Source organism: Oceanobacillus polygoni, assembly GCF_008304605.1.
In the GTDB taxonomy this organism is placed as follows: domain Bacteria; phylum Bacillota; class Bacilli; order Bacillales; family Amphibacillaceae; genus Oceanobacillus; species Oceanobacillus polygoni.
In genome coordinates this window covers 109,732-167,402 of record NZ_PIJY01000045.1, presented here as the reverse complement: position 1 = coordinate 167,402, position 57,671 = coordinate 109,732, and the positions used below count along the sequence as shown (strand labels likewise).

General features: G+C 37.6%; 62 protein-coding genes (2 of these 62 only partly in view). All 62 read right to left on the bottom strand.

Going from position 1 to position 57,671, the window contains the following annotated elements; all coding sequences use genetic code 11:
* On the bottom strand, window positions 1–1,468 hold the 5' portion of the coding sequence (infB, locus tag F1560_RS19745) for a translation initiation factor IF-2 (RefSeq protein ID WP_149476342.1). The gene continues 665 nt to the left of window position 1, outside the view; only the first 1,468 of its 2,133 coding nucleotides appear in the window; its start codon is at window positions 1,466–1,468; its stop codon lies off the left edge, out of view.
* Between the two features lie 20 nt (window positions 1,469–1,488).
* Entirely contained in the window at window positions 1,489–1,788 is a 300-nt protein-coding gene (locus tag F1560_RS19740) for a YlxQ family RNA-binding protein (RefSeq protein ID WP_149476341.1), read from the bottom strand.
* Window positions 1,778–2,059, bottom strand: a complete 282-nt coding sequence (gene rnpM, locus F1560_RS19735; protein ID WP_149476340.1) for an RNase P modulator RnpM — start codon at window positions 2,057–2,059, stop codon at window positions 1,778–1,780. Before rnpM ends, F1560_RS19740 begins: the two co-directional genes overlap by 11 nt.
* 13 nt (window positions 2,060–2,072) lie before the next feature.
* Window positions 2,073–3,173: a transcription termination factor NusA gene (nusA, locus tag F1560_RS19730; protein ID WP_149476339.1), complete on the bottom strand. Its 1,101-nt coding sequence runs from the start codon at window positions 3,171–3,173 to the stop codon at window positions 2,073–2,075.
* 166 nt (window positions 3,174–3,339) lie between these two features.
* Window positions 3,340–3,810, bottom strand: coding sequence for a ribosome maturation factor RimP (rimP, locus tag F1560_RS19725; protein ID WP_149476338.1), 471 nt, complete (start codon window positions 3,808–3,810; stop codon window positions 3,340–3,342).
* 249 nt (window positions 3,811–4,059) lie between these two features.
* The gene (locus F1560_RS19720; protein ID WP_149476337.1) at window positions 4,060–8,349 is read right to left on the bottom strand and encodes a PolC-type DNA polymerase III; all 4,290 of its coding nucleotides are present in this window, start codon (window positions 8,347–8,349) and stop codon (window positions 4,060–4,062) included.
* Window positions 8,350–8,492: 143 nt separating this feature from the next.
* Window positions 8,493–9,767 (bottom strand): RIP metalloprotease RseP, encoded by a 1,275-nt coding sequence (gene rseP / locus F1560_RS19715; protein ID WP_149476336.1) that lies wholly within the window; start codon window positions 9,765–9,767, stop codon window positions 8,493–8,495.
* A gap of 171 nt (window positions 9,768–9,938) precedes the next feature.
* Complete coding sequence (locus F1560_RS19710) at window positions 9,939–10,730, bottom strand: phosphatidate cytidylyltransferase (RefSeq protein WP_149476335.1); 792 nt, start codon at window positions 10,728–10,730, stop codon at window positions 9,939–9,941.
* A gap of 15 nt (window positions 10,731–10,745) precedes the next feature.
* The gene (locus tag F1560_RS19705) at window positions 10,746–11,504 is read right to left on the bottom strand and encodes an undecaprenyl pyrophosphate synthase (RefSeq protein ID WP_149476334.1); all 759 of its coding nucleotides are present in this window, start codon (window positions 11,502–11,504) and stop codon (window positions 10,746–10,748) included.
* A 253-nt stretch (window positions 11,505–11,757) separates the two neighbouring features.
* The gene (frr, locus tag F1560_RS19700; RefSeq protein ID WP_149476333.1) at window positions 11,758–12,315 is read right to left on the bottom strand and encodes a ribosome recycling factor; all 558 of its coding nucleotides are present in this window, start codon (window positions 12,313–12,315) and stop codon (window positions 11,758–11,760) included.
* A 3-nt stretch (window positions 12,316–12,318) separates the two neighbouring features.
* Entirely contained in the window at window positions 12,319–13,041 is a 723-nt protein-coding gene (gene pyrH / locus F1560_RS19695; RefSeq protein WP_149476332.1) for a UMP kinase, read from the bottom strand.
* A 193-nt stretch (window positions 13,042–13,234) separates the two neighbouring features.
* On the bottom strand, window positions 13,235–14,119 hold the full coding sequence (tsf, locus tag F1560_RS19690; protein ID WP_149476331.1) for a translation elongation factor Ts: 885 nt from the start codon (window positions 14,117–14,119) through the stop codon (window positions 13,235–13,237).
* Window positions 14,120–14,218: 99 nt separating this feature from the next.
* Window positions 14,219–14,998 (bottom strand): 30S ribosomal protein S2, encoded by a 780-nt coding sequence (gene rpsB, locus F1560_RS19685; RefSeq protein ID WP_149476330.1) that lies wholly within the window; start codon window positions 14,996–14,998, stop codon window positions 14,219–14,221.
* A 188-nt stretch (window positions 14,999–15,186) separates the two neighbouring features.
* The gene (locus F1560_RS19680; protein ID WP_149476329.1) at window positions 15,187–15,627 is read right to left on the bottom strand and encodes a DUF6115 domain-containing protein; all 441 of its coding nucleotides are present in this window, start codon (window positions 15,625–15,627) and stop codon (window positions 15,187–15,189) included.
* A 31-nt stretch (window positions 15,628–15,658) separates the two neighbouring features.
* Window positions 15,659–16,441: a FliA/WhiG family RNA polymerase sigma factor gene (locus tag F1560_RS19675; RefSeq protein WP_149476328.1), complete on the bottom strand. Its 783-nt coding sequence runs from the start codon at window positions 16,439–16,441 to the stop codon at window positions 15,659–15,661.
* Between the two features lie 40 nt (window positions 16,442–16,481).
* Complete coding sequence (locus tag F1560_RS19670; RefSeq protein ID WP_149476327.1) at window positions 16,482–16,979, bottom strand: chemotaxis protein CheD; 498 nt, start codon at window positions 16,977–16,979, stop codon at window positions 16,482–16,484.
* A complete protein-coding gene (locus tag F1560_RS19665) occupies window positions 16,972–17,607 on the bottom strand; it encodes a chemotaxis protein CheC (protein WP_149476326.1) in 636 nt (211 codons plus the stop codon). Before F1560_RS19665 ends, F1560_RS19670 begins: the two co-directional genes overlap by 8 nt.
* Window positions 17,608–17,610: 3 nt before the next feature.
* On the bottom strand, window positions 17,611–18,051 hold the full coding sequence (locus F1560_RS19660; protein ID WP_149476505.1) for a chemotaxis protein CheW: 441 nt from the start codon (window positions 18,049–18,051) through the stop codon (window positions 17,611–17,613).
* Between the two features lie 52 nt (window positions 18,052–18,103).
* Entirely contained in the window at window positions 18,104–19,147 is a 1,044-nt protein-coding gene (locus F1560_RS19655; protein ID WP_149476325.1) for a protein-glutamate methylesterase/protein-glutamine glutaminase, read from the bottom strand.
* A 5-nt stretch (window positions 19,148–19,152) separates the two neighbouring features.
* Window positions 19,153–20,016, bottom strand: coding sequence for a MinD/ParA family protein (locus tag F1560_RS19650; RefSeq protein ID WP_149476324.1), 864 nt, complete (start codon window positions 20,014–20,016; stop codon window positions 19,153–19,155).
* Window positions 20,006–21,109, bottom strand: a complete 1,104-nt coding sequence (gene flhF / locus F1560_RS19645; protein ID WP_149476323.1) for a flagellar biosynthesis GTPase FlhF — start codon at window positions 21,107–21,109, stop codon at window positions 20,006–20,008. Before flhF ends, F1560_RS19650 begins: the two co-directional genes overlap by 11 nt.
* The gene (flhA, locus tag F1560_RS19640; RefSeq protein WP_149476322.1) at window positions 21,106–23,142 is read right to left on the bottom strand and encodes a flagellar biosynthesis protein FlhA; all 2,037 of its coding nucleotides are present in this window, start codon (window positions 23,140–23,142) and stop codon (window positions 21,106–21,108) included. The genes flhF and flhA overlap by 4 nt, the downstream gene beginning before the upstream one ends.
* A 20-nt stretch (window positions 23,143–23,162) precedes the next feature.
* Window positions 23,163–24,242, bottom strand: a complete 1,080-nt coding sequence (flhB, locus tag F1560_RS19635; protein WP_149476321.1) for a flagellar biosynthesis protein FlhB — start codon at window positions 24,240–24,242, stop codon at window positions 23,163–23,165.
* Window position 24,243: 1 nt separating this feature from the next.
* On the bottom strand, window positions 24,244–25,023 hold the full coding sequence (gene fliR / locus F1560_RS19630) for a flagellar biosynthetic protein FliR (protein WP_149476320.1): 780 nt from the start codon (window positions 25,021–25,023) through the stop codon (window positions 24,244–24,246).
* Window positions 25,024–25,026: 3 nt separating this feature from the next.
* Window positions 25,027–25,296 (bottom strand): flagellar biosynthesis protein FliQ, encoded by a 270-nt coding sequence (fliQ, locus tag F1560_RS19625; protein ID WP_149476319.1) that lies wholly within the window; start codon window positions 25,294–25,296, stop codon window positions 25,027–25,029.
* A gap of 32 nt (window positions 25,297–25,328) precedes the next feature.
* Window positions 25,329–25,994, bottom strand: a complete 666-nt coding sequence (gene fliP / locus F1560_RS19620) for a flagellar type III secretion system pore protein FliP (RefSeq protein ID WP_149476318.1) — start codon at window positions 25,992–25,994, stop codon at window positions 25,329–25,331.
* The gene (locus F1560_RS19615) at window positions 25,987–26,655 is read right to left on the bottom strand and encodes a flagellar biosynthetic protein FliO (RefSeq protein ID WP_246811954.1); all 669 of its coding nucleotides are present in this window, start codon (window positions 26,653–26,655) and stop codon (window positions 25,987–25,989) included. The genes fliP and F1560_RS19615 overlap by 8 nt, the downstream gene beginning before the upstream one ends.
* Before the next feature lie 7 nt (window positions 26,656–26,662).
* On the bottom strand, window positions 26,663–27,025 hold the full coding sequence (locus tag F1560_RS19610) for a response regulator (protein WP_095308650.1): 363 nt from the start codon (window positions 27,023–27,025) through the stop codon (window positions 26,663–26,665).
* Between the two features lie 17 nt (window positions 27,026–27,042).
* Entirely contained in the window at window positions 27,043–28,209 is a 1,167-nt protein-coding gene (gene fliY / locus F1560_RS19605; protein ID WP_149476316.1) for a flagellar motor switch phosphatase FliY, read from the bottom strand.
* Window positions 28,199–29,194 carry a flagellar motor switch protein FliM gene (gene fliM, locus F1560_RS19600; RefSeq protein ID WP_149476315.1) on the bottom strand — a complete coding sequence of 332 codons (996 nt, stop codon included), beginning with the start codon at window positions 29,192–29,194 and terminating at the stop codon, window positions 28,199–28,201. The genes fliY and fliM overlap by 11 nt, the downstream gene beginning before the upstream one ends.
* Window positions 29,195–29,227: 33 nt before the next feature.
* Window positions 29,228–29,647: a flagellar basal body-associated protein FliL gene (fliL, locus tag F1560_RS19595; protein ID WP_149476314.1), complete on the bottom strand. Its 420-nt coding sequence runs from the start codon at window positions 29,645–29,647 to the stop codon at window positions 29,228–29,230.
* A complete protein-coding gene (locus F1560_RS19590) occupies window positions 29,640–29,858 on the bottom strand; it encodes a flagellar FlbD family protein (protein ID WP_149476313.1) in 219 nt (72 codons plus the stop codon). The genes fliL and F1560_RS19590 overlap by 8 nt, the downstream gene beginning before the upstream one ends.
* 44 nt (window positions 29,859–29,902) lie before the next feature.
* Complete coding sequence (gene flgG / locus F1560_RS19585; protein WP_149476312.1) at window positions 29,903–30,694, bottom strand: flagellar basal body rod protein FlgG; 792 nt, start codon at window positions 30,692–30,694, stop codon at window positions 29,903–29,905.
* 81 nt (window positions 30,695–30,775) lie between these two features.
* On the bottom strand, window positions 30,776–31,147 hold the full coding sequence (locus F1560_RS19580) for a TIGR02530 family flagellar biosynthesis protein (protein ID WP_149476311.1): 372 nt from the start codon (window positions 31,145–31,147) through the stop codon (window positions 30,776–30,778).
* Window positions 31,148–31,159: 12 nt separating this feature from the next.
* Window positions 31,160–31,630: a flagellar hook assembly protein FlgD gene (gene flgD, locus F1560_RS19575; protein WP_149476310.1), complete on the bottom strand. Its 471-nt coding sequence runs from the start codon at window positions 31,628–31,630 to the stop codon at window positions 31,160–31,162.
* A gap of 3 nt (window positions 31,631–31,633) precedes the next feature.
* Window positions 31,634–32,947: a flagellar hook-length control protein FliK gene (locus F1560_RS19570; RefSeq protein WP_187773783.1), complete on the bottom strand. Its 1,314-nt coding sequence runs from the start codon at window positions 32,945–32,947 to the stop codon at window positions 31,634–31,636.
* Window positions 32,948–32,975: 28 nt separating this feature from the next.
* Window positions 32,976–33,563, bottom strand: a complete 588-nt coding sequence (locus F1560_RS19565) for a MotE family protein (RefSeq protein ID WP_149476308.1) — start codon at window positions 33,561–33,563, stop codon at window positions 32,976–32,978.
* 5 nt (window positions 33,564–33,568) lie between these two features.
* Window positions 33,569–34,015, bottom strand: a complete 447-nt coding sequence (gene fliJ, locus F1560_RS19560) for a flagellar export protein FliJ (protein ID WP_149476307.1) — start codon at window positions 34,013–34,015, stop codon at window positions 33,569–33,571.
* A complete protein-coding gene (gene fliI, locus F1560_RS19555; RefSeq protein WP_149476306.1) occupies window positions 34,015–35,337 on the bottom strand; it encodes a flagellar protein export ATPase FliI in 1,323 nt (440 codons plus the stop codon). The genes fliJ and fliI overlap by 1 nt, the downstream gene beginning before the upstream one ends.
* A complete protein-coding gene (gene fliH, locus F1560_RS19550; protein ID WP_187773782.1) occupies window positions 35,334–36,092 on the bottom strand; it encodes a flagellar assembly protein FliH in 759 nt (252 codons plus the stop codon). Before fliH ends, fliI begins: the two co-directional genes overlap by 4 nt.
* On the bottom strand, window positions 36,085–37,098 hold the full coding sequence (gene fliG / locus F1560_RS19545; protein WP_149476304.1) for a flagellar motor switch protein FliG: 1,014 nt from the start codon (window positions 37,096–37,098) through the stop codon (window positions 36,085–36,087). Before fliG ends, fliH begins: the two co-directional genes overlap by 8 nt.
* A 10-nt stretch (window positions 37,099–37,108) precedes the next feature.
* Window positions 37,109–38,698, bottom strand: coding sequence for a flagellar basal-body MS-ring/collar protein FliF (fliF, locus tag F1560_RS19540; RefSeq protein ID WP_149476303.1), 1,590 nt, complete (start codon window positions 38,696–38,698; stop codon window positions 37,109–37,111).
* Between the two features lie 83 nt (window positions 38,699–38,781).
* Window positions 38,782–39,087: a flagellar hook-basal body complex protein FliE gene (fliE, locus tag F1560_RS19535; protein ID WP_149476302.1), complete on the bottom strand. Its 306-nt coding sequence runs from the start codon at window positions 39,085–39,087 to the stop codon at window positions 38,782–38,784.
* Window positions 39,088–39,108: 21 nt separating this feature from the next.
* Window positions 39,109–39,558: a flagellar basal body rod protein FlgC gene (gene flgC, locus F1560_RS19530; protein ID WP_149476301.1), complete on the bottom strand. Its 450-nt coding sequence runs from the start codon at window positions 39,556–39,558 to the stop codon at window positions 39,109–39,111.
* Between the two features lie 3 nt (window positions 39,559–39,561).
* Entirely contained in the window at window positions 39,562–39,957 is a 396-nt protein-coding gene (flgB, locus tag F1560_RS19525) for a flagellar basal body rod protein FlgB (protein ID WP_149476300.1), read from the bottom strand.
* A 567-nt stretch (window positions 39,958–40,524) separates the two neighbouring features.
* Window positions 40,525–41,304 carry a GTP-sensing pleiotropic transcriptional regulator CodY gene (gene codY / locus F1560_RS19520; protein WP_095308614.1) on the bottom strand — a complete coding sequence of 260 codons (780 nt, stop codon included), beginning with the start codon at window positions 41,302–41,304 and terminating at the stop codon, window positions 40,525–40,527.
* A gap of 27 nt (window positions 41,305–41,331) precedes the next feature.
* Complete coding sequence (gene hslU / locus F1560_RS19515) at window positions 41,332–42,726, bottom strand: ATP-dependent protease ATPase subunit HslU (protein ID WP_149476299.1); 1,395 nt, start codon at window positions 42,724–42,726, stop codon at window positions 41,332–41,334.
* A gap of 21 nt (window positions 42,727–42,747) precedes the next feature.
* Window positions 42,748–43,293 carry an ATP-dependent protease subunit HslV gene (gene hslV, locus F1560_RS19510; protein WP_149476298.1) on the bottom strand — a complete coding sequence of 182 codons (546 nt, stop codon included), beginning with the start codon at window positions 43,291–43,293 and terminating at the stop codon, window positions 42,748–42,750.
* Window positions 43,294–43,303: 10 nt separating this feature from the next.
* A complete protein-coding gene (gene xerC, locus F1560_RS19505) occupies window positions 43,304–44,224 on the bottom strand; it encodes a tyrosine recombinase XerC (RefSeq protein ID WP_149476297.1) in 921 nt (306 codons plus the stop codon).
* Between the two features lie 305 nt (window positions 44,225–44,529).
* Window positions 44,530–44,847, bottom strand: coding sequence for a hydrolase (locus F1560_RS19500; RefSeq protein WP_149476296.1), 318 nt, complete (start codon window positions 44,845–44,847; stop codon window positions 44,530–44,532).
* Window positions 44,848–45,001: 154 nt separating this feature from the next.
* The gene (gene topA, locus F1560_RS19495) at window positions 45,002–47,080 is read right to left on the bottom strand and encodes a type I DNA topoisomerase (protein ID WP_149476295.1); all 2,079 of its coding nucleotides are present in this window, start codon (window positions 47,078–47,080) and stop codon (window positions 45,002–45,004) included.
* 114 nt (window positions 47,081–47,194) lie between these two features.
* Window positions 47,195–47,899, bottom strand: coding sequence for a DNA-processing protein DprA (gene dprA / locus F1560_RS19490; RefSeq protein WP_275955863.1), 705 nt, complete (start codon window positions 47,897–47,899; stop codon window positions 47,195–47,197).
* Between the two features lie 303 nt (window positions 47,900–48,202).
* Entirely contained in the window at window positions 48,203–49,105 is a 903-nt protein-coding gene (gene sucD, locus F1560_RS19485) for a succinate--CoA ligase subunit alpha (RefSeq protein ID WP_149476293.1), read from the bottom strand.
* Between the two features lie 45 nt (window positions 49,106–49,150).
* Complete coding sequence (gene sucC, locus F1560_RS19480) at window positions 49,151–50,311, bottom strand: ADP-forming succinate--CoA ligase subunit beta (protein ID WP_095308599.1); 1,161 nt, start codon at window positions 50,309–50,311, stop codon at window positions 49,151–49,153.
* A 277-nt stretch (window positions 50,312–50,588) separates the two neighbouring features.
* On the bottom strand, window positions 50,589–51,443 hold the full coding sequence (locus F1560_RS19475) for a peptidoglycan-binding protein (RefSeq protein WP_149476292.1): 855 nt from the start codon (window positions 51,441–51,443) through the stop codon (window positions 50,589–50,591).
* Between the two features lie 238 nt (window positions 51,444–51,681).
* Window positions 51,682–51,960, bottom strand: a complete 279-nt coding sequence (locus F1560_RS19470) for an EscU/YscU/HrcU family type III secretion system export apparatus switch protein (RefSeq protein WP_149476291.1) — start codon at window positions 51,958–51,960, stop codon at window positions 51,682–51,684.
* A complete protein-coding gene (locus F1560_RS19465; RefSeq protein ID WP_149476290.1) occupies window positions 51,957–53,705 on the bottom strand; it encodes a hypothetical protein in 1,749 nt (582 codons plus the stop codon). Before F1560_RS19465 ends, F1560_RS19470 begins: the two co-directional genes overlap by 4 nt.
* A 188-nt stretch (window positions 53,706–53,893) precedes the next feature.
* Entirely contained in the window at window positions 53,894–54,664 is a 771-nt protein-coding gene (locus F1560_RS19460) for a ribonuclease HII (protein ID WP_149476504.1), read from the bottom strand.
* A gap of 172 nt (window positions 54,665–54,836) precedes the next feature.
* Window positions 54,837–55,688: a ribosome biogenesis GTPase YlqF gene (ylqF, locus tag F1560_RS19455; protein ID WP_149476289.1), complete on the bottom strand. Its 852-nt coding sequence runs from the start codon at window positions 55,686–55,688 to the stop codon at window positions 54,837–54,839.
* Window positions 55,689–55,694: 6 nt separating this feature from the next.
* Entirely contained in the window at window positions 55,695–56,264 is a 570-nt protein-coding gene (gene lepB / locus F1560_RS19450; protein ID WP_149476288.1) for a signal peptidase I, read from the bottom strand.
* Between the two features lie 172 nt (window positions 56,265–56,436).
* Window positions 56,437–56,781: a 50S ribosomal protein L19 gene (rplS, locus tag F1560_RS19445; protein ID WP_095308591.1), complete on the bottom strand. Its 345-nt coding sequence runs from the start codon at window positions 56,779–56,781 to the stop codon at window positions 56,437–56,439.
* 173 nt (window positions 56,782–56,954) lie between these two features.
* Window positions 56,955–57,671, bottom strand: partial view of a tRNA (guanosine(37)-N1)-methyltransferase TrmD gene (gene trmD, locus F1560_RS19440; protein WP_149476287.1) — the 3' portion only. Its footprint extends 27 nt past the window's final position; the window shows 717 of its 744 coding nt (coding positions 28–744); its start codon lies off the right edge, out of view; it ends in the stop codon at window positions 56,955–56,957.

Genomic DNA, 57,671 nt, shown 5'->3' with positions numbered 1-57,671 from the left:
CCCCACGACTTGCAACCAGATGTTGTTGCTGGCGCGCTTCTCCAATTTGACGTGCTTTCTTCTCATCATCAAATACAAGGAATTGATCTCCAGCCTGTGGTACATCATGCAATCCAGTAATTTCCACCGGTGTAGATGGACCAACTTCATTTACACGTTTGCCGATATCATTAACCATTGCACGGACACGACCAAACGTATTTCCAACTACAATGGCATCTCCAACGCGTAAAGTTCCGTTTTGGACAAGTAATGTAGAAACAGAACCTCTACCCTTATCTAACTGTGCATCAATTACAGTACCAAACGCATTTGCATTCGGATTCGCTTTTAACTCTTCTACTTCAGAAACAAGTAAAATCATCTCCAACAAATCATCGATTCCTTGGTTGTTTTTAGCAGAAATATTAACGAAGATAGTATCTCCACCCCAAGCCTCAGGAACCAATTCATATTCCGTTAGCTCTTGCATCACGCGATCCGGATTGGCTGCTTCTTTATCAATTTTATTTACCGCAATAATAATCGGAACTTCTGCAGCTTTTGCATGATTTATTGCTTCTACTGTTTGAGGCATAACGCCATCATCTGCTGCTACTACAAGAATTGCTATATCTGTAACCTGTGCACCACGGGAACGCATGCTTGTAAACGCAGCGTGACCAGGTGTATCGAGGAATGTGATTTTCTTTCCATTCGTTTCAACTTGGTACGCACCGATGTGCTGTGTAATCCCACCAGCTTCTCCTGCAGTAACTTTCGTGTGACGGATTGAATCAAGTGTCGTCGTTTTCCCATGGTCAACGTGTCCCATAATCGTAACAACTGCTGGTCTTTCGATTAAATCTTCTTCTTTTTCTTCAACAACATATTTATCAAAATCTGTATCCTCTAAAATGATTTCTTTTTCTACTTCTACATCATATTCGCCACAGATTAATTCGATTGCATCATCGTCCAAGTCTTGGTTTTTTGTCGCCATGACACCAAGAAACATTAATTTTTTAATAATTTCTGCTGCCTCTTTATTTAACTTAGATGCAAGTTCACTCACTGTCAGCGTATCGTGATATACAATTTTTGTTGGTGTTTCTTTAACAACCTTTTGTTCATTTTGAACTGGCTGATTGCCCTTTCTAGGACCTTTTTGTTTCTTTTTATTCGCTTGTTGTCTTTGTTGCCCGCCTTGATTTTTAAAGTTGGAATGATTCTTCCCTTGTTTTGGCGATGGATTAGCATTCTTTTTAGCTTGATTATTTACTGGATTATTATTCGATTTTTTCACTTCCGTTTTAGCTTGTTTTGGTTTATTTGCATTAAATTTTTCATCTAATTTTCGAACTGTATCATCTGAAATCGTTGACATGTGATTTGACACTTCAATATTTAAGTCCGTTAGAAAGTTGATTATTTCCTTGCTTGATGTATTATTTTGTTTTGCATATTCATATACACGTATTTTACTCATACGTTCACCCCCGAATTTGATTACCCGAGTAACGATTTTATCTTTGTAGCGAATCCCGCATCTAAGATCGCAATCGCTACTCTCTGGGATTTTCCAATAGCATGTGACAGTGTTTCTCGATCATCTGCTATTTTAAAAGGTACTTCATAGTAATTACATTTGTCGGTTAGCTTTTTCTTCGTCTGTGGTCCTATATCAGATGCTATTATAACAAGCTTTGCCCGATTAGAGCGGATATCCTTCAGAATAGTTTCTTCGCCAAAGGAACATTTCCCAGCACGATTAGCAAGACCAAGCATATTTAAATAACTATTTTTCATTTTGTTTACCATCGATTAATTGTTTCAGTTCTTCAAATATAGCTGTATCTACTTCCGTATTTAATGTTCGATTGAGTACATTTGATTTTTCTGCTTTTTGAATAACATCCAGATCACGCGAGAGATATGCACCACGACCATTTTTCTTTCCAGTAGGATCCACAAAGACCTCTCCATCTTTGTTTCGGACAATCCGAATCAGATGCTTTTTCGGCTTGCTTTCATTTGTAACAACACATTTTCGTTCAGGTACTTTTCTTTTTTTCACCATCTATGAGTCCCCCTTATTCAAACAAATCCTCATTATTGTCAGAATAGGAATCTTCTGTTTCCGTTTTTAACAGACCTTCTTCTCTTGCTTCTGTTTCACTCTTAATATCGATCTTCCAGCCTGTCAGCTTAGCAGCAAGCCTTGCATTCTGACCACGTTTTCCAATTGCAAGCGATAATTGGTAGTCTGGTACAATGACTGTAGTAGCCTTTTCTTCTTCGTTTACGAATACCTCAATAACTTTTGAAGGGCTAAGTGCATTCGATACATAGACAACTGGGTCTTCTGACCATTCTACAATATCGATTTTTTCCCCTTTTAATTCATCAACGATTGCTTGTACACGCTGGCCTCGCTGACCTACACATGAACCAACTGGATCTACTTCTGGATCCCCGGCATATACGGAAATTTTCGAACGGTCTCCGGCTTCTCTTGCTACCGATTTAACCTCTACTGTTCCATCAAATATCTCTGGTACTTCCATTTCAAATAAACGTGTTAATAGCCCAGGATGTGATCTAGAAATATATATTTGTGGTCCCTTACTCGTATTCTCCACTTTCGTAACAAATACTTTTAAGCGATCGTGTACATGATATTCTTCCGTTGGCATTTGTTCTGCTTCTGCTAGCTTGGCTTCGATTTTACCGAGGTTAACATAAACAAATCGTGCGTCTTTACGTTGAATAATTCCCGTCATAACATCTTCTTCACGGTCAATATATTCAGAGAAGATAACGCCTCTCTCTGCTTCCCTAACTCGTTGTGTAACAACTTGTTTTGCTGCTTGTGCTGCTATACGACCGAAATCCTTCGGTGTCACTTCAACTTCAATAATATCTTCAACCTCGTAATTCGGATCAATCTTTCTTGCTTCATCAACTGAGATTTCCAGCTGAGTATCTTCCACTTCTTCTACGACTGTTTTTCTAGCGTAAACACTCATTTTACCTGTTACTTCATTAAGTTCAACTCGAACATTTGTAGCAGATTTAAAGTTTTTCTTATATGCAGAAATCAAGGCGGCTTCCAATGCTTCCATTAAAATTTCCTTTTCAATTCCTTTTTCCTTTGCTAAATTATCAATCGCATCAAACAACTGATTGCTCACCTGTCTTTTCCCCCTTTTAAATTAGTAGAAAACTTGGCTGATTACCAAGTTTATAGCGAAAGCCTTCGTTAACGTAACTGATTTCCTTATTAGAAAATGCCTTCGTTGCACTTATGCAGCATAAGAAAGTTTATACTTTCTTATCTGCCAAGTTATTTAACGGTTATTAAAACGTAACCGCTAGTCTTGCCTTGGCTATTTTGTCAAATGGTATTTCTACCTGTTTTTTACGCGTTTTTACCTTGTATTCAATCGTAGCAATGTTGTTATGGAAAGCTTTTAAAATACCTTCAAACTGCTTTTCTCCATCAATTGGCTCGTATAATTTGACGAATACATTTTTTTCGATATTTTTCTCAAAGTCTTCTGTCGTTTTAAGTGGGCGTTCCACTCCAGGCGAGGAAACTTCCAGGAAATATGCTTCTTTTATCGGATCTATTTCATCCAGTTTTTCACTTAACTGTTCAGAAACTTCTCCACATTCCACAATATCAATACCACCAGCTTTGTCGATATATACACGAAGGAACCAATTTTTCCCTTCTTTTACATATTCGATATCTACGAGTTCAAGATTCTTTTCCTCTACAATAGGAAGTAACAATTCTTCTGTTGTTTTAATAACATGGGAGCTCAATTTCCATCCTCCTTTAATAACTGTGTATTTGCTTATTATGAACTATCTTCTCCAAATTCATCTGAGCACATCCAATCAATATAAAACCCCTGCCTAAAAAATGGGGCGGGGGATTTGCTAGTGGATAATCAGATATGAAGAAAGAGTGGGTGTGCACCCACTCTTTAGACCGTTCGTATCCTTACTTTCCAAAAAATAGTATAGCATAAAATGTCAGCTCGTGCAAGAATAACAGCGCAGGCTATACTGCTAGAACAACGAAAGCTGATTTTTTTCTTCCATTCCTTCAAGGCACCCATGATTATCAAGGTATTCTAATACTGTTTTAGAGATTTTACTTCTTTCTCTTAAATCTTCTTTTGATAAGAATTCCCCTTCTTCACGTGCTTTCACAATATTTAAGGCTGCATTTGTTCCAAGTCCATCCACTGCATTAAATGGTGGAAGTAACGAGTTACCATCCACAATAAAGTCTGTCGCACTCGATTTGTAAAGATCTACTTTTTGGAATGAGAAACCACGCTCACACATTTCAAGCGAAATTTCTAATACAGTAAGTAAACTTTTTTCTTTCGGTGCCGCATCATTTCCTTTAACTGCAATCTCACTGATTCGCTTACGAATTGCTTCAGAACCTTTGTTCATCGTATCCAACTCAAAATCATCGGCACGTACAGTGAAATAAGCCGCATAAAAAAGGATTGGGTGATGCACTTTAAAGTACGCAATACGCACAGCCATTAATACATATGCTGCCGCATGGGCTTTCGGGAACATATATTTAATCTTTTTACAAGACTCAATATACCAGTCGGGCACACCATGTTTCTTCATTTCCGTAATCCATTCGTCTTTTAGTCCTTTTCCTTTACGAACGAACTCCATAATATTAAATGCAAGTGATGGTTCCAAGCCTTTATGCATTAGATAAACCATGATATCATCTCGACACCCAATAACATCTGGTAGCTCACATATGCCATCATTAATAAGATCTTGAGCATTGCCTAGCCATACATCTGTACCGTGTGACAGACCAGAGATGATAAGTAACTCTGCAAACGTACTCGGCTTTGTATCCTCCAACATTTGCCTAACAAATTTCGTTCCAAACTCGGGTACCCCAAGTGTTCCAGTTTTACAATTGATTTGTTCTGGTGTAACTCCGAGTGACTCCGTTCCCGAGAAAATTTTCATTACCTCTGTATCGTCGGTTGGAATCGTCATTGGATCCATGCCACTCAAATCTTGCAGCATACGAATAACTGTCGGGTCATCATGACCGAGAATATCCAGTTTCAATAAATTATCATGAATGGAATGGAAATCAAAATGCGTTGTTCTCCATTCACTATTACGATCATCTGCCGGGAATTGGATTGGTGTAAAATCGTAGATCTCTTTGTCCTCCGGTACAACAATAATCCCTCCTGGATGCTGTCCGGTTGTCCGTTTCACACCAGTGCATCCTTGTACAAGACGATCCACCTCTGCATTTTTGTATACCAATTGTTTATCCGAAGCATAGCCTTTCACATAACCGTAGGCGGTTTTTTCAGCAATCGTACCAATCGTTCCAGCGCGATATACATAATCCACTCCGAATAATTCCTTTGTATAGTTATGTGCACGTGATTGGTATGCGCCCGAGAAGTTTAAATCAATATCTGGCACTTTATCCCCTTTAAATCCAAGAAACGTCTCAAACGGAATATCCTGTCCATCCTTATTCAAGTCTGCATCACATTTTGGACAGTTTTTATCTGGCAAATCAAAACCACTCGCAACAGAGCCATCTGTAATAAATTCATGATAATGACAATTCCCACAAACATAATGAGGTGGTAGTGGATTTACTTCTGTAATTTCTGTCATCGTTGCAACAAAGGACGAACCAACAGATCCCCTAGACCCTACAAGATAGCCATCGTTTAAAGACTTCTTAACAAGCTTTTGGGAGATCAGGTAAATAACTGCGAAACCATTACCAATGATACTTTCTAACTCTTTTTCCAGCCTGTCCACTACTATTTGTGGAACAGGATCACCGTATATCTTCTTCGCCCGCGTGTAACAGAGATCACGCATCTCTTGCTCCGCACCTTCAATGGTTGGTGTATATAATCCATCTTTCACAGGTGATAAATCCTCTAGTTTGTCTGCCAGTGCATTTGTATTGGCCACGACAATCTCACGTGCTACTTCTTCACCTAGGAATTTAAAGCAATCCAACATGTCATTTGTTGTTCGAAATGGTGTGTCTGGTAACGTTTGTCTATTTAACGGATTACCAGCCTGTGCAGCAATTAAGATTTGCCGGTATAATTTATCATGATCATCCCTATAATGCACATTCCCTGTTGCAACGACTGGCTTGTCCATTCTTTTTCCTAAATCAACAAGTTTTTTAATAATATCAATAATTTGAGACTCATTTTGCACAAGATCCTTTTCTACTAGATGAGCATAGTTTGCCGGTGGCTGTACTTCAATGTAATCATAGAATTCGGCAACTTCTTCTGCTTCTTCCGTAGATTTTTGCATCATCGTTTCAAAAACCTCTCCTTTGTCACATGCTGTACCTACGATAATGCCTTCTCGATATTTCTGTAGGAGGGATCTCGGTATCCGCGGCACACGATAAAAATAGTTAATATGTGCATAGGAAACGAGCTTATATAAGTTCTTCAAACCTTCTTGTGTTTTAGCTAAAATAGTAGCGTGATAGGGACGAGAGCGCTGATATGCATTCCCTTCTCCCATATGGTCATTCAACTGATTATGATTCCGAATATCTTTTTCTAATAACTTTTGAACAAGCTTCCATAGCAAGTAGCCGGTAGCTTCCGCATCATAAATGGCGCGGTGATGTTGTGTCAGTTCAATATCTAAATGCTTACACAATGTATTTAATCGGTGATTCTTTAATTCAGGTAAAAGGAATCTAGCAAGCTCCAGCGTATCAATAACCGGATTTATTGCTTTTTCATAATCAATTCGCTTCAACCCTTGATTTAAGAAGCCCATATCAAAGCTTGCGTTATGCGCAACAAGAATGTCTCCGCCCATCCAATCATGGAAATCCTTTAAAACCTCTTCCACCTCTGGTGCATCCTTGACCATATCATCTGTTATACCAGTTAATTCGATGGTTGTTTGTGATAACGGATGGTGTGGGTTTGCAAATGCCTCAAACCGATCGGTAATTTCACCTTTATGGATCTTTACTGCTGCAAGCTCAATAATCGTATCGTAAACAGCTGATAGTCCTGTTGTTTCAACGTCAAAAACAATGAACGTATCATTTTCTAAATCTCTATCTGATTCGTTATATGCTATCGGCACACCATCATCAACAAGATTCACTTCAACACCGTAAAGAACTTTTATATTATGCTTCTTCCCAGCTGCATGCGCTTCTGGGAAACCTTGTACACCAGCATGGTCTGTAATTGCAACTGCTCGGTGCCCCCATTTTGCGGCTTGCGTAACCAACGTCTCTGGAGAAATAACGGCATCCATTTGGCTCATTGTCGTATGTGCATGTAGTTCTACTCGCTTCGCATCCTCAGGAGCACTATCCATCCGTTCGTCTACTTTTATCTCATGGATATCATTCGCCATCATGGCAAGTTCATTGGTATACATATCTGTTTGAATACTACCTCTAGCTTTTACCCACATCCCTTTCTTAACGGATGCAAATTTAGCTGCGTCCTCATCGTTTTTCGAGAACATTTTAATTTGCAATGAATCTGTATAGTCCGTTGCCTTTATAATTAAGAGACTTCTCCCAGAACGCAATTCACGTACTTCTGCTGAGAATATATAACCTTGTACCGTTATTCGGCGTTCCTCTTCCAGAATCTGTTCCATCGTAATCGCTTCGTCTTTAATATTATATCCAATCACGAATGGTCCATTATCTTCACTGTCTTTTTGCTTGTCCCTTTTCACTTTCTCTTGTACGGTCTTTTGAACAAGCTGCTGATCTTCAAGTGCTTTTTGTTCTCTAAATTTCTGCATATCCATCGCATCTGCCTTTACATGGATATCAAGGCTGTAGGAAAGTGCACCAATTCGTGAACAAAATGCTTTAAACTCCGGCTCCAGTCTTCGCTTAAGAGCACTTGCTTCAGCATCATTTCTTGCAGTTAACATAATCTTGTTATTGTCAACCTGCGGGTCTTGAGTTTGTACTAGCTCTTTATATGCAGGTGATATTTCTGTCATCGAAGTAACAAAGTGCTTCCAGTATCCACTAATCGTATTGCTGTCACAAGCTTGTTCATTTGCAAGCACCGTTAGCTCCACATTAGCAATCTGTTGAAACGATTCCTTCAATTTAACCGAGAAATTTTGATACACATCAATCGGTAAAATGCGTGCAACACGGATATAAAAATGCCAAGTCTTCGTTGTTTTATGAACTTCCAATTTGTCCAAGTAGCTATCTTGAAAATAGCCTTCTATGTAATCATCGGATAATTGTAGCTGCTTCAATAATAAACTCATTTTTTCCTTTTTCGATATATCCATTTATTATGCCTCCTCCAGCTAAACAATTACAGTAACAATGTAAACCCTTGTCAGGAATAAGACAAGGGTTTTCAATTAGTAACACATCTATTTATTTTATCACGCATTAACGGACTGTAATACCTACTGAATAAAGTTTCACTTTATAAAAATAATCGCTGAATGTCATTCCAAGTTACGACAATCATTAAAAGCATCAGAAAGGCAAATCCAACGAAATGGAAGATACCTTCCTTTTCTGGTGCAATTGGTTTTCCACGTACGGCTTCCAATCCAACAAACAATAGTCGTCCACCATCAAGAGCAGGCAATGGTACAAGATTCACAATTCCTAGGTTTACACTTAACATTGCTGTCCATAGTAAGAGGTTCATGAAACCTGTCTGTACAACTTGATCTGTTGCATCATAAATTCCAACTGGTCCTGATAGTAAATCAAGCGAAACCTGACCAGTTACAAGCATCAATAAATTCGTTAAGATTAATCTCGTTATATCATAGGTTTGTTCAAAGCCGTGTGTCAATGTCCCTAAAACCGTTTTTTCAAATGCTTGATAGACCCCAATTTGACCGACGGTAATTGGTTCTCCTTGCTGGTCTACTGTCTCTGCTTCATTTGGAACGACAGTTAACTGTTCCTCTGCACCATTTCTCAATACAACCATACTTAATTCTTGTCCTGGGTTTTCTCTAACAATCGAAGTAAACTCTTCCCAGGTAGAAACCGCTGTTTCTCCAATTCGAATCACTTCATCATCTGCTTGGAAACCTGCCTCGGCAGCTGGTGAATCAGCTAATATCTCACCCATTTTTGCTTCATCAACAGGAGTTCCTTGTACCATCCCTAAGATGATAAAAATAACGATCGCTAAGATAAAGTTCATCATTGGTCCTGCAAACAATTGCATTGCTCGCTGACCGATAGACTTCGATGCAAATTGGCGATCATACGGTGCAATCTGCGTTTCACGCTCGTCCATAATAAAAAATGCTTTTCGGTCAACTTCAAAGTGAAGCTTCTCGTCTTCATCACCAATCTCATATCCTTCAATAAACAAGCGATGATCAAGATCAACATGCTCTACTTCAATCACTCTGGCATTTGGATGTTTGGATTTGTTATTGACGATTATTTTATTTACTTTACCCTCATCATTGAATTCCAGCCCAATATGATGTCCCGGCTTTAACTCAATAATTTCAGGATCTTCACCTGCTACTCGTACATAGCCACCTGCCGGAATGAGCCGAATCGTGTACAATGTTTCATTCCTTACAAATGAGAAAATCTTCGGTCCAAATCCAATTGCAAATTCCCGAACAAGCATACCTGCTCGTTTTGCAAATATCATATGGCCCCACTCATGGATAAAAACGAGCAATCCAAACATAAATATAAATGCAATTACAGTGGTCAATAGAAGCACCTTCCTTTATTGGAGCAGATCTAATTTCTGGTAGATGAATACACCCATGGTAAAACTTGTACTCCGATAAAATTATATTCTTACTTTTAGTTAAGTTTAACCTCTTTTTCATAAGTTGTTCAAGTTTTTGTGTGGAACATACTTGTAGCAGTTCACATATTCTTAAACAAAATGAATGAAATGGAGCAACGGAATAACAAATAACATGCTGTCAAACCTATCTAATATACCGCCATGCCCAGGTAATATTTTCCCAGAATCTTTAACTCCATAATTGCGTTTTAAAGCTGATTCAACAAGATCTCCAACCTGTCCAAATATGGAAGCAAGAACCGTAACACCTACAACCGTTAGCATCGAATGGCTGAATGGTTCTACAAGGTGAAAAATGATAGCGACAGCACATGCAAGTACGATTCCCCCTACTGCACCTTCAATTGTTTTATTTGGACTAATAGTTGGCCATAATTTACGTTTCCCAAAAGCCCGGCCAAATAAATAAGCACCTGTATCGGTAGACCAAATAATGAAAAATGCATAAAGGATATTTCGTAAAGCATGACTTCCATCTCTTGTCTCAAGTAAATAATAAAATCCAAGACCTACATAGAAAGCGGCTAAAAGAATAAAGCCTACATGATCAAATGTAAATTGATTTTTAACTAATACCGTATACGCTAGTAACAATAAGATGATGAGTGCTATCATCTCAAATTTAGAAAACCAACCTATTGTTAATAAGGTAGAAGAGCTAGGTACTAAGATTAGCCATAGTAAAAGAATAGCTAACAGATAGGGTACAATATAGCCCCCAATCTTGCGCATTCTAATTAACTCCACCAAGCCTACAGATGCCATTAAATACACAAATATCGTAAAAGGAAGTCCGCCAAAAATGACGAAGGGCAAAAATATAGCTAGTGCGAGTAACGCGGTTATCGTTCGTTGCCTCATAAACCTTTCATCACCTTAAATACCTCCATATCGTCTTTTTCGCTGCTGATAGTCATATAGCGCGTTTAAGAAGGTTGTTTCATTAAAATCCGGCCAAAGATCATCTGTAAACCAGAATTCTGTATATGCTAGCTGCCAAAGAAGGAAATTACTCAATCTTTGTTCACCACCAGTTCGAATTAGTAAGTCAGGATCAGAAAGACCGTTTGTATATAAATACGTTGAAAATAGGTTTTCGTCCAGTGAATCAAGCGTTATTTTAGAACAGTCCAAATCATTCATGATTTGCTTAACGGCATGCATGATTTCAAACCTACTTCCATAATTCAAAGCAAAGTTTAACAATAGTCCATCATTATCCTTTGTCTTTTCCTTCGCATACTGAACAGCATCCCTTGTATGTTTAGGCAGTGCATCAAAATCACCAATCGTTTCAATACGAACATTATTTTCAATAAGACCCGGCAAATAAATATGTAGAAACTCTTTAGGTAGCTTCAAAATAAAATCAATTTCCGATTTTGGTCTTTTCCAATTCTCTGTGGAAAACGTATATAAGGTAAGAATTTTAATGTTGGCTTTCACTGCCGCTTTCACAATTTTATTAACTGTACTAACGCCTTCTTTATGTCCTGCTATACGTGGAAGCCCGCGTTTTTGTGCCCAGCGTCCATTTCCATCCATAATAATTGCAACATGATCCGGAGCGCTTTCCAGGTTTGCCATCTCTGTTTCTTTCAATTGTTTATTAAAAAAAGGAATTTTCATTGACATAGTCTGTCCCCCGAATGTTGTTCATCTATATAATCCTTTCAACATCATTATTACGAATGAAAAGGAATGATCTACATAGTGCCAACAGGATGAATCTACATTATAACATGATAATACTTTTTTATTATACCGATAATTAGGATAGAATACAAAAGCTCTCTTAAATAAGAGAGCTTTTGTATCTTACTCTGAAATTTAATAAATCATACATACATGAAAAAGAAAATGGGTTTACATGTTTATCATATGATCGTTAAACTTCCATGATTTCTTTTTCTTTGTTTTTTGCAAGCTGATCAATTTGTTTAATATGATCATCTGTTGATTTTTGAACATCATCCTGTAGACCACGTAGGTCGTCTTCTGTAATTTCGCCATTTTTCTCTAACTTTTTTAAGTTTTCATTCGTATCCCGGCGGATGTTACGAATTTGAACGCGAGATTCTTCTGCATACTTTCCAACAACTTTAACTAAATCTTTTCTTCTTTCTTCCGTTAGAGGTGGAATGCTAATACGAATCATATTTCCGTCATTTGAAGGTGATAAACCAAGGTCAGCAATTTGAATTGCTCTTTCAATATCTGCAAGTGCAGTTTTGTCATAAGGAGTAATTGTTAAGAGTCTTGCTTCTGGAGCTCCAACATTCGCTAACTGATTTAATGGTGTAGATGCACCATAATAGTCTACATAAATACTGTCTAAAAGACTTGGGTTTGCTCTTCCAGCACGAACAGATGCTAGATTCTTGGAAAACGCCTGAACAGCTTGTTCCATCTTTTCTTTCATTTGCTTTAAAATTATTTGTGACATATTCTATTTCCCCCTTATTGTTGTGCCGATCATTTCACCTTCGACAACTCGTTTAATATTTCCTTCTTCCGTTATAGAAAATACAATTAATGGGATATCATTATCCATACATAATGAAGATGCTGTCGAATCCATTACTCCAAGACCTTCATTAAGCATTTCTAAATATGTTAGGCTTTCATACTTTTTGGCATCCTTGTTTGTTTTAGGATCATCCGTATAAACACCGTCAACATTATTTTTAGCCATAAGAATAACTTCTGCTTCAATTTCAGCAGCTCTTAATGCTGCAGTTGTATCGGTTGAAAAATAAGGATTACCTGTTCCTGCTGCGAAAATGACAACACGCTTTTTCTCTAAATGGCGAATTGCTTTTCTCCTTATGTATGGTTCTGCAACTTGACGCATTTCAATGGAAGTCTGCACTCTTGTTTGAATCCCAATTGTTTCAAGTCCATCTTGTAGTGCGAGTGAATTCATAATCGTTGCTAACATTCCCATGTAGTCAGCTGAAGCACGATCCATGCCCATTTCGCTGCCTACTTTGCCGCGCCAAATGTTCCCTCCGCCGACGACAATAGCAACCTCAACACCGAGTTCTGCTACTTCTTTAACCTGTTCTGCGATGGACTGAATGGTTTTTGGATCAATTCCATAGCCTTGCTCACCACTTAAGGCTTCACCACTTAATTTTAACACAATTCTACGGTACCGTGCTGTTGTCATAATAACCTCCATAGAAAATTAATAATTGTTCTGCTAATTATGTCTAAAAATGTTTGTCAACCGGTTGTAAAATAGGGAACACATACATGTCCCCCACTTTAACCTTGTATAATTTCTAGCGTTCGTAAAAATTTCATTCATGACGGCTTATTTCTAATAGAGAAATCTTAACACCGTTAGCTTACGCTTTGAGTTATTTTTTAATTTGACTCATAACTTCATCTGCAAAGTTTTCTTCGCGTTTTTCCATTCCTTCTCCTACTTCATAGCGAACGAATGATTTAACTGCAGCGCCTTTATCAGCAACATACTTTTTCACTTTTTGATCTGGGTCTTTAACAAAGCTTTGCTCTAGAAGAACAATCTCTTCAAAGAATTTCCCTAAACGACCTTCAACCATTTTTTCAACAATGTTCTCAGGTTTTCCTTCGTTTAGTGCTTGTGTTTTCAATACTTCACGCTCACGATTTACTTCTTCTTCAGAAACTGCATCACGTGATACATAACGAGGGTTTACAGCAGCAACATGCATGGAAACATCTTTTCCAACCTGCTCATCTGTTGTTCCTTCAAGCAAGGATAGAACACCAATACGGCCACCCATATGAAGGTATGCACCAAATGCATCGTTATCCGTTTTTTCTACTACTGCAAAACGACGTAAGGAGATTTTTTCACCAATTTTTGAAACAGCAGTGTTGATAATTGATTCAAGTGTCTCACCTTCACCGTTTAATTTTTGTTGTAGAGCTTCTTCAACAGTTGCAGGTTTTTCTTTTACAATATGTTGTCCTAATTGTGTTAAAAGGTTTTTAAATTGATCATTTTTTGTAACGAAGTCTGTTTCACAGTTCACTTCTAGAATTGCTGCTGTATTGTTATCAACTTCTATATGTGTTAATCCTTCAGCCGCAATACGATCTGCTTTTTTAGCAGCTTTAGCAATCCCTTTTTCACGTAAGTAGTCAATTGCTTGATCGATATTACCATCTGTTTGTTGAAGTGCTTTTTTACAATCCATCATTCCAGCACCCGTTTTTTCACGTAATTCTTTAACCATTTGAGCAGTAATAGCCATTGCTTTGTCCTCCTTTGAATAATAAAGCTTTTTTGATTTCGGTCTTTAAAAAAGGTGATAAAAGGTTCCCATCCTCTTATCACCCCACCTTTTCTAAAATTACTCTTGAGTTGAATCTGTAGCAGCTTGGGCAGCAGCTTCTTCTACAACTTCTTCTGTAGCATCTTCTGCTTGTGCCTCTACTACTTCTGTTTCTTCACCCTGTTTTACTTCTAAAATAGCATCTGCCATTTTTGAAGTCAAAAGTTTAACCGCACGAATAGCGTCATCGTTTGCAGGGATAACATAGTCGATTTCATCTGGATCACAGTTTGTATCAACAATTCCGATAATAGGAATGTTTAATTTATGCGCTTCAGCAATAGCAATACGCTCTTTGCGTGGATCGATAACGAACAAAGCATCTGGAAGCTTTGTCATTTCTTTAATTCCACCTAAGAATTTCACTAAGCGATCTTTTTCTTTTAATAAATTTACAACTTCTTTTTTCGGTAGAACTTCAAAAGTTCCATCCTCTTCCATACGCTCAATAGACTTCAAACGATTGATACGTTTACGGATTGTTTGGAAGTTTGTAAGTGTACCACCCAACCAACGTTGGTTAACATAGTACATTCCTGAACGAATTGCTTCGTCTCTTACAGAATCCTGTGCTTGTTTTTTAGTACCTACGAAAAGAATAGTTCCGCCGTTTGCTGCGATATCCTTTACATAGTTATATGCTTCATCAACCTTTTTAACTGTTTTTTGTAGGTCAATGATATAAATGCCGTTACGCTCTGTGAAAATGTATTTTTTCATTTTCGGGTTCCAACGGCGTGTTTGGTGTCCAAAGTGTACACCTGCTTCTAACAATTGCTTCATAGAAATTGCTGACATAATTAATTCCTCCTAATGGTTTTTTTCCTCCGTTCAGGTCATTTTCGTATATAGACCATTTTGTTAAATAGCACCAAATATACAAATTACTGAACGTGTGTTTTATAAAACTTGTTCATTCTATGAAAATGGACATAGTATTTACACCAGAAGTTACTATACCATAATGATTAAATGATATCAAGCTTTTACTTCATTTTTTCGCGTAATTTAATTATTATTTCTACCTCTGTCTTCCCGCAATTTAGTTTTTGGGCTATATCATCAATTGGAAGACCTTGATTGTGCAATTGCAGAACCCTCGACTCTAGTGATGCAGTCACTGTATCACCAACAGCATCAGGAATAGGAATTGCTTGCAGTTGCTCATACTCATCCATTTCTATTTCTGGCTGTTTCGTAGGTTTTACCTGCTGATACATGTTATCGCTACGCTGATTATGATCACGTAATACTTGTTGTAATCGATTGTTTTCGTCTTTAACTTCTTGTAAGTACGTATCAAATAGCTCCATTATTTCATTCATATCTTGTTTCTTTGCATTTTTCAGCTGTTGAAATAGCATGTAAATTGCAGTAAACGTGATAAAATGCAATAAAAAACTAATAATTATTAAGAATGAAACCATATACTTTCTCCTTTAGAATACTACTCTAATTTCAATTGGCAAACACTTGCATTTTAGTTAACGTTTTTCGCAGCTTAAAAATAGACCGTTTGTGAATTTGTGATATTCTTGAAGTTGTTAATCCGAGAACCTGTCCTATTTCTGTAAACGTTAATTCCTCATTATAAAATAGACTGACTACAAGCTGTTCGTTTTTATTTAACATTTTTATCCCTTGAATTAGTTCATGATTCAATTCCCTTTTCGTAATATGATTCTCAGGTAATATCGTAGTATTATCGGGAATCGAATAACCAATTCCTTCTTTCAAATCACTCGTATTACTTTTCGGCTTTTCTTCAATCGATAAAATGTTACCAAAAAGAGAATCTTTTATCGCTGTTTCTACTTCCTCTACAGTCATTCCTAACTTTTCAGCAATTTCACTTGCTGTTGCTTCTCGTTGATGCAGTTGTTCGAATTGCTCTGCTGCCTGTTCAACTTTTTTTGCTTTCTCTCGTATTGATCTAGGAAGCCAATCTTCTTTTCGCAAACCATCAATAATCGACCCTCTGATTCGAAAGGAAGCATACGTATCGAACTTCAAATCACGACTTGGGTCAAACTTTTTTAACGCGTCATATAGCCCAAGAAGACCGAGGCTTCTGACATCTTCTTTACTTACGCTTTTGGGGAGTTGACTTGAAATACGCTCTGAATGGTAATTGACAAGATACATATAATTAATAATTAGTTCATTCGCAGCTTCACTGCTTTTATCTGTTATCCAGTCATTCCAAAGCTTTTCTTCAAGAGGAGAATTTCCTGATTTCATTTTGTTGTGCTCCTCCTTTTTCCTTAACTATATAAATATGTTAGATATAGAATTCCTCTTTATTTACTTTACGTATCTTTAATTGACTTGTTTCTGGATCGAATTCAATTGTTCTTCCAGCATTTCCACCAACGTCAGAGGCGATAACAGGGATTCTAAATTCTGCTAATTGTTTCTCGACTGCTTCCACATTCCTTGGTCCAATACGCATGATATCAGAACCAGAACTAAACTGAAACATCTGAGCACCACCTGCCATCTTCGCCTTTAATGCATATTTTCGTGCACCTTTTTCAAGGAGCGAGTTAACTAAATAAGGAATCGCTGTATCTGCATATTTATACACATTCAGTTTCGCTTGCTTTGCCAATGCTGAATCTGGAAGCAAGACATGTGAAAGACCTGCTATTTTTTTTGAAGGGTCGTACACAATCACACCAACACATGAACCAAGACCTGAGGTTCGAATTAAATCAGGAGCTTTTACAACCTTTAAGTCAGCAATTCCAACTTTCACTACTAAACTTGTTTCATTCATAATCATTTATTCCTAACGCACTAAATATTTTAGCGAAAGATTCTGGGTCTGGTAATAAAAAGAAGTTTCCCTGAATGCCTTCTTCTGTTCCGTCATGGCTAATTTCTGTATCAATAACAATGGCATAATCAGAAACTTGTGAGAGCTCTAATAAACCAACGGTTAAAACTGCACCTGCCATATCTATTCCCAAATACGGGACAGAGGGCTGCATGTTGATCTTCGTAAAGTCTGATAAGGCTGTTAAATAAGAACCTGTAACAATATTTCCGATTTCTTGTAATGCCGAAAGCGCCATTTCATTTTCTTGTTCTGAATGGAACAATGAGAAGTCCGGGTCGTTTGTCAATTCTTTGACAAAGTACTCAGCTTCTTCAATTGTAAATATCAAATATACTGTCCCTGGAGCCTCCCCTTGAATGCGAAACAATAAACATACAATTGTCTCCTCAGAGCCGCCAGTTAATTCCATGATTTCATCAAACCCAACAATACTAACAGATGGAACTTTCATTTCAATTTTTTTGTTTAATAATGTGGAAAGCGAAGTAGCTGCGTTTCCTGCGCCAATATTTCCGATTTCTCTAAGTACATCTTTCTGCATCGTTGTTAGCTGTAAAAATTCCATTGTTTACCCTTCCACTACGTTAAGTTCATCAATTTCCTGGGAAGAAAGTACTTTTAGTAAATCAAGTAAAATGAGTAATCGATTATCTACTTTAGCAACACCTTCGATATAATCTGCATTAACGGTTCCGATAACTTCTGGTGCAGGCTCAATCGATTCTTGAGGTATATCGATGACATCATTTGCTGCGTCAACAATCAGACCTACTTCCATTTCGTTTATCTGAGCAATAATAATCCGTTTATTCGCATCAAACGCTGTTTCTTTCATACCAAACCGTAAACGTAAATCAATAATTGGAATGACGACACCACGAAGATTTATAACTCCCTTCACATAGGGTAAGGTTTGAGGTACTCTCGTAATCGGCTGTTGCCTCTCAATTGATCCAATTTGATTAACGGGTACCGCATATTCTTCATCTTGCAATTGAAATACAATCATTTTTCTTTCTAGTGAAGATGCATTTTCCAATTTAATTCCTCCTTATTGATCTCTATTTTGTTAATTCATCAAGTACTGGCCCAAACTGATTCAATGTAAGCACTTGGTTAACGTATCCTGTCTGGGCAGCAGCTTTTGGCATACCATATACGATCGATGTTTCCTCCGATTCTGCGAGCACGATCGTATTGGGATCTTGCTTTTTCATTTCGATAATTCCGGCAGCCCCATCGTTCCCCATTCCTGTTAATACAATCGCAATCTTGTTTATTCGCTTTAAACCTGCTATTGATCGAAACAGTGTGTCTACTGACGGGCGATGCCCCTTAACAGGGACATCCTTTGATAAACAAATTGCAAGCGAAGTACCAATTTTATTAACAGTCATATGAAAGTCACCAGGAGCGATATAAGCAGTGCTCTTTTCAATAATCTCACCGTGAACTGCTTCTTTCACCCGAATTGGACTAAGTGTATTGAGACGTTCGGCTAATGATTTTGTAAATCGTGCTGGCATATGCTGAACGATTAAGATTGGTGCAGTAAACGATTCAGATATGCTAATAAGCACTTGTTGAAGTGCCCTAGGACCGCCCGTCGATGTACCAATCGTTATGATCGTCTTATCGTGGTATTTTTTGACGGGAGCCTTCACCTGACAGTCAGCTGCTTTACGTAACTGATTCTTATTCATGTTCACTTGTGAAGCTGTAACTACTTTCGATATAATCTCATGCTGTATATTTCGTATATCTAATGAAATTGGTCCAGATGGTTTTGTAATAAAATCAACTGCACCATTCGATATTGCTTGAATCGCTTTTATTGCGCCCTCTTTCGTTTCACTTGAAAGCATGACAACTGGAGTTGGCCTTTCTTTCATGATAATTGAAAGTGCTTCAATCCCATCCATTACGGGCATATGCACATCCAACGTTACAACGTCAGGCTGAAGTTCTCTAATCTTCTTTATCCCATCTTCTCCATTACGCCCTGTTGCAATCACGTTCACTCGCGGATCACTAGCAAGGATGTCGGAAATAACTTTTCTCATAAAGGCAGAATCATCAATAACGATAGCTCGAATTTGCTTCATAATATCTACCTCTCAATCAATTGTTTTAATCGCTGAACAAAGGAAGAAGGTGTTGTACGATTCACTTGTTTTGTTTGTGTTACATAATTGTATGTAATCTCTTTTAACGCTTTGGCTGCTTTAGATTTTTCATTGTACAACGTGTAAGGGATTTGTCTTACGATTGCCTGTGTGACAACCTTATCATCTGGAATAATACCAACCGAGTGAATTTCTACATCTAAAAATTTACTCACAACAGCTTTAAATCGTTCTAATGCTTTCAAACCGTCCTGATAATTAAATGCACGATTTAAAATGACATGTAACGGCATATCCCTCTTGCGATTGACTACATGCTTTATCATTCCATACGCATCTGTAACTGAAGTTGGTTCAGGTGTTGTAATAACGATACATTCATCTGAGGCAAGTATAAAAAATAAGCTATCCTCCGTAACACCTGCACCCATATCAAATAAAATATAATCATACACTTGAGATAATTCCCTATATTGTTCGTAAAAATAAGCATGATCCGATTCATCCATCTGGAAGAAATTTGACAATCCCGAACCTCCAGCAATATATGCTAATCCTTCTGGCCCTTGTTCGATAATATCATGAACGGATAGACGTTCTTCAAACAGATTAACAATTGTTTTCTCTGCTCGATTTCCAAGCAAAATATCGATATTTCCCATCCCGACATCCAAGTCAAAGAGTAATACTTTTTTGCCATTATTAATGAGTTGCAGAGAGAAATTCAGCGCGAAATTGGACTTACCTACACCGCCTTTTCCGCTAATAACCGCTAGCGTTTTTGCTTGCCTTGGATTATTCCAACGATCAAGTTTTCTCCTCAGGCCTTCGGCTTGATCATACTTCACCACAATCACCTACCAAAAGCTTACGAATTGCATGGGCATCCGCTTCCAGCAAATCATCAGGAACGTCTTGTCCGTTTGTTAAATAAGTGATACCAATTTGCTTTCCTAGTACAATATTTATCAAACTACCGTATTGTCTAGTTTCATCCAGCTTCGTGAAAATGACACTTGAAATAGCAAGGTGCTCGAACTGCTCATAGATTTCTACAATGTCCTTCGGCTTTGTTGTTAATGATAAGACAAGATGGGTTTCCATCATTGACATATCAATCGTTGCTTTCAATTCATTGATATACTTGGGGTCACGGAAGTTTCTACCAGCCGTATCAACGAAAATCACATCATAGCTTGAAAATTTAGTTATTGCTTGATGATAATCTTCTATACTATAGGCAACCTCTAGTGGTACATTTAAAATCCGAGCATACGTTTTTAATTGCTCCACAGCAGCAATCCGATACGTATCAGCTGTTATAAATGCAACTTTTTTATCACTTTCAAGCATCATCTTTGCTGCAACCTTTGCAATCGTAGTCGTTTTCCCCACTCCTGTCGGTCCAACAAATTGGATAATTTTCTTATCTAATGGGATAGGAGATAAAACGTTGCTTAGCCTATCCTCTATCACCAAACCAATGTTATCCATGATAGAATCTAATTCGATATCGCCTTGCTTTTCACTTACCGACTCGACAATTTCTTTAGCCAAATTAGGATGAACCTCCTGATCAAGCAAATGTTCATACGCTATTTGATAGGAAGGGGAAAAACTTAACGCTTCCTGTCTAGACTGTACGTCAATCATTTTTTTCAGGTTTTTAATTTCCTGAAGTACATGATCATTTTCGAACTTTATATTATTTCCTTTATTCGTCACATGTACTTCTGTAGCTTGTTTATGACTTTTCTTTGTTCGTATCGGACTAGGATCAAGCGCAGCAACTACCTCAATCTGCTTCTTTTTAAAAAAACCAAACATTCCACGTTGTTGGATTTCCTTAGAATTAAGAATTACTGCATCTGAACCTAGTTCTTTTCGAACCTGATTCATTGCCTCAGGCATAGTGGCTGCTATATATTTTTTTACCTTCATGCTACATTCACCACCCCAACACTTTGTACCTGTACATCTGGCTCAAGTTCGTTATAAGAAAGCACAATCACTTGCGGTAAGAATCGATCAAGCAATTGCTTTAAATACATTCGAATAGCAGGTGAGCAAAGAACAATGGTAGACTCTTCTTGTAGTGCAAGTTTCTCTGCTTCTGTATGAATTGTCTTTATAATTTCTTGTTGTGATTCCGGGTCAAGTGCTAAATAATTGCCATGTTCCGTTTGCTGTATATGATCAGCAATTAACTTTTCTACTTTACCGGAAACTGTAATGACCTTCATTTGCATATCCTCACCTGTATACTGCTTCGTAATCTGTGAAGAAAGTGCTTGTCTCACATATTCCCCAAGAAGCTCCGTATCATTCGTCATTTTTGAAAAATCTGCTAACGTCTCAAAAATAATCGGTAAATTACGAATGGAAATATTTTCTTTTAATAACTTAGCAAATACTTTCTGAATATCACCAATTGCTAGTGGTTCAGGAGTTACTTCATCAACCAAAATTGGATAGCTCTCCTTTAAATGATCGATTAACTGTTTCGTTTCCTGTCTACCTAGCAATGTATGTGCATGCTGTTTGATTACTTCCGTAATGTGTGTGGACACAACCGAAGGTGGATCTACCACCGTATAGCCTGATAATTCTGCTTCATCTTTATTTTCTTCGCTAATCCATTTTGCAGGCAGGCCAAAGGCTGGTTCCTTCGTATCAATTCCATCCATTTCATCATTACTGAAATCTGGAGCCATTGCTAAATAATGATCCAGTAAAAGTTCACCAGTTGCAACTTCATTTCCTTTAATTTTTAATCGATATTCGTTTGGATTTAATTGAATATTATCCCGGATTCGGACAACTGGAATGACAATCCCTAGCTCTATAGCAAGTTGCCTTCGAATCATAATAATTCGATCCAATAAATCTCCACCTTGATTTGTATCGGCCAACGGAATTAGACCGTAGCCGAACTCAAATTCTATTGGATCCATACTTAGAAGGCTAACAACATTTTCAGAAGACTTCATCGCAGTGCTCTCTGTTTGATCTTCTTCTTCCTCCGTTTGTATTTCTGACGGCTTTTCAGATTGCTTTTGTAGTAAGTATCCACTCACTCCTAATACAGCAGCTAACGTTGTCGTTAAAAAGAAATTAATTGGAGTTAGTCCAAGAAGAAAAATCGTACCTGCTGCAATATATAATAACTTTGGATATTGCAGCAATTGCCCTGTTACTTCTGAACCAAGATTTCCGTTTCCAGCAGAGCGTGTAACGACGATTCCAGTAGCTGTTGACATGAGTAACGCCGGAATCTGACTGACTAAACCATCTCCAACGGTTAATCGAATAAATGTATCAACAGCTTCTCCAAAAGGCATGCCCATTTGTACGATACCAATAATTAATCCGAAAACGATATTGATTAGCACAATAATAATGCCTGCAATTGCATCCCCTTTAACGAATTTACTCGCACCATCCATCGAGCCATGAAAATCGGCTTCCCGTTCCACTTTTTCACGTCTCTCTCGTGCTTGACTTTCTGAAATCAGGCCAGCATTTAAATCTGCATCAACACTCATTTGCTTACCTGGCATCGCATCTAAAGAAAATCGTGCAGCTACTTCAGATACACGCTCTGATCCTTTTGTGATAACGAGGAAATTAATAATAACTAATATGATAAATACTACAAAACCAACAAGTGGATTATCTCCAATTACAAATGATCCAAATGTATCAACAACTCCACCAGCATCTGCTTCCGCTAATATCGATCTTGTAGTCGAAACATTTAGCGCAAGTCGAAATAAAGTTAGCAGTAAGATAATCGTCGGAAATACAGAAAACTGTAATGGTTCCTGTGTATTCATTGCCACTAAGATAACCATTAGCGATAATGTGATATTAACTAAAATCAGCACACTTAACAGCCAACCCGGTAGCGGGATGACCAACATGATGATTACTAATATAACTGCTAAAAGTACTGATAAATCCCGCGCTTTCATTTATGTCTCTCCTTACTTGTTCATGCCTTTTTCTCTAATCGATATACATAAGCTAGAACTTCTGCAACAGCTTGGAAAAATTCCTCTGGAATGATGTCACCAATTTCTGTTGCACGATAAAGCCCTCTCGCTAATGGTCTGTTTTCTACGGTAATAATGTCATTTGCTTTAGCTATTTCTTTTATTTTTAATGCTGTTTGGTCTGTACCTTTTGCAAGAATATATGGTGCACTCGCCTTTTCTTCGTCATATTTAATAGCTACCGCATAATGCGTTGGGTTTGTAATGACAACATCTGCATTTGGTACTTCACTCATCATTCGTCTCGTTGCTATCTGTCGCTGCTTTTCTTTGATTTTCGATTTAATTAAAGGATCGCCTTCAACATTTTTATATTCATCCTTAATATCCTGTTTAGACATTCGCATATTTTTTTCGAAATCAAACCGTTGGTAAGCATAGTCAAATACCGCTAATAATAATAGAGCAATAATTGCCGCAAACGCCATGATACTTGTAACTCTTGCAAAGAAAGCTAGTGCATTTTCAGCGTTTGTAAATGCCGTCATCAGCATTTCATCTTTATAGAGCCAAATAACGGAGAAGGTTATCGTACCAATACAAGCAATTTTTAATAACGACTTTAATAGCTCAACAAGTGCTCGGATTGAAAAAATTCGTTTTGCTCCTTGAATTGGATCAATTTTCTTTAAGTCAAATTTTAACGGTTCTGTTGTGAACAAAAAACCTACCTGCAATAAATTAGAGGCAACTCCTGCGATAATTGCAATTAACATAATTGGAGCAAGCATCTTTACTGCTTCGATTGTTGCGCTGTTAAGAATTTGTTGAACGGTAAATTCCGTTAATTCCCAGTCGATAAACTCAATAAATGTCCGCTGATATATTCCAGTCATATGTTCTAAAATAAATCCACCAAATAAAAATAAGGTAGTAAAACAAAATAATAATAAAAGTGCAGTATTTATATCCTGGCTTTTTGCTACCTTTCCTTTTTTTCGTTCATCAAGACGCTTTTTTGGAGTAGCTTTCTCTGTTTTTTCACCTGCAAAAAATTGTAAATCCATTTTCAAGTGCAAATTAAGCACCTCCAAAAAGCTGCATTAGTCCACGCATTGTTTCAAACATCGTTGCAAACAAATTTCTTGCCAGTGTCATATAAAGTGCAAGAAATACAAGTATCGCTAGAAAGCTGACTAATATTTTAATTGGCAATCCAACAACAAACACGTTCATCTGCGGTACGGTTCGAGCAATAATCCCAAGTGCAACATCGACTAAGAACAAACACCCTACAATCGGTATAGCGATCTGAAACGCAATAATAAACATGCTATTAAATGAGGTAATGACAAAGTCCGCTATCGAATAATTGTGAAATGGGATAAAGGTTTCGAGCGGAATAAAACGGTAGCTATTAAATATCCCATCAATGATCAAATGATGTCCATCAACTGCTAATAAAAATAAAAGTGCAATCATATATAAATACTGTCCAGTTAATGGACTTTGTGCTCCTGTTTGTGGATCCACAACGTTCGCTATCGCAAACCCCATTTGGAAATCAATAAATCCACCAGCTACCTGTATTGCAGACACAATTATAAATGAAATAAGACCAATAAGAACTCCAACTAATGCTTCTTTGACTAATAGAAAAATATACATTTCATTTACAACCAATTGAGAAGCATCAACCGTATAGAACATAATCATCGCTAGAAAAAAACTTAAGCCTATTTTAAAAGGTAATGGCACTGTTCGATAAGAAAATAACGGCATCGTCACAAAAAAAGCCAATACTCGTACTAATATAAGCAGAAAAACTGGAAGGCTATTAATAGAAATTAAATCAAGCATGTTTTACCCTACAAACTGATTAATATTTTGAAAAATAGATGAAGCAAATTCAACCATCGTGGTAAGCATCCACGGTCCAAAGAAAATGAGTCCTAAAAAAACAGCGACAATCTTTGGGATAAAAGCTAAGGTTTGTTCTTGTATTTGTGTTGTAGCTTGAAAGATACTCACCAATAAACCGACTGCAAGAGCTAATATAAGCAATGGTCCTGTAACAAGTAATATTGTAAATATACCTTGTTCAGCCAAGGTCAGTACGAATTCACTGCTCATTTGAAAAAGCTCCTTTCTTTCATATCCTCATGTTAAAAGCCATTCAGTAAGGATTGTGTTATTAAATACCATCCATCCACTAAGACGAAGAGTAAAATTTTAAAAGGTAACGAAATCATAACCGGCGGAAGCATCATCATTCCCATTGACATCAGTACACTTGCTACAGCCATATCAATAATCAAAAATGGAATAAAAATCATGAACCCCATTTGAAAGGCTGTTTTTAATTCACTAATTGCGAATGCTGGTACTAATGTTGTTAGTGGAATATCTTGTATTGTTTCAGGTGCTTCTACCTGTGTATAATCAAGGAATAGTGCTAAATCCTTTTGCCTCGTATGTCTTGCCATAAAATCCTTCAATGGTGCACTGGCATTTTCATATGCCTCATCCAATGTGATTTCTTCATCAAAAAGTGGCTGTAGCGCTTCTTGATAGACCTCACTAAACGTTGGAGCCATAATAAAGAAAGTAAGAAATAAAGCTAAACCAATGAGCACTTGGTTTGGTGGCATTTGTTGTGTCGCTAAAGAAGTTCGAACAAACGAAAGCACAATCACAATTCTTGTAAAGCTTGTCATTAAAATCAATATTCCTGGCGCTAGTGAAAAAATGGTTAATAACAGTATTAACCGAACAGACGTGGATACGTTAGCTGGATCGGAACTAGAAAATATATCGATAAATTCATTCATGCGTATCTTCCTTGTGCTTATTGATTATATTTTTTCGGTTTTGCTTCAAGTTGTTAAGTTCATTCGAGAAAAGCTTCTTAAATTCACTACCAGACGATTGGTTTGTCTGATTTTTTTTGGAAGAAACAACGGATGACAACAACGATCCGATTGGAAAATTTTCCTGTGTTTCCTCTCGGTTGCGTAAAATATCTTGTTTCACTTCTTCGTCAGTAATCTCTTGAAGCATTTCGACGTTTTCACCTACACCAACTAAATAAAGTCTTTTTCCAATTCGAATGATTTGAATAGAACGATTTTGTCCTACAGATATCCCACCTAAATTTTCTAGTGCCTTCACCTGGTTGAAAAGTTTGTTTCGTTTATTTAAAAACTTAAGCAGCACATAAATTAATCCAAGAACTAGTAATAATGCAAAAAACATTCTAACTAATTCAAACGCCATGGAACTGGACTTATTATTATCCGTTAGTAAATCACTATCATTTTCGTTTTCTTCCAATTCGTTTTTTGGAATTTCATCATCTTCACAATCAGCTTCCTCCCCCAGACATTCCAACACACTGTTTGGTGCTGCATCCGTCTGGAAGGAGAAAAATGATAGAATAAGAATGGTACTCAAACAGAAACTGTAAAGAACTTTTTTCTTCAACCTGCTCACTCGTTTCTTAGTTTAAAGCTTTTTGAATCGCTTCGATTACCCTATCTGCTTGGAATGGCTTTACAATAAAGTCTTTTGCTCCCGCTTGAATAGCGTCAATCACCATTGCCTGTTGTCCCATCGCAGAACACATAATGATTTTAGCGTCTGGGTTAACTTTCTTTATTTCTTTTAATGCTGTAATTCCATCCATTTCTGGCATCGTAATATCCATGGTCACTAAATCAGGTGTCAATTCTTTGTATTTTTCAACCGCCTGCGCTCCGTCCTGTGCTTCCCCAACTATTTCATAACCATTCTTTGTAAGGATATCCTTAATCATCATTCGCATAAATGCTGCATCATCCACAATTAAAATTCGTTCTGCCATTTGGTTATTCCCCCTAATTATTTTAAATTCCTAATCCGGTCATACTGACTAATAATATCTGTAACACGAACACCGAAGTTTTCTTCAATCACAACAACTTCACCTTCAGCTACAAGTTTATCATTTACTAGAATATCAACCGGTTCACCTGCTAGCTTATCAAGCTCAATAATAGAACCTGAAGCCAGTTCAAGTATATCGTTAATTGATTTTTTTGTTCGGCCAAGCTCAACGGTCACTTTTAATGGTATATCAAGTAACATATCAAGGTTACGTTGCTGACCAGAATTTAATTCAACCTTTTCGAAATCAGAGAAGGCTGCTTGCTGAACCTGTGTATGTGGGCTTATAACTTTATGCCCCAAATATTGCGGCTCAGTTTGTTCACCTTTCGCCACCATTTGTAAAGGCTCTTCATAAACAACCTGCTTGTTTTCTTTGGTTGTTTGACTTTTTTCAGCCACAGGTCGCTCGACTTCTAATGTCGCAGCAGTCTCTTTCGTCTCTGATGAATTATCTTTCGTTAAAAGCTCATCAACTAAATCTTTTGCGAAATGCAATGGAATTAATTGCATCATGTTGGAATTGATCAAATTCCCAACAGTTAGTTTAAAAAACACTTTTACATAGACATCTTCATCAAAAACATCCTCGTTGCTAATACCAGTAACATTTTCATCCAATATCGACGGCGGGGATATATCCACCCGTTTATTAAACACAGTAGACATACTTGTTGCAGCTGCACCCATCATTTGGTTCATTGCTTCTTGAACTGCACTTAAATGGATTTCATTCAATTCACTATCTGGATTTGTTCCGTCCCCACCAAGCATAATATTTGCAATTATTGCTGCATCTCCGGCTTTTATGACAAACACATTTTTGCCTGTAAACCCTTCTATGTAGTTCACTTGAATACTAACTGGTTCGAAAGTAAATTCATCACCGATACGATTTCTTTCAATTACGTCTACTGTTGGCGTTGTAATTTCCACCTTCTGATTTAATAAGGTAGATAGAGTGGTGGCAGAACTGCCAAAAGAAATATTGCCAATTTCTCCTAGCGCATCAATTTCAATATCGGAAAGATAGCTTTGCTCTTTTGCATCTGACGTATTGTCTTCTGAAATATTTAAAAGTGCATCAATTTCTTCCTGTGAAAGCATGCCATCATTCATCATTTTGCTCACCCCTTTTTATTTCATCTAATATTTGTACAGACATTTTATTTTTATACTTGCCTGACTGCACAAGGAATTTTACTTCATTGTTAACAGCAAGTTTTATCGGAAGGTCGATTTTCTGGTCAAGTGCAATTACATCATTTTGTTTTAATGTCAAAAATTCATTGATTGCTATCGTACTTTCTCCAAGAATCGCTTTTACTTCTACATCAGTTTGCTTTAAATTCTTCGACATTTTATTAAATGCTGTAGCGTCCCGATTTTTTTTCTCCGCTTGCATCCAATAGTGTGCAGAGAGCTTAGGTATAATTGGCTCCAATATGATATGTGGGATACAAATATTAAGCATACCAGTTGTTTCCCCGATTGCAGCTGTCATGGAAACGACTACTACAGTATCATTTGGTGCAACCATCTGTAAAAATTGAGGATTTTCTTCAAAATCCTCTAACCGAGGATCTATTTCCGCAATGGAAGCCCATGATTCTTGCAAGGTATACACAGCTTTTTCAAAAAATTGACGGAGCAGTAACTTTTCGATTTCTGTTAAATTGCTGTTTTTATTAATCGTATTCCCTTTTCCACCTAGTATTCGATCAAGCAATGCATAAGCAATATTAGGATTAACCTCCATGATTAAATTACCATCCAATGGTTCAACACTATATACGTTCAATACAGTCATTTTTTGAATCGAGCGCACGAACTCTTCAAATGGCACCTGATCAACAGATGTTACCGAAATATTAACATACGTTCTTAGCTGCGATGAGAAATAGGTTGTTAGCATTCTTGCATAATTTTCATGAATTCGAGAGATGCTTCTTATCTGATCTTTAGAGAAACGCAATGCGCGTTTAAAATCATACACCCGCACCTTTTTCTCTTGCTCTTCTTTTTTCAATACTTCAGCATCCATTTCGCCAGAGGTTATCGCTGATAATAATGCATCTATTTCATTTTGTGAGAGAACTTCATCCATTAATTACACCACCTCCTATTAGGAGTTTTTATTCTATTGAAGTATTTTATTGATGGTATATACTTCTGTAATTTGTCCTTCTTCCATCAGTTCGTTTAGTCTTGACTTAATAACCTGCTCTATATCAGAAAGTCCTGATTTGAAATCTTCCTCCGTTTTCGTTGCAAGCTCTTTTATAATAATGTTTTTTAGTTGGAAATCACGTTTTTCAACCTCTTTTAATGTGGATTTCCCATCGGTTACAATTTGAAACTGGATTCTTACAAAGACCCCATCTTCTAAATCGGTTGTAATTTCTGGTGATTCATAGGAATAGTTAACAATGTCATCAATCGATTGTGCATCACCTTGTTCACTTTCACCAACAACATTTAAAACAACTACTAATGAAGCAATTGCTATCACTAATAATACAACAAGCGATGTAATCATTGTCTTGACTAACTTACTCATCCTTTTCACCAGCCTTTAATTGTACTTGTGCTAACCCAATTTGTTGGTAGTATTCCGTAATCTTCTGTATAACATCACAGGCTTCGTCTTTTACTACAATCTTTTTTCCATTAATTAATGAAATTGTTGTATCTGGTAGCGATTGAACCTGTTCAATTAAAACGGCATTTAGTACAAATTCGTCGTCATTTAGCCTTTTTAAAGTAATCATTTATATGGCGGGAGTACGGCTACAACGTACTCCCTACCTCCTTATTATCGTTTTAAGTTTACTAACTCCTGAAGAATTTCATCAGAGGTTGTAATAATTCTAGTGTTTGCCTGGAAACCACGCTGTGCTGTAATCATTTCTGTGAATTCTTCTGAAAGGTCAACGTTTGACATCTCAAGTGAGCCACTTACGATGGAGGCAGCTCCATCCTCTTCAGGAGTAACTGTACCGTTATAACCTGCATTAGGTGAATCTAAGTATAAATTGCTACCGTCCTTTACTAACCCGGCAGGATTCGAAAAGCTTGCAAGCGTTATTTGCCCAGCGACTTGTGTTGCACCGGCAGCATCAATATAATTTATCGTTCCATCTGTTTGAATACTGAAACTTTGAGCATCAGTTGGTATTGTTATATTCCCTGCTGCACCTTGAAGGTACAATCCATTCGCATTAACAATCGCTCCATTATCATCTAAATAGAAGTTTCCAGCTCTTGTATAATATGTTGTGCCTCCTTGTTCCTGCAATACAAACATCCCATCACCTTCGATTGTCAAGTCAAGCGGGTTATTTGTAACCTGCTGAAATCCTTGTGTGTGGATGTTGCTAATTGTACCAAGTTGAGAACCAAGCCCAACCTGGGTAGCATTAACTCCACCACGTGTTGCAGTTGCACCTTGTGCACCTGTCGTTGTCTGACTCATTAAATCTTGGAAAGTCACGTTTGCTTTTTTATACCCTGTTGTATTAACATTGGCAATATTATTTCCAATAACATCTAATTTGGTTTGAAAATTCTTCATTCCTGAAATTCCTGCATACATTGAACGTAACATGTTTTTAATCCCCTTTTTATGGTTTTAGTTTGCTGTCTCTGGCAGTCAACAGCATGTATTGGCCTCCCAAAAGGGTCCAGCCTAGTCATTCATTAAAATGGTTCCATTGATATTTGTAAAAATTCTACTTGTTGCTTCTTGACGATCCATTGCTGTCACTACAGTGTGATTCTTCGCATTTACGAGAAGTGCTGCATTGTTCATGACAACAAGTGAATCAGTAATCCCCTTTTTCTTTGCTTCCCGCACTTTCTCACCAATCATTTGCCATTGCTGATCATCAATCTGAATATTTCGCTCCGTTAATCGTTGTGATGCATGCTTACTTATTTTCAAGCCTTGCTCTTGTGATAAAATATCTTTAAATGAAATTGATGATTGTTTTGACTCATGTGATTTGATTGTTGGAAATTGTAATGCATGCTGTGGGACTTGATGAATCCGATGATCCATATCCTTTCCCCCTTATTCCGTTATACCATTCCCAGTTTCATCCTTCGTACTTGGATCACTAACCTGAATAATTGCATCTGCGTAGATTTTATCACCATTTTCAAGTTCTAATATTGCCCATCCTTCACTTTGACTTACAGCCACTACTTTACTAGTAACCTTTCCTAACTCTTCACCAGTTTCTTGGTCAACACCCATATAAGATACCTCTTGACCAATCATATGACTGTACTGAATCACAGGAGAGACTAATTGACTTTGTACAAGCATTTCAATTGAATTTGACATATTCATCATTTGCTCCAATGATGAAAAAGTTGCCATTTGTGATATAAACTCACGATCATCCATCGGGCTTGTAGGATCCTGATTCTGTAACTGTACCATTAGTATTTTTAAAAACTCTTCCTTACCAAGGTTTGCACTTGGTGTTCTCGTCTTTGGTTGGTTACTCAAATATAACGATGGATCAATTGTTGTCATTTCCTACACCTTCTCATTCATCAGCAGCTCCTCAAACTGACTTTCAAAGCTACCTTCGTTTTGTTGATTATCTTTATGTTCTGATTGCTCCGATTGCTGTTTTTCTTGTTCTGTTAGTTGTCCATCCTCTTGTTCTTTCTGCATATTTGCCGTTTGCTGCAAACTTGCATCTTGCCTCTCCACGACCACCTGATGCGGAGAAAACATGTTCTTAAGTTGATGGATGTTTGACTCTAACATCTCTTTTGCAGCTGCTGAGGTAACTAATATTTTCACCAGTATTTCCCCATTTACTTGTGTAAACCGGACCATCATTTCACCCATGTTATCGGGCCTTAATAATACTGTTAAATGATTCCTTTGATTAGGCAAAACTGACAACTTAGTTGATTCCACAATTTTTTCAAACTGGTCCATAAGTTGCTGTTCCGCATTTTGCGTCGGCTGTAATGGATGAATATGAATGACATGTTGCTCCAAGTTAGAAATCGGTACTGTCTGATTCGATTGGATAGTCATAACAGATAGATTTTCTTTTTCAATTGCATTCCCAAGCCATTTTGCTACATCCGTAACTGTTACATTAGAATCAGCATTGTACCGTTGCTTCCCTGCAAAATGTTCTCGCTTTTGGAACGTGTCAAATATGTAGTTCCATATTTTCGACTCTCTCGTATCTTCATTTTTCCATGCTTTTAACGAATTCGTTTCTTCACTGTACAAAGGCATTTGTCCAGCCAACAATGAATTCGGTGTTCCCTTTTCTTTACTAAAATGCTGCCATTGATGAAGTAGTTCGAGTACTTTTGGTGATGCTTTCCAAACTTCTTCCTCTGTTTCTAATTGAGAGATAAGTGTTTGGATCTGGGTGAGCAAAATGTCTATTTCTTCGCTAACAGCTGTATTCGTCATTACATTTTGTTCCGTACCTATCAAAAAATCGGCGACTGGAAAAGCTTGAACTCCAAGCAAATTGCTATGCAATGGACTCTTCTCCTCTATGTCGAGATAAGTAGAAGGAGCTATCATTAAATGTTCACTTCCATTTTCCTGCTCATCCTTTAAGTACGCATTTGAAGGCTTTTCTTGGTTTTCTGTATCAATTTCAATGTTGAGCCGTTGTAACAGATCATCTATCACAATCTCTTTGTCTAATTCATCTGATTCTTGATTTTGATACGTAGCTAAATTCTCAAAACTTTCATCTAACAAACGTTGAAAAGGTTCAGATATTTCTTGTCTCCAACCAGGAATCGATTGTGCATTGGTCGATTTAGATGGCTGGACCTGTTGTAAAAGCATTTCGACACTGATCAATTTCTCACCCCCTTTCGATAGCTCGTTTTTAATTTCCATTAGAGAAAAGCAATTGCGTCAGATCAGCAGCCAGTTCAGGGTTCATCGCTCCTAGTATTGTTGCAAGTTGGTCATTTGATAGTTCCTGCAAAATCGAAACCGCCGTATCTGTTTCCAGATTCTCAATGATTAACGCTGCCTTCGAACCTTTCATTTCCTCAAATGAATCAATAACCATAGAGATAGATTCATCCGCAGAATCGTCTTCTAACATTTCCTCTTCTTCCAACGCATCTTCTAAGCTATTCTCCAATCGAATAATGTCTTGATTCTGCTCATTTATTGTAGCTTCCAATTCACGAATCGTTTCATTTAACCTCGTAATTTCTTCCTCTTTCTCATTTACAATTGCCTGTGCACGTGAATCATCTTGTTTGGGTGTTTCTTCATCTGATGCTACAAGATTCGATAGGATAGGAATCGTACTAGCTTGTTGTTTCGTCCAATCCATAACATTGAACCCCGCGACTCCCATGATAATAACCGCAAGTGTAATAATAACGATTAATGGAATTACAACGGCAAATAAAAACCAAAGAATCGGGTTCCGTTTTTTCTTTTTCGTGTTCTCATCCATTTACTTCACCTATTTTTATGGCTTAAAAATTGTGTAATTGAAATCTCATCCATAAACGCATTTTCCATTTTTTTTTGTATATTTGCTTTCGTTTCTTTTCTTATTTCGATTATCTTCTCAAACTTCTTTACTTCCACATGTGCATCCGAAAGCTGGTGTTGCTTCGATTCCATTTCTGATCTAGCCTTCTGAACACGGAACTGCAAATCATTAATTTGCCTATTTAATTGTTCGATGTAAGCAGATTGCTCTTTTATCCGTTCAATTGGTGTTAGTGCGTGAAGAAATTGATCGTATGAATCCTCGGCTCGTTCTTTCTTTTGCAAGATATGATACAATTCTGTCGCCACTTTTTCGAAGGAGTCGAGCGATTGGTTATACGCCCTCTGCGCAATTTTCTTTTCATTTTCACGAATGTCCAATATTTTTGATAATGCAATAATCTCGGCCATCAATCAATTCCTCCATTAAGCAGTGATTTCATTAATTGAATCGTCTCATCTAACGTATTTGTTTCATATACATCTTGTCTTAAAAATTCCTGGATTTTTGGATAATAGGAAATTGCTCGATCAATTTCTTGATTGGTACCACGTTTATAAGCACCAATGTTAATTAATTCACGATTATCTTCATAAACTGCCATCAGTCTGCGAAGCTCTTGTGCAATTTGTTTTTGTTCTGCGGTTGCAACCATGTTCATAACACGGCTAACTGACTTCTGAACATTAATTGCAGGAAATTGCCCTCGTTCTGCTAGCTTTCTGTCCATCACAAAGTGACCATCTAATATCCCACGAACTGCATCCGCAATTGGCTCATTCATATCATCCCCATCAACGAGAACCGTGTAGAAAGCAGTTATTGTTCCAGCTTCATTCGTTCCCGTTCTTTCTAATAATTTAGGAAGGATGGAAAATACAGATGGTGTATATCCTTTCGTCGTTGGAGGCTCGCCAATTGCCAGGCCAATTTCTCTTTGTGCCATTGCAACTCTCGTAACAGAATCCATCATTAAATTGACATCGTAACCAAGATCCCTAAAGTACTCACTAATTGCTGTCGCAGTATATGCTCCTTTAATCCGCATTAATGCTGGCTGATCTGAAGTTGCAGCTACAACAATTGACTTTTTTAGACCTTCTGCACCTAAATCATGTTCAATAAATTCACGAACCTCACGACCACGTTCACCTATCAATGCAATAACATTAATATCAGCCCCACTATTTCTTGCAATCATTCCTAGTAATGTACTTTTCCCAACACCACTACCGGCAAATATTCCAACACGTTGTCCTTTTCCCATTGTTAGAAGTGAATCAATTGCTTTTACTCCAACTGGAATCGGCTCTCTTATCGGAGGTCGTGTCATTGGGTTTGGCGGAGATTGATCAGTCAAATAGTTAGATAGTCCGTTTGGAAGTGATGATTGATCATCCAATGGTTGACCAAGTGAATTCACAATATTACCTATCAACGATCGACCGACTTTAACCGTTAATGGCTTTCCAGTTGATTCAACTAGGCAGCCAGAACCAATCTCCGTTACTTCTGCATATGGCATCAGGAGGATTTTTTCATTATTAAAACCTACTACCTCTGATACAATTGGTGGTCGATTATTGGAAGACGAATGAATATAACACACTTCTCCTATGTTGGCAGCTGGCCCTTCTGATTCAATCATCAATCCTACAACTCGCAACACTTTACCGTAATGTTTATATGTAGCAGCATTTTTTATAACAGATTTGTAATCAGATATATTCATTGCCTTTTCTCCATTAGGTAATCCTGCAATGCTTCGCGGATTTTTGATAATTGTGTGTCAACACTCGCATCAATTTGTCCAAAACTATGCTCAATTAAACACGTATTCTCCTTCAACTTTTCATCCAAATAGATAGCTAGAGTTGAATCATCTTCTAAAATTCGCATTAATTCATCCTTCTGCCCGATGACATATTCATAATTTGACGGATGTAAATAAATCGTAACGGTCGATTGATCCTTTAATTCTTGAATGGCCTGACGAATAATGCCTAGAAATGCTTCTGGATTTTCAGATACTTCCTCACCAATAATTTTCTCTGCAATACTAAGTGCAAGCTGTAAAATCGTTTCTTCACTTTTTTCAATTGTTGCATGATAATCAATAGTAGTTGCATCGATTATTAAATTAGCCTGATTCAGCTTTTCTTCATAGGCAGCTTTACCCGCATGTTCTCCTTGAAGAAATCCTGCTTGATAGCCTTCCTGCTTTGCACTGTCAATCAATTGCTGTTTTGTTTCCTCCCAATCTTTTTTCGCTTCTTCAATTGCAAGATTGGTTTGTTCAAGTAATGCCTCTTTTTGTTGAGCTAAATGCTGCAATTCCTGTTGCATCTGTTCAATTTCATGCTGGACTGTCTCTATTTCATTATTTGTATCAACCGGGTCGTCTTCTATAGCATGTTGTATAGAGCGAATCGGTTTAATTTTTATCAATTTCTGATTTAAGAGCTGTTTATTTTCTGAATCAGACAATGATATCGTCTCCTCCACCTCTAGCGATGACAATTTCTCCTATATCTTCAAGTCTACGAATAATAGCTACAATTCTCATTTGTGCTTCTTCAACGTCTCTCAGTCGAACCGGTCCCATATATTCCATTTCTTCTTTAAAAGTCTCTGCCATACGCTGAGACATGTTCGTGAAGACAACATCTTTAACTTCATCACTTGCAACCTTCAATGCTAATCGAAGATCTTCATTTTCAACTTCACGAATGACGCGTTGAATTGCTCGATTATCTAAGATAACAATATCTTCAAAGACAAACATCCGTTTTTTAATTTCATCTGCAAGATCAGGATCTTGCGTTTCAAGTGCATCGAGAATCGTCCGCTCTGTGCTTCGGTCTACACCATTTAACACTTCAACAACCGCCTGAATCCCACCAGTTTGCGTATAGTCTTCTGAAACAGATGCAGAGATGTTTTTCTCTAGCACCTGCTCTACCTGACTTATAATTTCAGGAGAGGTTGAATCCATTGTGGCTATCCGTTTAGCTACATCAGCTTGCAGTTCCTGTGGCAGTGAAGATAAAATCTGTCCTGCCTGTTCCGGGTCAAGGTAAGAAAGAACTAAAGCAATTGTTTGTGGATGTTCTCCTTGAATAAAATTCAAGACTTGTTGAGGATCCGCTTTTCTTGCAAAGTCGAAAGGCCTTACCTGCAGGGATGAAGTTAGACGGTTGATTATATTCGATGCTTCCTGTTTTCCAAAAGCCTTTTCCAATACAGTCTTCGCATAACCAATTCCTCCCTGTGTAATATAGTCTTGAGCAACTGCAATTTGGTGGAATTGTTCCATCACATTTTCTTTTAAATTTGTATCTACTTTTTTAACAGAAGATATCTCCAGGCTTAACTTTTCAATTTCTTCTTCTGATAAATACTTATAAACTTGCGCCGAGACATCTGGACCTAGGGAGATTAAAAGAATCGCTGCCTTTTGCTTTCCAGTTAAAGCGCCTTTTTGTCTTGCCATATTTACCCTCCTAATCTTCTCCAATCCAGCTTCTCAACAATTTAGCAAATTCCTCTGGTTTTTCCTTTGCAATTTTTTCTAATTGTTTTCTTCTTACAACAGCGTCAGATTCTTCTTCCTGCGGTAAGTCTGGTACTTCTAAAACTGGGCTTTCCGTAACAGTTTCTTCTATTATTTCCTCTTCACTGCTCCTATTTCGGATTAATAGAATGATCAGAATGATAATAGCTATCAGTAGTACTCCGCCGACGATATACATCCATGATGGGATAACAGGAGAAGTCGCACTAACTGTTGAAGGTGTCTCTGTAAACTCTTGGAATACAATCGAGATCTTTTCTTCTGGGATAATTTCTCCGTAATCTGCATCAATCGTTGCTCCTACAATTGAACTTAAAATTGAGGAGACGCCTTGTTCTACTGCATTCTGTTCCTGTGCACTTAAAAACTCAACATTATTTCCATTCGTGGTTCGTGTGTTATCAATTGCAACTTGAATACCAAGATCACGGACTTTATAAGGACTTTCAACAATCTCCTTGCGAATACGATTATATTCATAATTAATTGTTTCCTTATCTAGTTCATATTCACCTGCTCCAGCCTCTCCAGCGGGGTAGTTCGGTACATCCTCATCACCCGTTCCAACAATATCACCAGTTGCAGCATCACCCGTATAGGATTCCTGAATCGTTTCGAGACTCACAGGTATCCCTTCCACATTTTCAAAATCAACTGGCTCAACAAGTTCCTCTGTTCGGTTCTCTTGAGTGAAATCAACATCTGCAGTCACAGAGACAATGACATTATCCATTCCAACCATCGTTCCAAGCATCTGTTGCAATCTTCTTTGAATATCACGTTCAGTATCTTTCTTCACGGTTTGCTGATAAGCATAAGTATCTTGAGCTCCAGAAACAGTTTGTGAATTACGATCAAAGTACTCGAAATATTGATTCATAATAACAATATTTTCAGCTGGTAGATTCGGTATTGCTTTTGAAACTAAATGATAGAGTGCCTCTACTTGGTTCCCTTGAAATTGGTACCCTGGCTGTGTGTTCAATACAATTGATGCACTTGCCTCACCCGTCACATCACTAACAAACACTGGTTCTTCTGGCATATTGACCATTACTTGTGCATTATTGATTCCTTCAATGCTCTTAATCAAATTAGCAAGCTCTGTTTGCATTGCATCAAGTTTCATGATATTAAATTCGTTATCTGTTATTCCCCAAGATGTATTCTCACTAAAAAAGGAATAATCAATATTCCCACTGTTTGGCAAGCCCATTCCAGCTAGATCAACGAGTAATGATTCTACCTGCTCCTCAGGAACAGTAATACTCGTACCTCCATTGTTCAATTCGTAAGGAATGCCTCTTGTATCAAGTTCTGCTTTTATTTGTCCAACCTCTTGAATAGTCAAGTTATTGTATAATGGAACAAATCGTGAATTTGAACTAAAAAAAGCAATAGCTACTATAAATAAAATTACAATCATAACAGATCCAAGAAAGAGGCCTTTTTGGCTTTTTGAACGATTCTGCCAAAACAAAGTCGCCGATTCTTTCCATTTCAACAAAGTTTCCTTCATAATTTCCCCCACCAAAGTGCATTAAGTAATCGATATTTCATCATTAAACTACTTTTTGATTGTCTGTTGTTGCTATTCGAAGTTTATATCGACATTCTCATTATTTCGTTGTAAGCATCGATAACTTTTTTCTGGATTTGCACGGTAGTTTCGAGCGTAATACTTGCTTTTTGTGCAGTAATCATCACTTCATGGAGATCATCAATATTACCGTTAGCTAATGCCTCCGTCTTATTATCTGACTCCATCTGAACAGAATTAAGGTTGTCAATTGCTCCTTTTAACGTTTCTGCAAAATTAGCTTGTGCCTCTCCAGGCGTTAGTGCAGCATTCGAAACCTTCGATAAAGATTGAATAGGCTGCGAAACATTATTTATTGAAAAATCCATTTTTAAAACTCCTTATCGTTTCTATTTACCAATCTCTAATGCTTTCATTAACATTCCTTTACTAGCATTCAAAGCAGTAATATTTGCTTCATACGATCTTGTAGAGCTCATTAAATCGACCATTTCTTGCAAGGGGTCGACGTTTGGCATCTCAACATAACCAGCTTCATTTGCATCTGGATGGACAGGGTTATATACAAGTTTAAATGGTTGCTCATCCTCAACGATAGCAGCAACTCGCACACCGCTATGCTTTGTCTCACCAGAAGCATTCGCAAGCATCGATTTAAAACGATTGTCCTGTGTTTCTAAAACCGTCATTTTTCTCCGATACGGCTCAAACTCTCCATTCTCATTTAAAACAGCTCTAGTTGATTGTGCGTTCGCAATATTGGAAGAAACCACATCCATGCGAAGTCTTTGTGCTGTTAATGCACTAGCACTTGTATTAATAGAATTAAATATTGACATCGACTAGTTACCTCCTCTTATAACCGTCTGTAAACTTCCAAACTTACCATTCATTCGATCAATCAAACCATTATAATAGATTTGATTCTTCGCAAGTTCTGTCATTTCTTTATCAATATCAACATTATTTCCATTATGGTTATACATCGTATTGGATTGTGAAACGACTCGATAAGACGAATTTTGATTTGAAATAAAGGGGATGTGCTTCTCATTCGTACGCTTAACTTGAATTGAGGAATTAAGTGTATTATTTAATATGTTTTTAAACTGAACATCCTGTGCTTTATAGCCAGGTGTATCTGCATTCGCAATATTATTGGATATCGCGTTATTCTTAGCAGCAGCATAGTTGAGAGAGTGTTCTAACTTACTGATTGTCCCTCCAAATAAATTCATTACAACTACTCCTTCTATATGTAGTTCAAAAAGGCCGATCAAGATGACACATCGTGAACAATGGGCCTTTGACTAATTTTCGACACGCCCGGTGGCAACATAAAATTCAGTACATCCTATACAAGCCCGGACCTCCCGTATACATACGTTCCGGTATCCCGAGATACGCCACCTCGAACTTCTCTGTCCTTTTTATCTTCCTTTTGTACTTATACTTCTATGAAAATTTCAACTGACAGTCATATTTACGTTTTATACTACGAACATTGTAAGTTATAAATTAGACAAAGTCTATTACTTTTCGACATTTTCTCCTAAAAGAAAATAAAACAGTAAAAAATGACTAGGTATTTAGTAACATATATCTATTGTTTTATAAAATAAACAAACAATTCAAAAACATTTACATAGCGTTTACACTTGATTATCGCCTGTTTTGCAATATCCTACACGCTTCGACATACTAAAGTCCTATAATTCATTATAAGGATAATTAACTATAAAAAGACACAAAAAAAGCCAAAATCTTTGGCTTTTTTGTGTCTTTTTTCGTATCATTTTATGAACTTATCTTGAGCGAAGCTTTTCAAGCTCAACAAGGAATTTATCATTCAATACTTTAATGTAAGTACCTTTCATACCTAATGAGCGGGACTCAATAACTCCAGCACTTTCTAATTTTCTTAGTGCATTTACAATTACAGAACGAGTAATACCTACACGGTCAGCAATTTTACTTGCTACTAATAATCCTTCATGTCCATTTAATTCTTCAAAAATATGATCGATTGCTTCTAATTCACTATATGATAATGAACTAATTGCCATTTGTACGACAGCTTTGCTGCGTGCTTCCATTTCAATTTCTTCTGTTTTTTCATGAAGAATTTCCATTCCTACAACTGTTGCGCCGTATTCAGCTAGTAGAAGGTCATCATCATTAAAGCTTTCATTTACTCTTCCAAGGACTAACGTACCAAGACGCTCTCCGCCACCGATAATTGGTATAATTGTAGTCAAGCCATCTTTGAATAAGTCTTTATTTTCCACTGGAAACACTGAATGCTGACTATTAATATCAAGGTTTGCTGTTGTTTCATAAATATTGTACAACCCTTGTGTATACTCTTCAGGGAATTGTCTTTGTTCAAGCATTGATTTCATACGTTCGTTTTCAATTTCTTGATTTACTGCAAATCCAAGTAACTTTCCACGTCTGCTAACGATGTAAACATTCCCTTTGATTACATCTCTTAAAGAAGCCGACATTTCGTTAAAGTTTACTGATTTACCTGTTGCTTTCTGTAACATTGCATTAATTTTTCTTGCGCGATTTAATAGATCCATGATGATCCTCCATTTCATTATTAAGAATTATAGTATAAACTGACTTAAGTCTTTGTTTTGAACAATAGTATTGAGTTTTTGATCTACATAAGTAGGAGTAATTTCTATTTCCTCCAACGTAATATCAGGTGCTTCAAATGACAAATCTTCCAGAAGCTTTTCTAATATGGTATGGAGTCTTCTGGCTCCAATATTATCGGTATCCTGATTTACTTGAAAAGCAATTTCTGCAAGTCTTTCTATAGCTTCGTCTGTAAAAACAACATTTATACCTTCTGTTTTCAACATTAATTGATATTGTTTAATCAATGCATTAGACGGCTCGGTAAGTATTTGCTTAAAATCATCTACAGACAATTCCTCTAATTCTACCCGGATCGGAAACCTTCCTTGCAGTTCTGGTATAAGATCAGACGGCTTCGCCATATGAAATGCTCCAGCCGCTACAAAAAGCATATGGTCTGTTTTCACTGGTCCGTGCTTCGTTACAACTGTGGATCCTTCAACAATTGGTAAGATATCGCGTTGTACGCCTTCCCTGGAAACATCCGCAGTTCCTTCTTGCTTCCCAGCGACTTTATCAATTTCATCTATAAACAGTATACCAGTTTGCTCTGCTCGTTTAACAGCTTCCCCGGCGACTTCATCCATATCCACTAACTTCTGGGCTTCTTGTTGTGTCAATGCTTTCCTAGCTTCAGATACGGTTAGCTTGCGCTTTTTCTTTTTGCTTGGCATGAATTGCCCAAGTGCATCTTGCATATTCATTCCCATTTGTTCCATACCGGAACCCTGCAGCATATCAAACATGGAAGGAGGAATTTCCTCGATTTCAATGGTAACCATTTGGTCTTCCAGTTCACCTAAAGCTAATTGATGTTCAATTTGCCTGCGCTTGTTTCTTACTTCTTCATCTTTTTCAATTTCGTTCTCAGCATTGTCACTTGTTGTTTGATTTTGGAAAAGCATTTCAAATGGATTTTTAACACCGGATTGCTTTTTTGCTCCTGGAACAAGCAATTTAACGAGTCGTTTATTCGCTTCTTTTTCCGCTGTTGTCATTACTCCATTCATTTTTTCTTCCTTCACCATTCGAACAGCCATTTCTACAAGATCTCGTACCATCGACTCCACATCTCTACCGACATAACCGACCTCCGTAAACTTAGTTGCTTCAACTTTCACAAACGGGGCGCCAACAAGTTTTGCCAGCCTTCTGGCAATCTCTGTCTTTCCAACTCCGGTCGGTCCAATCATTAAGATATTCTTTGGAACGATTTCCTCTTTCATTGAATCTTCAAGCTGCATTCGCCGATAACGATTTCTCAAAGCGACTGCTACAGATCGCTTTGCCTGTTGCTGACCAATAATATATTTATCTAGCTGACCAACAATTTGTTTTGGAGTGTAGTCAATTCCCATCCTTAGGAAAAACCTCCCTTATTAATCAAGTACTTGCAATGTAATATGATTATTTGTGTATACACAAATTTCGCCTGCAACCTCCAAGGCTGTTTGAGCAATTTCCTTTGCAGTCAGGTTACCAGAATGTCTAACTAAAGCTCTTCCTGCACTCAATGCATAGTTACCACCGGAACCAATGGCCAGGATACCATCATCTGGTTCGATAACTTCGCCAGTACCAGAAACCAAGTACATATTTTCTTTATTCATGACAATCAGCATTGCCTCCAATTTACGAAGCACCTTATCTGAACGCCATTCTTTGGCTAGCTCAACAGAAGCTCGGGTTAAATTCCCATTATAGGCTTGGAGCTTGCTTTCAAATTTCTCAAAAAGCGTGAAGGCATCTGCAACAGACCCTGCAAAGCCCGCAAGAACTTTCCCATTGTACAAAGTTCTTACTTTTTTAGCTTTATGCTTCATGACAACCGCATTTCCTAATGTTACTTGCCCATCGCCACTCATGGCGCACTGTCCATTATGCTGGATCGCAAAAATTGTAGTAGCGTGCATTTCAGTAGCCATTCCTCTCACCTCACTCATTACGGTTTTGACCATTCGCTCTCGGATGGCTTTTCATGTACACTTCACGTAAATGATCTTTTGTTACATGCGTATAAATTTGTGTAGACGATAGATTTTCATGTCCAAGTAGTTCCTGTACAGTACGCAGATCTGCACCTTCATTAAGCATATGTGTCGCAAAAGTATGCCTTAGTTTATGTGGATGGATTTCCACGGTCAAAGCAGCTCGCTCTACAATCTTATTTAGAATTACTCGTATTCCTCTTGTCGTCAATGGTTTACCTCGAGCATTTAAAAAGACAGCATCAGTGTCTATGGATTTTTCCAATAGTTTCATCCTGCCGTCATGAATGTATGTCTCTAATGCAATCTCTGCAAACCTACCAAACGGGACATACCGCTCTTTTCGACCTTTCCCTTTCACAAAAATGGTTCCAATCGAAAAATCAATATCTCCCAGTTTCAGACCTTGACATTCACTTACCCGAATACCGGTTCCATATAACACTTCCAGTATAGCTTGATCACGTTGGCCAGTTGGGCTATTCAAATCATTTACTTCAAACAACTTCTCCAATTCCTCCATGTAGAAAAAGCCTGGAATTGGTTTAGCAGCTCTTGGCAGATGGATATGAACAAACGGATTTTTCTCAACCCATTCTTCTCGCTCCATAAACTTGTAAAAGCTTCGCAACGATGAAAGTTTTCTTGAAACTGACCTTCTGTTTAATTTCTGTTCGTATAATCTTGTTAGAAAAAGCCTTACCTCTCGATGTGAAACAACATGCAGATCGTCAATTCCTTCTTGAAGCAGGAAATCAAAAAATACTTCCAGATCATTCTGATAATACTTTACCGTATAAGGTGAAGCATTCTTCTCAATCTGCAAATATTCGATGAATGCTTCAGTGTACGCTGCGAATGTATTCAATTCTTCACCCCATCGAACAGCGGATAAATCATAGCATACTTCAAATAATTATGCAATAAACTTAACTAAATTGCAACAAAATTCAGAATCGAAACCACACTTATTATATCACAATAATTTGATTTGTCATGCTATTTCGTTAAATTTAATAAAAATTAATATTGTCTGTAAAGTGAATTGCCTTTCCAATGCGTAATTATATCTATTTAGAATAGTATAGTCAACAAACAAATATTATTTTTTTCGCGAAAATATAATACAGTGAAAGTTTTGTGAACAATGGGTATTATCTTTATTGCCAATTGCTAGTTAATTATTCCTGTTTCTCGAATTTTTGATTTTGTTTCTGCTGTTCCAAGATCATATATTTTTCGATATACTTGCTGGAGGTTTCTTTCGTAGGCGTCTCTTTCTCTATCTGCTCTACGGTCATCAAATGGATCTTTAATGATGAAACTTGTCGCAGTATTAGCATGCTCTTTCATGTTTAAAAACGATTCACGCAACTCATTTAGCTCATCATCATCTGCTACAATTTCAAATTCCTCTTCATTATCGTCCAATCGTATCTCCCTAATTTCACTTTCGCTTACAGCAACAAAATAATGCTTTTTGTCTGTCATTATCATAGCCTCCTTGTTAGTTGCCATTCCCTTTTGACAGACAAGTAAAACTCTTGGACCGTTTGAATGCATCGAAGAAAACACTTCATGGAGTTGATTAACCTGCTAGTCATTTTTCCCCACACAAAAGTAATAGCTGTCCAGTAATGAACAGCTAGCTCTGTGCAACTTCCTTATATTCACAATTCGTACATTGAACCTGGGTTTCTTTTTTAGCCTTCTTTTCCACCAATAGGGATTCGCATTTCGGACAAGGCCTTGATATTGGCTTATCCCAAGAAACAAAATCACAATCTGGGAACCTGTCACAGCCGAAAAATACTCTTCGTTTTTTGGATTTTCTTTCAACAACATTGCCCTCTTTACATTTCGGACACTTGACGCCAATTTCCTTTAAAATCGGTTTTGTGTTACGGCATTCCGGGAAGTTAGAACAGGCAAGGAATTTACCATATCTACCCATTTTATATACCATTTCATGACCGCATTCTTCACAATCAATACCTGCTGGTTCATCTTTTATTTCAATTTTTTCCATTTCTTTTTCAGCAACATCTAATCGTTTGCTGAATCCGTTATAGAATCCATCAATAATCTTTATCCATTCTACTTTTCCATCTTCAATAGAATCGAGATCGTTTTCCATTTTTGCAGTAAAATCAGCATCAATAATTTCCGGGAAAAACTCTTCTACTAAGTCCGATACAATCGTTCCGAGTTCTGTAGGAACAAAGCGTTTATTATCCATTGAAACGTAGCCCCTGCGCTGAATCGTATCTAGAGTCGGTGCATATGTTGAAGGTCTTCCGATACCGAGTTCTTCCATTGCTCGTACAAGTCTTGCATCTGTATACCTTGGTGGTGGCTGCGTAAAATGCTGATTCGGTGTAATTTCTTTGGAGCTGGCAACCATCCCTTCAGCTAGATCAGGCAGTAACTTATCCTCCACCTTTTTATTGTCATCAGTTCCTTCAATATAAACTCTCATAAATCCTTTAAACTTAATTTTCGATCCTGTAGCACGAAACTCTACATCATTATTCAATAAATGTACTGTCATCGTGTCCATTACTGCTGGAGACATTTGACTAGCAACGAAACGTTCCCAAATCAGTTTATATAATCGGAGTTGGTCGCGTGATAATACATCTTTCAATGATTTTGGATCCCTAAGCGTTGAGGTTGGTCGGATTGCTTCGTGAGCATCCTGTGCACCTTCTTTATTTTTCGCAGGCCGTACTTGACCAAGATATTCTTTACCAAAGTTTTCTTCAATGTATCCTTTTGCTTCCTGCTTTGCAGTTTCAGAAATACGGGTTGAATCTGTACGCATATAGGTTATAAGACCGGTAATTCCACCTGCTTTTCGACCTAAATCAATTCCTTCGTAAAGCTGTTGTGCAATCATCATCGTTTTCTTCGCACGGAAATTCAGTTTTCGTGCAGCTTCTTGCTGTAATGAAGATGTAATAAAGGGCTGTGCGGGGTTTTTCTTTCGTTCACGCTTATTCACTTTTGTAATATCGAATGAATTCCCTTTTAATTTCGCTTTCACTTCTTTTACATCGTCTTCTGATTTTAACTCTGTCTTTTTCCCATTAATTCCATAGAAAGAGCCTTCAAACATTTCTTGATCCTTTTGGAAGGATGCATCAATTGACCAGTATTCCTCTGGAACAAAACTCTCGATTTCCTTCTCTCGATCTAGAATCATTTTTAATGCAACAGACTGAACACGGCCAGCACTAAGTCCTTTTTTCACTTTTTTCCAAAGTAGTGGACTAATATTATAACCTACAAGCCTATCAAGAATTCTTCTCGCCTGTTGTGCATCAACTAAATCTAGATCAATTGCACGTGGATGTTTGAATGATTCTTTAATCGCATCTTTTGTTATTTCATTAAAAACTACACGACATTTTGAATTTTCATCCACACTTAAAATATGTGCTAGATGCCAGGCAATTGCCTCTCCTTCTCTATCGGGGTCGGCTGCGAGGTATATTTTTTTCGCTTTTTTCGCTGACTTTCTTAGTTCTTTCAACACATCGCCTTTACCGCGAATCGTAATATATTTTGGCTGATAATTCTCATCAACGTCAACACCCATTTGACTTTTCGGTAAATCTCTTATGTGTCCCATTGATGCTTTTACTGTATATCTTTTTCCTAAATAACGTTCAATCGTTTTCGCCTTTGCAGGTGATTCAACGATTACCAAATAATCTGACATGATCGTGCCTCCTAAAATGAGGTTGACAATTTACACTTGAAATCTTTACTAATACTAAATTTATCCTATGAATTTGTCAAACATACTTTATTTCGTTTACTTTATTTTTAAAACTTATTCGGTAATTAAATTTTGAATAGTTATCCAATCTTCTTGTATATCTTTTGCTTCATGGGCAAGTTTTGCCCCATCTTGAATCATTTGATGACAGCCTTTTGTTTGGGCAAGTGCTGGTGATCCAGGAACCGCATATACCTCTCTTCCTTGATCAAGGGCTTGGTCAACCGTTATTAGTGTACCACTTTTTTCAGTTGCTTCAATTACCAATGTTCCAAATCCAAGACCACTAATGATACGATTTCTTTCTGGAAAATGGTATTTTACTGGCCGAACATCTGGTGCGTATTCCGATAAAACGAGACCATGTTTCACAATTTGATGGAAAAGCGCCATATTCTGCTTTGGATAAACATGCATGAAACCGCCTCCTAAAACAGCTATCGTTTTGCTTTTATAGGATAAGGCGATTTTATGTGCCAAACTATCAATTCCTTTAGCCATACCACTTACAATTAGCCACTGATCTTTTACAAGCGGCTTTACTACATGTTCCATCTTTTGCGCTGCTTCACTGGAAGGATTTCTCGTTCCAATCACACTGATTGCCGGAGCATACGACAATAAAGAAATATCACCAAGCGCATACAACACAAGTGGAGCATCTTTAATTGTATTTAACATAGGAGGATAACTTTCGTCAACTATTGTGATGATTTTATAATTATTTATATCCCGTAATATTTGCTGCCTTATAGCCAAATTATGAAGATCGGAGTAAAATAATGCGGCATTTTTACTTGGGAGCGTGAAACGTTTCGTGATTTCTGTAGAAGAAAAATGATAGATTTGTTTAAGCGAGGGATCGTGCTGAAGAAGTTTAAGGATAAACCTTCTCGTAATTCCACGACAGCGATGCAACTGTATTAACCTTAATCGAAGTGTATCCAAATATATACCAATCCTTTCTCCATTTTAAAATTGTAGGTAAAGCCTGAAGAAACTGTCTCTCCAGGCTCTACATGATTATCTAAATGCTTTTTATTTCAAAACACATTACTGACCTTAATGTGTTTTACACTTCTCATCCAGTCCATTTTCTTTTAGAGCCTTAATCATTGTTTCTCCCATTACGGCAGGCGTTTCAGCAACTGTAATGCCACATGCCTCCATAATACGAGTTTTTTCCTCTGCAGTACCTTTACCACCCGAAATAATTGCTCCAGCATGTCCCATACGTTTTCCTGGAGGTGCAGTCGCGCCGCCGATAAAGCCTACAACAGGTTTTTTCATATTAGCTTTAACCCATTCCGCAGCTTCTTCCTCAGCTGTACCGCCGATTTCACCAATCATAATAACCGCCTCTGTTTCTGGGTCTTCATTGAATTCTTTTAGCACATCGATAAAGTTTGTCCCATTGACAGGATCTCCACCAATACCGACTGCCGTTGTTTGACCGTATCCAGCTTGTGTTAATTGGTGAACTGCTTCATATGTTAACGTTCCAGAACGAGACACTACACCGATGTGTCCTTTTTTATGAATATAACCTGGCATAATTCCAATTTTCGATTCGTCTGCAGTGATAACACCTGGACAGTTCGGGCCAATTAGACGTGTTTTCTTCCCTTCCATGTAACGCTTTACTTTTACCATGTCTAAGACTGGAATATGTTCTGTAATACAGATAACTAAATCTAGTTCTGCATCTGTCGCCTCTATAATCGCATCCGCAGCAAATGGAGCCGGTACATAAATTACCGATGCCGTTGCACCAGTTGCATCCACTGCATCCTTTACTGTATTAAAAACAGGTACACCTTCAACCTCCGTACCAGCTTTCTTTGGCGTTACTCCCCCAACGATTTTCGTGCCGTACTCAAGCATTTGCTTCGTATGGAATGTAGCTGTTGCACCAGTGATTCCTTGGACAATTACTTTCGTATCTTTATTTATATAAACACTCATTTTCGTCCGTCCTTCCTAAATTAAAAGTTTAAAATAGCCTCTCGATTAGTTCACCATTGATACAATTTTTTCAGCACCATCAGCCATTGAACTCGCTGATGTAATATTTAAACCTGATTCTTCAAGAATTTTCTTCCCTTTTTCCACGTTTGTACCTTCTAGACGAACGACTAGTGGAATTTCAAGACCTACTTGTTTGGTTGCTTCTACAACACCCTCGGCAATAACATCACATTTCATAATACCACCAAAGATATTGACGAAAATTCCCTTTACATTCGAGTCAGATAGGATAATTTTAAATGCTTCTGTTACTTTTTCAGCAGTTGCACCGCCCCCAACATCAAGGAAGTTAGCCGGATCACCGCCATAGTGCTTAATAATGTCCATTGTTGACATTGCAAGCCCCGCACCATTTACCATACAACCAATATTTCCATCCAAGGAAATATAGCTTAGATCATATTTAGATGCCTCAATTTCTTTTTCGTCTTCTTCTTCTAAATCTCGTAATTCAACGATATCTTTTTGGCGGTATAACGCATTATCATCAAAGTTTAACTTCGCATCTAAAGCTAAAACCTCACCATCTCCAGTCGTGACAAGTGGATTGATTTCAGCAATAGAACAATCTTTTTCTACGAAAGCTTGATAAAGTGCTGTCATAAACTGAACTGCTTTTCCAATTAATTCATTTGGTATATTTATGTTAAATGCTAGTCTTCTAGCTTGGAAAGGTGTTAGTCCAACTACAGGATCAATAACTTCCTTAAAGATTTTCTCAGGTGTTGCTTCTGCTACTTCTTCAATCTCTGTACCACCTTCTTCAGATGCCATGAAAACGACACGTGAAGTTGCACGATCCAAGACAACACCTACATAATATTCGTTCTTAATGTCGCAGCCCTCTTCAATAAGTAAACGTTTAACTTCTTTTCCTTCTGGCCCCGTCTGGTGGGTTACCAATGTTTTTCCAAGAATTTCATCCGCATATGTACGAACTTCTTCTAAGCTCTTTGCTACTTTAACTCCTCCGGCCTTACCTCTTCCACCGGCATGAATCTGCGCCTTGACAACGGTTACAGATGTGCCCAATTTCTCCGCTGCTTCTACCGCTTCATCCACTGTATACGCTACATAGCCTGTTGGAACTTTCACACCAAAATTGCGTAAGACTTCTTTCCCCTGATACTCGTGAATGTTCATCTTCCATCCTCCTATTCAATTTGAATGCATCTCCATTGTATTAAAAAAAAACAAATTTCACAAGAATTAGTGAAAATTGTTTATATAACGATTTAAATTGATAGGCTTAACGCTTCATTACTAGTTGATTTTCAAAAAGAGATAGAAAAGACAAAAAATTCGATTCGGCTTAGCCTTGGTAAGCGAACAGATCTAAATGGATTAGATACAGGCGACTATATAAATAATAAACTAGATAAGAAAGAGATAGCCCCCACAAGGAGGGCTGCTTTTGTTCTTATCTAAACATCTTAGCAAAGGTGTTTCTACCTGCTTCCCCATCGACTTTTATTTTCTTGTCACGCTGAAAGTCTCTTACCGCTTTTTCTGTACCTGCTCCAAAAATCCCATCAAGTCCATTCGGATTATAACCTAGCGCATATAGTGTCGCCTGTAAAATCCACGTCAAATTACCTCTGGCGTTTCTTCTAATAGTAACCGTAGCCGCTTGCGTTCTTGGCCCCCAAATACCATCAATGGTTAAGCCGGCATTAAACTGCTTATTTAGCTCGGTTTGGTAGCCTTTTATTAACGCTCTTTTAGTCTGTGGTCCGTAAATACCATCCACATTTAAAGCCGTATTATATCTTCTGTTTAAAGTAGACTGGATCGTACGAATACGACTAGAGCTATTTTTAACTGCGGTTGCGCCAAACGATTTTAGATAAATAGTAGGATTTAAACTGTTGTTTGCTCTGTCTGCTATCCAACCATATGGTGGTGTACTTGGTGCCGTTTTTCGTACTTCGAAGTGCAAATGAGAACCTGTGGTATTCCCTGTTTTACCTTGTCTGCCAATGATGTGGCCTTTATTGATGCGTTGACCTCTTCTGACATTTACACTATCCAGATGGGCATACACCTGCCCTCTTCCATTTTTATCTTGAATAAACACTACGTTTCCATATCCACCAAAACCGGATCCAGTGCTTCCCATCCCTGCAAATAAAACGATACCTGCAGTAAAAGCGTTAATAGGGGCCCTGTGGTATTTGACAAGGTCAATCCCTGTGTGAAAAGTACCTCTTACCCCTGTTATAGGGTGTGTGCGATATCCGAATGGTGAAGTTACTCGATATCCTTTAAATGGCATAATAAAAAACCCTCCTTATCATTTTATGCAAAATAAAAAACACCCTCTTGGATGTTTATAAATACTTGTTATCTTTTTGTTTTTCTATAGCCGACCTCTACGCTGCCCAACAGGACGTAAGCAATGTAGAGGTACCCTATCACGAACGAGATTCTCGCCTGTTGTGGTGACTTCAACGCTCAATACTTGTGGCAGTTAGTCGAAGTTCCTCCATTTAAGATATGTCATTTCACTGGTCTTACTGTACATCCTCTTTCAACTGTTTATCCGCACGGTAAACAAATGCAAACACTTCTGCTACTGCCTGAAATAATTCCTCAGGTATTGTCTCATTAATATTTAGCGCTGCCAATAGCTCGACTAGTGAAGCATCCTCTAGAATTGGTACATTATTTTCTTTTGCCTTTTGTAAAATTTCCTCCGCTACTAACCCTTTCCCAGTCGCAGTAACTTTAGGTGCAAAGTCTTTGCCCTGATCATACCGGAGTGCCGCAGCTTTCTTTCGTCCCTCAGTCATATTCGATAATCAACTCCTTGATAAGATGAATATGCTTTTCCTGTTGTTTTCTTAGCAGGCCTCTCTAATTCTTGCAACGGTTTAAAATCCACTGAAGTTAGCTTATAATCTAAAGCTTCCAACCCCTGTTTTAGTACAGGTAATAATTGTACTGTTTGACGCTTTAATTCTTGTATATCATTATAAATCGTAACGGTAACAGAACGCTTCTGAATATGCATATCAATAATCGTCTGCCTCAATTCATTTAAATCTAAATAAAAGAGAATGCGACAATAATCCGGATTCACCTTGCCGTCCTCTGTTTTCCTGCTTTCAAATTCAAGTTCCATATCATTGATTAGTCCAAGCTTTTCAGCTGGTATTTGAAGAGAAGCTTGAATCATACTTTCGGATTCATTTATGGAATTAAGCTGCATGCCATTAATAAAATGCAGCAATTGTCCGGCCTTTTCCTGCACTATACCGTCACTTTGTTGAATAAGCTGCAGTAACATCGCTTTTAAACTTTGCTGATCAGGGCTTTTTTGAACAATCTGTTGTTCATAATCCAGACCCGTATATGTTAGAACTTGCTGTAGTTGGAGCATAAATTGCTCATTCGGTGCCTTTGACAGAAAAAGCTTATCAAAATGAACGACTTTCAATAACGCATCTATTTCTTTATAAGTACTAGGATTATGAAGCGATTCTAATAAATTCATCATACTACTTAATTGCACTTGATTATTTGATAGTCCTCTAATGAATTTCGCCTGTTCTACCGGGAGAAGTGGAAGGATATGTTGATTCAGTTGTTCTTTCATCAGCATGAATTCATGCTGTGCTAATACAGGTTGATTCAATGTACTTTTCCAGGCTTGCATAAATTGTTGTGACTGATTTAATAATCCATATTGATTGGAACGAAGCTGTTCCATTACTTGTACAGCTTCAGTAGCATTTAAAGAAAATGGTAGTCTTACATTTTGTTCGTTCTCTTTTAACGCTTGTCCAACTTGTTGCCACTCCGAGACCCATCCTTTGAAATCAATTTGTTGATGCAACATTCCTAATCCCTTTACGACGTGGAATATTTGCTGTTTATTTTGTTCATTTTGTACATTTAACTGGTTCGTTAATGAAGCACTCACATTAGTAGGACGAGCTACCATTTGTTCCAGCCTTGTCAAAAGTTCTGTTTGATTATTCGTTGCTTTCAATTGTTTTAATAGCTCATTCATTTGACTAGAGAATTGGCTTGAATTTTTTATCGATACAGCCTGAAAAACATTATCCGTGATTGGTAACCGTCTTCCAATCATCTCTATCAAGGTTTGCTTGGCTGTTCCTTTATCCTTCGATTGTTCCAAAATTTGTAGCGCTTCTTTTAATTGTGACTTATCAAATGGTATATTCCCTTGGACAAGTGCTTGTATAAAAGCACTGTTCGTCTTATTTGGTTTCACGTTTAGTTCATTCATTAAAGGATATAAACTTAATGTTGACTGCGTTTTTATGTATTCACTTAGCACTTTCAAATAAATCATTTCATCTGATGATTGAACTTGAAAATGATACGTGCTACCAATTGAAAGAGCCGCCTCAAGCCTGGCAATCATTTTTTGTCCACCAAGCTGTATTTGTGCTTTATTTTCAGGGAAAATTTTCAATATTTTTCCTTGAACAATTTGTCCAGGTCTTAAACTCTGCTGTGTTTGTAAAACCTTAGTCAGTTTATTTCCAGAAACTTTATGAATACTCATTGGTGACCCCCTTTCAATCACTATAATTAATCTACTTTCGTCGTGCGGAGTTGAAGTAAACTGCGAACTAACTGCTGTGGTATGAGATGTTGCGACCGTCCGGAATCGCTACGGGCGGATGCTTTCCGTAGCGGGTATATGCTCCAACACCATTGCATTGCATACTAGTCCGTAGTTTACTTCAAAAGTTAACCAATGCTATTTCGTACAGGTGCAAATGATCTCCGATGATAGGGGGTAGTCCCAATCTCGCGTAACTTTTCTAGATGATGTTTTGTACCATAGCCCATGTTAGAGATAAAGTCATAGTCAGGATATTCTTCGTGCATCTCCTTCATTAAATTGTCACGTGTTACTTTAGCAAGTACACTTGCAGCTGCAATTGAAATACTTTTCGCATCCCCTTTTATGAGTGACTCTGATGAATAAGGCAAGCCCTTTAGCTCTACGGCATCAATCAATACATAATCTGGACTTGGCTGCAGCTGATTTATCGCCTGTCGCATCGCTAGTTTTGTCGCTTCAAAAATATTCATTTCATCAATTGTCCTATTATCAATGATTGCAATCCCATAACTAATCGCTTGTTCTTTAATCTTTGTAAAAAAACGGTCTCTCGTTGCTTGATTTAATTGCTTGGAATCATTAAGACCATATAATTTAAAATCTGCTGGTAAAATTACTGCAGCAGCAACAACTGGTCCTGCTAGCGGTCCACGACCGGCCTCATCAACCCCAGCAATGTATTGACATCCCCTCGAATAAGCAACTTGCTCGTAACAGGACATCTCGACAAACTGATCTGCTAACTGTTTCTCTTTCGCTTTTTGCTTTTCATAGCTTATCAGTAATTGCTGAACGCCTTTTCGTTCATCCATTTTCAATTCCAGCATCATTTCGTCTGTTAATTCGTTATTTTTAATTCGTTGTTTTATAGTAGCAATCGATTGCTTTTCCATCTTATCACCATTCTCTCTATTATATCGGTTCATGCTAGCGTATCATTTAGATTAGAAAACCTGAACATTCACCCACCTTTGGGGTGAATGCGATAATTGCATTTATGTATGAAAAAAATCTTTCTACATGCTTCACTAAAAAAATAGGACACACATCATAATGATGTATGCCTTATGCTTGTTCTGGTGTTTCTAATGTGATATTCCCTAATCTTCCTGTACGAAGATCTCTTAATACAATTTCAGCAACTTTATCAAAGCTGATATTCCCACCGCTTAGAAGTGCTCCTCGCTGCTTTCCTATTGTATTGAATATTTCCAGCATATCATCCATATCCCGGTCAATTTCATATCTTTCTTCAAGTTGTACAGGATAGTGCACTTGCATATATTGGATAACAAATGCAGTTATATCTTGCAAAGAAAGAAGCTGATCTTTGATTGTTCCGATTGCCGCTAATCGGTAGCCGACTGCTTCTTCTTCAAACTTCGGCCAAAGAATCCCCGGAGTATCAAGCAGTTCAAAATCTTTTTTTACTTTAATCCATAGCTGTTGTTTCGTAATCCCTGGACGATCTCCAGTTTTAGCAATTTTTTTATTCGCTAGCCGGTTAATGAGTGTGGATTTACCAACATTTGGAATCCCGACAATCATCGCTCTTGCAGCCCTTGGCTGAATCCCTTTTTTTAAGAGCTTATCCATTTTTTCTTGGCCAAGCTCCTTAGCCATTTGAATAACATTTTTAATATCCGCCTTATTATTTACATCAACGGCGATTGCTGGGATTTTTTTCTCTCGAAAATATGCTATCCACTTTTCCGTTTGGCGAGCATCGGCTAAATCCTTTTTCATTAAAACAATCATTTTTGATTTTTGTTGTAATACTTGCTGAAGCATTGGATTTTGTGAAGATAGTGGAGTTCTCGCATCAACTAATTCCATTACGAAATCTACGAGTTTCAGCTTCTCTTCTACTTCTCTTCTTGCCTTTGCCATATGTCCTGGAAACCATTGTATTGTCATAATCTTTTATTCCCCCTTTCCAATTAGTTGCAACCGATCGAATGGCCAATAAATTAAGCTGGTCTTTCCAATGATTTCATCCATCGGTATTACACCAAGCATTCTGCTGTCCGTAGAATTACCTCGGTTGTCACCTAAAACAAATACATGTCCCTCTGGAACTACTTCAAACTCTCCTGGAAGCTCTTCCAATGTAAAATCATTTGTTAGCATTTGATAAGGTTTCATTTGATCCTTTTGTTCATCCAGAAACAGCTCTTCTACAGGTTCTCCATCAATATAGAGTACATTATCTACTACTGCCACATGTTCGCCTGGCAGACCAATAACTCGTTTAATAAAATCTTTCTGAGCAGAAGCATGGAACACGACAATATCAAATCGTTCTGGATCTTGAATAAGATAAGAAAATTTATTAACGATCATTTGATCTCGGTCATGCAGTGTCGGTAGCATGGAAGGTCCGTCCACTACAATCGGAGCAAATAGAAAGGCACGGACGATAAACGCCAAACCAAACGCCAGTAGTAGCGCTTTTATCCAATCTAACCATTCGTTTTTCTTTTTTTTCGCCATATATTCCCCTCCGACCGATTCTATGTATAACTTTATTGTAAGCTAGCATGAAGTATTCATACAAGCTTTAACTTTTTGAACAGCTTCTTTAACCCATTAAATAACAAAAAGGAGCTTGTGCACATTTGCCAAGCTCCTTTCCAATAACGTTTTTCGGGTCAGCTCATGTCGATTAACGACGTTCTTTAATACGAGCTGCTTTTCCGCGTAGATTACGAAGATAGTATAGTTTCGCACGACGTACAATACCGCGACGAGTAACTTCGATCTTATCAACTCTAGGTGAATGTAATGGGAAAGTACGTTCAACACCTACACCATAAGAAATTTTTCTTACTGTAAATGATTCACTAATTCCACCATTTTGACGTTTGATTACAACACCTTCGAACACCTGAATACGTTCGCGAGTTCCCTCTACTACTTTAGCGTGAACTTTTACCGTATCACCAGGGCGAAAATCAGGATGATCAGTACGAAGTTGATCTTTTGTGATGTCTGCAATAAGTTGTTGCATTATCCTTCACTCCTTCCAAACCAATGCTCATTATTTATATAGCAATAAGCGGAACATCGTTTATATGTACCTAAGCGCACTTAAGCACAATAATAAATATATCATATTGAAAATGATAGTTCAACACTCTTTTTAGACAAATTCAAAGTTTTTTAGCTATCACTTGCAATATTTTATTCTTTTTCTTCGTTTGCTTTAATCTTATCAACTATTCTCTGCTCTGCTTCATTTAAAACATAATGTTCAAGTAGGTCACGACGGCGCTTATAGGTTCGCTTTAAAGATTCTTCTATTCGCCAATCTCTTATTTTTCCGTGGTCTCCTGATAGCAATATGTCCGGAACCTTCATGCCACGAAAATCAGCAGGTCTTGTGTAGTGGGGATGTTCCAATAATCCAGTAGAAAATGAGTCCTCTGGAGCTGATTCTTGATTTCCAAGTACATCGGGTAGCAAACGGACTACACTATCTACAACGACCATGGATCCGAGTTCTCCACCAGTCAATACATAGTCACCAATCGAGATTTCATCAGTAACAAGATTTTCACGAATTCGCTCGTCATATCCTTCATAATGACCACAAATGAAAATAAGATGCTCTTCTTTCGCAAACTCTTCTGCTTTACTTTGCGTGAATGATTCACCTTGCGGGCACATAAGGATAACGCGAGGTTTTGTCTGCCTCTCCTTTTTCACAGCGGCCACGGCATCAAATACAGGCTGTGGTGTTAACACCATTCCCGCACCACCACCATATGGATAATCGTCTACCTTTAGATGCTTATTCTCTGTATAGTCCCGGAAGTTCACGAGATTATAACTAAACTTTTCTTTTTCAGCAGCTTTCTTTAAGATGGATGATTGGAAGACGCCCGTAAACATTTCAGG

What these genes read in the sequence shown, in the direction of transcription:
- fliQ (WP_149476319.1), bottom strand. Translation starts at nt 25,296, where the DNA reads ATGAGCAGTGAATTCGTACTGACCTTGGCTGAACAAGGTATATTTACA.
- F1560_RS19680 (WP_149476329.1), bottom strand. Translation starts at nt 15,627, where the DNA reads ATGGTTTCATTCTTAATAATTATTAGTTTTTTATTGCATTTTATCACG.
- hslU (WP_149476299.1), bottom strand. Translation starts at nt 42,726, where the DNA reads ATGGGAATTGACTACACTCCAAAACAAATTGTTGGTCAGCTAGATAAA.
- fliM (WP_149476315.1), bottom strand. Translation starts at nt 29,194, where the DNA reads ATGGATGAAGTTCTCTCACAAAATGAAATAGATGCATTATTATCAGCG.
- F1560_RS19675 (WP_149476328.1), bottom strand. Translation starts at nt 16,441, where the DNA reads ATGAAATCAGGAAATTCTCCTCTTGAAGAAAAGCTTTGGAATGACTGG.
- frr (WP_149476333.1), bottom strand. Translation starts at nt 12,315, where the DNA reads ATGTCACAAATAATTTTAAAGCAAATGAAAGAAAAGATGGAACAAGCT.
- flgC (WP_149476301.1), bottom strand. Translation starts at nt 39,558, where the DNA reads ATGTCAATATTTAATTCTATTAATACAAGTGCTAGTGCATTAACAGCA.
- topA (WP_149476295.1), bottom strand. Translation starts at nt 47,080, where the DNA reads ATGTCAGATTATTTGGTAATCGTTGAATCACCTGCAAAGGCGAAAACG.
- rplS (WP_095308591.1), bottom strand. Translation starts at nt 56,781, where the DNA reads ATGCAACAACTTATTGCAGACATCACAAAAGATCAACTTCGTACTGAT.
- flhF (WP_149476323.1), bottom strand. Translation starts at nt 21,109, where the DNA reads ATGAAGGTAAAAAAATATATAGCAGCCACTATGCCTGAGGCAATGAAT.
- F1560_RS19720 (WP_149476337.1), bottom strand. Translation starts at nt 8,349, where the DNA reads ATGGATATATCGAAAAAGGAAAAAATGAGTTTATTATTGAAGCAGCTA.
- F1560_RS19470 (WP_149476291.1), bottom strand. Translation starts at nt 51,960, where the DNA reads ATGACTGAGGGACGAAAGAAAGCTGCGGCACTCCGGTATGATCAGGGC.
- F1560_RS19460 (WP_149476504.1), bottom strand. Translation starts at nt 54,664, where the DNA reads ATGGAAAAGCAATCGATTGCTACTATAAAACAACGAATTAAAAATAAC.
- fliG (WP_149476304.1), bottom strand. Translation starts at nt 37,098, where the DNA reads ATGGCAAGACAAAAAGGCGCTTTAACTGGAAAGCAAAAGGCAGCGATT.
- F1560_RS19705 (WP_149476334.1), bottom strand. Translation starts at nt 11,504, where the DNA reads ATGTCAATGAAAATTCCTTTTTTTAATAAACAATTGAAAGAAACAGAG.
- flgB (WP_149476300.1), bottom strand. Translation starts at nt 39,957, where the DNA reads ATGAATTTATTTGGAGGGACAATCAGTAAGTTAGAACACTCTCTCAAC.
- F1560_RS19580 (WP_149476311.1), bottom strand. Translation starts at nt 31,147, where the DNA reads ATGGATCATCGGATTCATCAAGTCCCACAGCATGCATTACAATTTCCA.
- flhA (WP_149476322.1), bottom strand. Translation starts at nt 23,142, where the DNA reads ATGAAAGCGCGGGATTTATCAGTACTTTTAGCAGTTATATTAGTAATC.
- sucD (WP_149476293.1), bottom strand. Translation starts at nt 49,105, where the DNA reads ATGAGTGTTTATATAAATAAAGATACGAAAGTAATTGTCCAAGGAATC.
- rpsB (WP_149476330.1), bottom strand. Translation starts at nt 14,998, where the DNA reads ATGTCAGCAATTTCTATGAAGCAATTGTTAGAAGCAGGTGTACACTTT.
- tsf (WP_149476331.1), bottom strand. Translation starts at nt 14,119, where the DNA reads ATGGCTATTACTGCTCAAATGGTTAAAGAATTACGTGAAAAAACGGGT.
- F1560_RS19610 (WP_095308650.1), bottom strand. Translation starts at nt 27,025, where the DNA reads ATGGCAGAACGAATTTTAATTGTGGATGATGCAGCATTTATGCGAATG.
- fliJ (WP_149476307.1), bottom strand. Translation starts at nt 34,015, where the DNA reads ATGGCCGAGATTATTGCATTATCAAAAATATTGGACATTCGTGAAAAT.
- F1560_RS19475 (WP_149476292.1), bottom strand. Translation starts at nt 51,443, where the DNA reads ATGCCATTTAAAGGATATCGAGTAACTTCACCATTCGGATATCGCACA.
- fliR (WP_149476320.1), bottom strand. Translation starts at nt 25,023, where the DNA reads ATGCTTGATTTAATTTCTATTAATAGCCTTCCAGTTTTTCTGCTTATA.
- fliP (WP_149476318.1), bottom strand. Translation starts at nt 25,994, where the DNA reads ATGAATGAATTTATCGATATATTTTCTAGTTCCGATCCAGCTAACGTA.
- F1560_RS19465 (WP_149476290.1), bottom strand. Translation starts at nt 53,705, where the DNA reads ATGAGTATTCATAAAGTTTCTGGAAATAAACTGACTAAGGTTTTACAA.
- fliL (WP_149476314.1), bottom strand. Translation starts at nt 29,647, where the DNA reads ATGAGTAAGTTAGTCAAGACAATGATTACATCGCTTGTTGTATTATTA.
- F1560_RS19740 (WP_149476341.1), bottom strand. Translation starts at nt 1,788, where the DNA reads ATGAAAAATAGTTATTTAAATATGCTTGGTCTTGCTAATCGTGCTGGG.
- F1560_RS19655 (WP_149476325.1), bottom strand. Translation starts at nt 19,147, where the DNA reads ATGAAGCAAATTCGAGCTATCGTTATTGATGATTCTGCCTTTATGAGA.
- sucC (WP_095308599.1), bottom strand. Translation starts at nt 50,311, where the DNA reads ATGAACATTCACGAGTATCAGGGGAAAGAAGTCTTACGCAATTTTGGT.
- ylqF (WP_149476289.1), bottom strand. Translation starts at nt 55,688, where the DNA reads ATGACAATACAATGGTTTCCAGGACATATGGCAAAGGCAAGAAGAGAA.
- hslV (WP_149476298.1), bottom strand. Translation starts at nt 43,293, where the DNA reads ATGGCTACTGAAATGCACGCTACTACAATTTTTGCGATCCAGCATAAT.
- codY (WP_095308614.1), bottom strand. Translation starts at nt 41,304, where the DNA reads ATGGATCTATTAAATCGCGCAAGAAAAATTAATGCAATGTTACAGAAA.
- F1560_RS19590 (WP_149476313.1), bottom strand. Translation starts at nt 29,858, where the DNA reads ATGATTACTTTAAAAAGGCTAAATGACGACGAATTTGTACTAAATGCC.
- F1560_RS19670 (WP_149476327.1), bottom strand. Translation starts at nt 16,979, where the DNA reads ATGAATGAAACAAGTTTAGTAGTGAAAGTTGGAATTGCTGACTTAAAG.
- lepB (WP_149476288.1), bottom strand. Translation starts at nt 56,264, where the DNA reads ATGGCGAAAAAAAAGAAAAACGAATGGTTAGATTGGATAAAAGCGCTA.
- pyrH (WP_149476332.1), bottom strand. Translation starts at nt 13,041, where the DNA reads ATGACAACAGCACGGTACCGTAGAATTGTGTTAAAATTAAGTGGTGAA.
- F1560_RS19660 (WP_149476505.1), bottom strand. Translation starts at nt 18,051, where the DNA reads ATGATTGTATTTCAATTGCAAGATGAAGAATATGCGGTACCCGTTAAT.
- flgD (WP_149476310.1), bottom strand. Translation starts at nt 31,630, where the DNA reads ATGACAACAATTGATCCATCGTTATATTTGAGTAACCAACCAAAGACG.
- F1560_RS19710 (WP_149476335.1), bottom strand. Translation starts at nt 10,730, where the DNA reads ATGAGGCAACGAACGATAACCGCGTTACTCGCACTAGCTATATTTTTG.
- fliY (WP_149476316.1), bottom strand. Translation starts at nt 28,209, where the DNA reads ATGATGAATGATGGCATGCTTTCACAGGAAGAAATTGATGCACTTTTA.
- rnpM (WP_149476340.1), bottom strand. Translation starts at nt 2,059, where the DNA reads ATGGTGAAAAAAAGAAAAGTACCTGAACGAAAATGTGTTGTTACAAAT.
- fliI (WP_149476306.1), bottom strand. Translation starts at nt 35,337, where the DNA reads ATGAATATATCTGATTACAAATCTGTTATAAAAAATGCTGCTACATAT.
- F1560_RS19565 (WP_149476308.1), bottom strand. Translation starts at nt 33,563, where the DNA reads ATGGATGAGAACACGAAAAAGAAAAAACGGAACCCGATTCTTTGGTTT.
- flgG (WP_149476312.1), bottom strand. Translation starts at nt 30,694, where the DNA reads ATGTTACGTTCAATGTATGCAGGAATTTCAGGAATGAAGAATTTTCAA.
- fliE (WP_149476302.1), bottom strand. Translation starts at nt 39,087, where the DNA reads ATGGATTTTTCAATAAATAATGTTTCGCAGCCTATTCAATCTTTATCG.
- F1560_RS19500 (WP_149476296.1), bottom strand. Translation starts at nt 44,847, where the DNA reads ATGACAGACAAAAAGCATTATTTTGTTGCTGTAAGCGAAAGTGAAATT.
- fliF (WP_149476303.1), bottom strand. Translation starts at nt 38,698, where the DNA reads ATGAAGGAAACTTTGTTGAAATGGAAAGAATCGGCGACTTTGTTTTGG.
- F1560_RS19665 (WP_149476326.1), bottom strand. Translation starts at nt 17,607, where the DNA reads ATGGAATTTTTACAGCTAACAACGATGCAGAAAGATGTACTTAGAGAA.